This is a genomic window from Mesosutterella porci, from assembly GCF_022134585.1.
In the GTDB taxonomy this organism is placed as follows: domain Bacteria; phylum Pseudomonadota; class Gammaproteobacteria; order Burkholderiales; family Burkholderiaceae_F; genus Mesosutterella; species Mesosutterella porci.
On the sequence record NZ_JAKNCT010000002.1, the window covers coordinates 57,672 to 112,008 of the forward strand.

Consider the following 54,337-nt stretch of genomic DNA (forward strand, 5'->3'; position numbering starts at 1 on the left):
GACTGTTGGGTGTCTCTGGTTTCCATGGGCAATCCCCACGCCGTCATGGTAGTTGGCGATGTCGATGAAGCCCGGGTGTCCGAGATCGGCCCGGATCTGGAGAACAGTCCCCTTTTCCCCAGGCGCGTAAACGTCGGCTTTCTGCAGCCGCTGAGCCGCTCGAGCGCTAGGCTGCGGGTTTGGGAAAGAGGCGCCGGCGAGACGCTGGCCTGCGGAACCGGCGCCTGCGCGGCGGCCGTGGCGGGAATGCGAAGGGGGCTGTTTGACTCCGCCGTCGAAATCCAGGCCCGCGGCGGGCGCCTCCTCATTGAGTGGCAGGCTGCAGACGGCGAGCCCCGGCCCGTTTATCTCACCGGCCCGGCGGCCATCGTTTTTGAGGGCGAGGTCGATATCCCGGAGGGCGGACTGCCCGCCAAAGGAGCAAATCATGTTTGAAGTGGTGCTGAAAAAAGGGCGTGAGAAGTCCCTCCTGAAACGCCACCCCTGGGTGTACGAATCCGCCGTAGCGAGGGTTTCCGGAGAACCTCGGTCAGGGGATCTGGTCCGGGTGACGGCGCACGACAGCCGCTTTCTTGCATGGGCCTCCTGGTCTCCCTCTTCTGCCATCCGCGCCCGCTGCTGGTCTTTCCGCGCCGATGACGTGATCGACGAGCGGTGGTTTGAGCAGAAGCTGCGCGCCGCCGTCGGGGCCCGAGCAGATCTGGCTTCGAGGACGACCGCAGTGCGGCTTGTTTTCGGCGAGGCTGATCAGCTGCCGGGACTGATCGTCGACCGGTACGGGGACTATCTGGTCTGTGAGATTCTCTCCGCAGGCATGGAAAGCCGCCGCGGGAAGCTGGCTGAGATGCTCATGGAGATCACAGGCTGCCGCGGTGTGTATGAACGGTCAGATTCCGCTGTGCGGCTCCGCGAGGGGCTGCCCAAGCGGGCCGGGCTGCTGTGCGGTGAAGAGCCGCCCCGGGAAATCACCGTGACAGAGGACGGCGTTGAGTACGGCGTGGACGTGCGCATCGGGCACAAAACGGGCTTTTACATTGACCAAAGGGAAAACCGCCTGCTCGCCCAAAGGCTGGCGAAGAACTTTCGGGAAAAGAACGGCAGGGGCCTGAGGGCCCTGAACTGCTTCTGCTACACCGGCGGATTCTCACTTGCACTGATGAAGGGCGGAGCGGAAAGCGTCACTTCCGTGGACTCTTCCGGGGAGGCTCTGGCGCTTGCCCGCGAAAACGCGGACAGAAACGGCTTTGACGGACAATCCCTCTCGTGGGTGGAGGCCGATGTGTTTGATTTTCTGCGCAGGGAGCGTGAGTCCGGCAGACGCTATGACCTCATTGTCCTCGACCCTCCCAAGTTTGCGTCAAGTCATTATCATGTCGAGCGGGCTGCGAGAGCCTACAAGGACATCAGTCTGAATGGACTCAAGCTTTTGTCCCCAGGCGGGCATCTCCTGACCTTTTCCTGCTCCGGAGCCGTCAGCCGCGAGCTGTTCCAGAAAATCATCGCCGGCGCCGTTCAGGACGCCGCCGTCGATGCCTGGCTGGCGGGATGGCTTGGAGCAGGGGCCGATCACCCGCTGCTGATGACCTACCCCGAGGGCGAGTACCTGAAGGGGCTTCACCTTAAGCTGGTTTAAAGATTTTTTGAAGGCTTTGAAATGTCGGACGCTTTTTTCGATTCCTTGATTCCTGTAACCATCGTGACAGGCTTTCTTGGCGCGGGCAAGACCACGCTGCTTAACCGCATTCTGCACGAAGACCACAAGCACAGGATCGCCGTCATTGAAAACGAGTTCGGTGAAGCGGGCATCGATGATGAACTGCTGGTGCACAGCGAGGCTGAGCAGATCGTTTCCATGAACAACGGGTGCATCTGCTGCACCATCCGCGGGGACCTTTCCCGCATCCTGACGGATCTTCGCCGCAAAAAGGAGCGCGGGGAGGCCAAGTTCGACTGGGTGGTCATTGAAACGACAGGAATCGCCGATCCTGGTCCCGTTGCCCAGACGTTTTTCATGGACGACGTGGTGGCTGCCTACTACCGGCTCGACGGGGTCATCACGGTGGTTGATGCCCTGAACGGCGAGGCTACGCTCGACAAGCAGCCGGAGGCGCAGTCCCAGGTGGGATTTGCCGACAGGATTCTCGTGAGCAAGACGGACCTGGTGGACGCCGCCAAGGTAAAGGACCTGGAGGGACGGCTGCGCCAGATGAACCCCCATGCGGAGATCCGCGAGGTCAACATGGGCAACTGCCCGGTTGACGTGGTGATCAACATTAAGGGCTTCAACATGAGCGATGTGCTCAACGTTGCACCGGATTTCCTCACCGGGGCCCATCATCACCACCACAGCGATGAGATCGGCTCGTTTCTTTATCAGTCGGACCGGCCGTTCGATCCCCAGCGCTTCGAGCACTACTTTATGTCGCTCGTGAATGTCTACGGGCCGGACCTGCTGCGCTACAAGGGCATTCTCTATCTCCAGGGCGCAGACCGCCGGCTCGTGCTTCAAGGCGTGCACATGGTGGCCGGCACCCAGGCCTTCGGGCCCTGGGAGGGTAAGCCGGCGACCCAGCTCGTCTTTATCGGAAGGAATCTCCCGAAAGAGGCGCTCATCAAGGGTCTGGACGCTTGCCTGTGCTGAGGCAGCGTCGGGCCGGCGGGAAGAAAAAAACTGAAAAAACTTCCCCCCAAGAGACGAAAAAGTGGTTAAATACCCCCTCCCGGAAATAGAAATTCCCGGAAAAGAGCAACAGGTAACGGCAGGCTTACAGCGAGTTTGAAATGGCAACAAAAAAGAAGATCATCACCGAACAAGAGCTTCTCAGTATGTCAGACGATGACTACATGAATGAAGCGCAGCTTGATTTCTTTCGCGCCCGGCTGCAGGCAATGGAAAGTGAGCTTCGCCATAATGCGGGCCAAACTACTGAAAGCATGCGGCAGACCCAGACTGCGACCGATCCCAATGACCGTGCCACCATCGAGGAAGAGCATGCACTGGAGCTGCGGACGCGGGATCGTGAGCGCAAGCTACTGAAGAAAGTCCAGGCGGCCCTCAAGCGCATCGATGACGGTGAATACGGCTGGTGCGCCGAAACAGGAGAGCCCATTGGCATCGCCCGGCTTCTTGCGCGCCCGACTGCCACACTGTCGCTGGAAGCCCAGCAGCGCCGCGAAATCAAGCAGAAGATGTACAACGACTGAAGCCCGTTCTTCAGAGGCTGCGCCGGAAACGGGAGCTCCCCCAGCAAAAAGGGACGGCTCCCGTTGTTTTTAGGATTCCTCCCGTGGGAAATCCACCCCGGGAGGCGGCAGCGGCCGAACAGGCCGGATGCCGGATCGGGAGAGAGGAATGCTTCGTCTGCTCAAAGCGCTTTACCGGGGAATTGATACGGCCCGCCGGGCGGCTGCCAACCTGCTGTTCCTTCTGGTCTTGCTGGCGATCGCCGCCGTGGTCTGGCTTGCCTTTTCCACGCCGGGAATTCCCTCGGGCACCATTCTGGAGATCCCCCTGAACGGTTCTCTTGTGATGTCCTCCTCGACGCTGAGCACGGGGCGAAGCGTAGTTTCAAAGGTCATGGGCCAGAGCGTGGAGGAAACCACCATTTCCGACGTGACCGAAGCTCTTGACCTCGCGGCCCGGGATCCGCGGATCCGGGCGGTTGTGCTCCGGCTCGACGGCCTTGCCTCCGCCGGTCCGGCGTCCGTGCAGGAAATCGGTGATGCCCTCCAGCGGTTCCGGAAAACCGGACGGAAGGTTTACGCCTGGGCGGACACCTACAGCCAGGCGCGCTGGGCGATAGCCTCGAACGCCGATGAGACTTACATGAGTCCCATGGGGGAGGTGAAGCTCCGGGGCCTGGAGTCTTCCGGCCTGTACTGGGGGCGGCTTATCGACCGGCTGGGGATCACGGTGAGTGTCGTGAAGGCGGGCGCCTACAAAAGCGCCCCCGAGGTCTATACGCGTTCAGGTCCGAGCCCGGAGGCGGTTGAAGCCCAGCGCTCTTGGATGGGGGACGAATGGGAACAGCTCACCGGCCTGATGGAATCGGCCAGGGGGATGCCTGCCGGCGCAGTCCACCGCTGGATTTCCGGGTACCTGGAGCTGTTGCGCCAGCACAACGGCGACGCGGCCCAGGCCGCTGCCGATGCCCGGATGATCACGGCGCTGTCAAGCTGGAGCGATCTCCGGAGCCGGCTGGCCGGGAAGTCGTGCGTGAAGGACGGCTGCGAGAACGCTTTCACCGGCTTTGACCAGTACCTGCTCGCCGCCTCCGGCAGCGTTGCTTCCGATTCGAAAATCGGCGTCGTGACCCTGGAGGGAGAAATCACCGAAGGCCCGGTCGGGACAGGCAAGGCGAGCTCCCAGAGCCTTGTGCCCCTGATTCAGGCCGCTCAGGCCGACAGCAGCCTCAAGGCCCTGATCATCCAGATCAATTCTCCAGGCGGAAGTGCTGTGGCCGCGGAGCAGATCCGCGAGGCCTTGAAGGGATTCCGCTCAACCGGACGTCCGGTCGTCGCTTATTTCGGGGATATGGCGGCCTCGGGCGGCTACTGGGTCTCGACTGCAGCAGACAAGGTGGTCTCCAGCCCGCTCAGCATCACGGGCTCCATCGGCGTGTTCGGGATTATGCCTTCCTTTGAGAAAGTGCTTGACCGCCTTGGAGTGGGCGTTTCTGGCATGAAGACGGAAGAAAAGGGCGGCGAGGCCTCGCTGATTGCTCGGCCCGGGCCCGATGAGCTGCAGGCCGCGCAGCTGCAGGTTGACAACACTTACGCCAAGTTCCTTGCAAGGGTCGCCAAAGCCCGCGGCATGACGACGGCCGCTGTTGACAAAGTCGGGCAGGGGCGGGTCTGGACAGGGCGCCAGGCGAAGCAGCGGGGGCTTGTGGACGAGCTGGGCAACTTTGGCGCGGCCGTGGCAGAGGCCTCGAAGCTGGCGGGCATAAAAGGAGACGCAGAGTTGAAGTACCTGCAGCCTGCCGCCACTCAGAGCATCGCCGATATGATGCTCTCCGGAGCACAGGGCAGCGCCGCACCCTCCTGGCTGAAAGGCGTACTGGAGTTTCTGCACGCGGGTTCAAGCTCGATCGATGCGGCGGCCCGGGGCCGCACGGTCGAGGTCAGGGCGCAGACGCTCTGGGAGCCCAGGCTGTAGGCCCCGGCGCCCGCAAGAGCCGAAACCCTCAGGAGAGGCCGGCGGAGCTGCTGCGGCGCCGGCCGCAGACCAGACAGTCGGGATCAGGAGTCAGCGCAAGGGTCTGAAAGTCCCCGTGCAGAAGGTCCACGAGCAGCAGCCGGCTCGTCAGGACGCTGCCTGCGCCCGTCACAAGCTTGGCGGCCTCAGCGGCCTCGAGGGTCCCCATGAGGGTCGTGAGGATCGTGAGCACCCCCAGGCTGGAGGCCTTCAGGTCCTGCTCTGAGTCCTTCGGGAAGGAGCAGGCGTAGCAGGGCTCGCTCTGGGTTCTGAAGTCAAAGACGCTGATCTGACCCATTGCCCGGATGCACCCGGCCGTGACCAGGGGCTTGCGCTCATCGTGGCAGACCCGGTTGACGGCGTGCCGGGTGGCTGAATTGTCGCAGCAGTCGAGTACGACGTCGGCCCTGCGCACAAGGGTTCTTAGTGCTTCTTCATCCACCCGCCGCGGAATCGGTTCAATTTGAACGTAGGGATTGAGCGCGCGCAGCGCGAGGGCGGCGCTTTCAGCTTTGTTCATCCCCAGTCTTTCGGCGGTATGCAGAAACTGCCGCGAGAGGTTGTTCGTTTCCACCACATCCCCGTCGACCAGCAGCAGTCTGCCGGCTCCCGATGCAGCCAGGGTCTGGGCGGCTGGGCAGCCGAGTCCGCCCGCCCCGATTATGAGAAACGTGGACTTCTTCATGGCCTCCTGTCCTTTTTCGCCCCATTCCTTTACGGCCATCTGGCGGAGGTAGCGCTCTTTTTCCTTTTCCTGCATCATGTCTGCGATCCTTCCTCTAAGGAGTGACGAGAACAACTGGGCTCTCAGGGGGCTGCGTCGCCGGCCTTGCCGGGGGAGACCTCTGCCTGCTTGGCGGCTTTTCTGCCGGAGACGGGCTTGGAGCGGGCCACCGGCTCGCCCTTCAGAAAATGGACGGCCTGCTGCAGCGGAAAGTCGCTGTCGTCGCCGAAGTGGTACGTCAGCTTGGGCGCGGGCCGGTCGAAATCATCCTCCGGGGCCGCGTCGTCGTTCCCGTTCTTTTTTTCAGCAGGGGCGCCGTCCACTGTCAGGTGGTTCTCTAAGTCGGCTTCCCGGATGTTAAAAGACGGGTAATTTCCTTCCGGGGTGTCATCGACGGCGATGTCCGGGACGATGCCGGTGGCCTGAATGGTCCGGCCCGAGGGGGTGAAGTAACGGGCTGTCGTGAGCTTGATGCCGGTCGGGCTGTCCTTCGTGCTGCCGGCGAGAGGGAAGATGGTTTGGACGCTGCCTTTGCCGAAGGAGCGCTGCCCCATGAGTGTGGCGCGTTTGTGGTCCTGGAGCGCACCGGAGACGATTTCAGAAGCGGAAGCGCTGGCCGGGTTGATCAGCACCACCATGGGCACCGTCTTGGCCTCCTCGGGGCTCGCTCCTGCCGGAGCGTTGAAGTGCAGCTGCTGACCGGTGAGAAATTCCTTGTTGGAGTCCGGCGTCCGGCCCTTCGTGGAAACCACAAGGGAGCCCTGCGGCAGGAACTGGGAGCAGACGCCGACCGCTGCGTCGAGCAGGCCGCCCGGGTTGTTTCTCAGGTCGAGCACCAGGCCCTTGAGGTGGCCGCTCTTCGAGAGCGACTGCAGGGCCTTCACCAGATCGGCCACGGTTCTTTCCTGAAACTGGGTGATCCGGATGTAGCCGAGCCCGTCGGGCAGCTCCTTTGACTTCACGGACTGCACCTTGATGATGTCGCGCACAAGCTTGATGGTCAGGGGTTTTTTCTCGCCCTTTCTGACGATCTGCAGAGTGATGGGGGTCTTCGGTTCACCGCGCATGAGCTTGACGCACTTGGACAGCGGCAGGTCGTAAGTGAACTGACCGTCGAGCTTGACGATCAGGTCGCCCGCCCGGATGCCTGCCTTGGCCGCAGGTGTGTCGTCGATTGGCGAGACGACCTGCACTCCATTGCGGCCGTCCTTCGTCACCTCAATGCCCAGTCCGCCGAACTCGCCTTCCGTGCCCTCCTGCAGGTCTTTGAAAGATTCGGGATCAAGGTAAGCGGAGTGGGGATCCAGCCCCGACACCATGCCGGTGACAGCCTGCTCGAGCAGTTTTTTATCCCCCACGGGGTCGACATAGTAGGATTTGATGGCTCCGAATATGTCCGTGAACTGGCGGATTTCCTGTAAAGGCAGGGCGCTGTTTTCAGCAGGAGAGGCTTTGTCCGCCCAGGCGTCCACCCCGGCCGTGAGCGCGAGGCCGGCGGCGATGCCCAGGGTAATCATTTTTATTTTGAATGGAAATTTCATAGAGGGTCCTTTCTGGTGGACGTTTCTAGGCTTGCCCCGCAGCGGCTACTTCAACCAGGGCCTCGGATTGATAGGACGGCCTTTATATCGGATTTCAAAGTATAAGCCAGGGGCGTTTCCGTTTTCGCCCGGTCCGACCCGCGCAATCGTCTCGCCGCCGGAGGCGTGCGCTCCGTTTGCCTTCAGCAGGGCGCTGTTGTACGCATAGACGGAGAGGTAGCCTTCGCCGTGATCCAGGATCAGCAGATTGCCGTATCCGCGCAGCTTGCCGGCATAGACAACAGTTCCTTCGGCCACGGCCCTCACGGGGCTGCCCTGCGAGGCGCGGATCATGAGGCCCTGCCAGACGCCGGCGCCGTTTCTGCTCTGTCCGAAGCTGCCGGCTATCGTTCCCGAGGTCGGCATCGGGAGGCGGCCGCGCAGTTTGGCAAAACTGCCGCGCGCAGGCTCCTCTGGAGGCATCTCGGGCTCTTCCTTCGGGGCTGGAGGACGGCTTGTCCTGCCGGTCTGCCTGTTCTTTTCAGCCAGCGCGGCTTCACGCTTCCTACGCTCCTCGGCCTTGCGCTTGAGCTCCTCGCGCTGCCGCGCGAGCTTCTGCCTGCGCGCTTTTTCCTGTTCGGCGATGGCGATGTCGATCTGGCGGATCAGTGCGGCGAGACGCTGTTGGTCGCGCTGCAGTTCCTCGACCTGTTTCTGCTGGCTGGAGATCTGCTGCTCGAGCTTCCTGGCATTGGCTTCGTGAAGCTCCTGCCCGGCCGCAATGCGCTGATTGTTGGCTTTTTCCGTGGCGGCGACGGCCGTGAGTGTTTTTTCACGGCTGGCGGTCTTCTCGGCCTGATGCTGAAGAAGGTCCTTCGTGTCCTCGAGCCGGCCGGCTTTTTTCTGATGCCGGTCGGCCAGATAGGCCAGAACCGCGGCGTTTCTGTTGACCTTGGCCGGCGAAGTCCCGGAGAGCACGCTCTCCCAGGGCTTTTCCCCGGCGTGCAGATAGCGCAGCTTTGCGTTGACCGCGATGTTCTGCCTTGTCGTGGCCAGCTTCGAGACAACCTGCCCCGACTGCACACGGATGTTGTTGAGGATGCTGCGGGTTTTTGTTTTCTCCGTGTCGAGCCGCTCTAGCTTCTGGTTGGAGGCGTTCAGCTCTTTTTTGGCGGTTTGCGCGGCGGAGGCCTCCTTGCGCTTCTGCACCTGCTTTTGTGAGATGTCCTGCCGCAGGCGGCCGATCTGCTGCTGCAGGTCGCGGCTCTGCTTCTCCAGTCCTTTTTTCTGTGCAGACTGCGAGGAGGGAGCTGCGCTGCCGGTTTTACCGGAAGCGGCTCTGCTCTTGGCGTTGTTTTTTTTCTTGCCCGCGGCCTTTGCCGGGGCCGCCCGCCTGTCCTGATGGGCGGCGGCTACGGTCCTGCGGCCGTGGGAGCTCTGGGGAGGCTGCTGGGCGGCCAGAGCCTGGCCGCCCAGCAGCCCCAAGGCTGTCAGAAAAACGAAAAACGGAGCCTTCTTCATGGGTTCTGCATCAGCTTCAAGGGAGCTTCCGGCGGCCTCTTACGCAGAGTAGCCGGGGCCGGGAGCCGCGCGCTCGGGGTTCTCAGTGCGATCTGCCCTGCGCGGCAACGGCGGCGATCGCCTTCTGGATCTCCTCTTGGTTGCCGAGGTAGTAGTGGCGGATGGGCTTCATGTCATCGTCGAACTCGTAGACAAGGGGCTGAGCGGTCGGGATGTTGAGAGAGGCGATGTTCTCGTCGCTGATCTGGTCGATGTGCTTGATCAGCGCCCTCAGGCTGTTGCCGTGGGCGGCCACCAGAACCCTTTTGCCTGCGCTCACTGCGGGGCGGATGTCGCTTTCCCAGTACGGGATCACCCGAGCCACCGTGTCCTTGAGGCACTCGCAGGCCGGGATCTCGTCCTCACTGAGGGAGCTGTATCTCGGGTCTTTGCCCGGCCACATCGGGCTTTCCCTGTCGAGGGCGCCCGGGCGCACATCGTAGGAGCGGCGCCAGATGAGAACCTGCTGGTCGCCGTACTTCCGCGCAGTTTCGGCCTTGTTGAGTCCCTGCAGGGCCCCGTAATGCCTTTCGTTTAGCCTCCAGGATTTTCTGACGGGCAGCCAGGCCTGGTCGATCGCGTCCAGCGTGATCCAAAGCGTGTGGATCGCGCGGCGCAGCACGCTGGTAAAAGCAAGATCAAACTGGTAGCCCTGCTCTTTGAGCAGTTCGCCCGCCTTGGCGGCCTCCTGCCGCCCCTGTTCGGTCAGGTCGACGTCAACCCAGCCGGTGAAGCGGTTTTCCAGATTCCACTGGCTCTGGCCGTGGCGCATCAGTACGAGTTTGTGCATTTGATCCTCTTGAGCGGAAGAAATTCCACTTTAAATTGTCCCTCATTCTATAATTGATCGTCTGAGTCTGATCCCTTCAAGGTGTACAAGGAATAAAAATCGTGGTTGATTTTCTTTACCAGAATATTCTGCTGGTGGTCCTGATCGTCATTTCAGGCGGAATGCTTCTCTGGCCGCTGGTGACGGGCGGCAGGAAGCAGAAGGAAGTGGACAGCGCCGGCGCGACGGAGATGATTAATCACGACAATGCCCAGGTGATTGACATCCGCACGGAAGCGGATTTTAAGGCCGGACACATCGCCGGCTCCGTGAACCTGCCGGCCACAGTGATCCACCACCGCCTGAACGAGCTCGACAAGAAGCGCCCCGTCCTTCTCGTTTCCAGCGACGGAAACACCAGTATGCCCGGCAGCCTGCTCAAAGGCATGGGCTTTACCGTGTCCACCCTCAAAGGCGGCATCAAGGGTTGGAAGGCCGAAGACCTTCCCCTGGTTCGCTAAGGGCTTTTGCATCAGATTCTCCTCCAACCTTTTTTTATGGATCCTCTTATGGCAGAAGAAAGCACAAACAATTCCCAGCCGGCGGACGGCCAGGCCCAGCAGCCGGCCTCCCAGCCTCAGCAGGAACCGGTCATGCAGCTGGAGCGCTGCTACTTCAAGGACGCTTCGCTGGAAATGCCGCACGCTCCGGACATCTTCTATGAACAGCTGACGGAGCAGCCCACGGTCGACATCCAGTTTGAGGTCGTGCCGGTTAGGATGCAGGTGGAAAACCGCTTTGAGGTGACGGTCCGGGGGACGATCACGGTGAAGTCCAAGGACAAGACGCTTTTCCTCGCGGAGGGGAAGCAGGCGGGCATTTTCATCATTGCGGGCTTTACGGACGAGCAGATGCAACTCATCACGAATATATCGTGCCCGGCGATCATTTATCCCTACCTCAGGGCGAACCTGGCGGATCTGATCACCCGCTGCAGCATGCCTCCCGTGCATTTGCCTGAGGTCAATTTCGAGGCGCTGTACCAGCAGCGCGTCGCTCAGCAGCAGGCGAAAGCTGAGTCTTCCGTGCAGCAGCCGTCCTGATATCACAGGGGAGGGCGCCGTTCGCGGCGGCCTTCCCCTTTTTTTGAGGGCTTAAGAGCATGAACGATAAGGTTTCTACTCCTGCCGGAGCTGAAGGGAATGGCCGCAGGATCAAGATTCTTCTGGTCGATGACCACACGCTGTTCAGGAGCGGGCTGAAGGCTCTGCTGCAGAGGCAGTCTGACTTCGTCGTAGTGGGCGAGACCGACAACGGACTGGACGGCGTGAAGCTGGCCGAGCAGCTCAAGCCGGACGTGGTGCTGCTTGACCTCGACATGCCCGTGATGAACGGGCGCGAGGCTCTGGCTCAGATCCTTGAGGCGCAGCCTGACATGGCGGTGCTGATGCTCACCGTGAGCGAGGACGGCGACGATCTTGTGGAGTGCATGAGGCTCGGCGCCAGAGGCTATCTGCTCAAGAAGATCAATACGGATTTCCTTCTTTCGGGCATTCGTCACGCCGTTGAGGGCGATTCCGTGCTTTCCCCGGAGATGACCTCCAAGCTGGTCATGAAGATTCGCCGCGACCGCGTCGAGCAGTCTTCGCCCGCCTCGGATGTCAATTCCCTTACGCCCCGCGAGCGCGAGACGCTGGCCTGGCTCGCCCGCGGCGTGTCCAATAAAGAGATCGCCCGTGCGCTGGATCTTGCCGAATCGACCGTTAAGGTCCATGTCCAGAGCATTCTGCGGAAGCTGAACCTGAGCAGCCGTGTTCAGGCGGCGGTGTTCGCTGTCGAACACCATATGGACAGACCCTAAGCACGGGGCTGACACGCCGGAGGAGCCGCGGGCTGTGCGCTGCAGTGCTCTTCTGGCGGAATACAGGCTCCCGCCCGGGAGTCCAAAAAACTGCAGGAAAAAACTTTTCTCTGTCCGGGGCGAAAAGCCCTGCGGCCTCGTCATCCGCATTCGTTGATTCCCAGCTTTCCCCGGACGAGGCTCCCGCGGCGCACGAAATTTTCCCCTCCGGCCCCTGTGCGTCTGTTACGCTCGACTCTGAAAAGGCTTCCCCAAAATTGTTTTTCCAGTGCGGTTTCTGAACGCACCGTGGGCGGTGTGGGAATAATTCTCGGGTCCCCTGAAAATTTGACAGCAGCGCGGAAGCCGGATGCACAATTACTCTTGTCGTTTGCCTGCGCTCCTTCAAGGGGAGGCCGTTTGCCGGGCCCGCCTGCGGGCGCAGCGGGAGAACCACAGGCCGCGGGCCGGCGGGGTTCTCTTCGCAAGCTCATAAATCCATGCCCGGATGAGGGAGGTCAGATGACTGCTCCGAAGAACCTTTACGAAAAGATTTTGGAAACCCATACCGTCAAGCGGCTTGACGAAGGGACGATTCTTCTGTACGCCGACATTCACTTCGCCAATGAGTACACCAGCCCCCAAGCGTTCAGCGGACTCGCTCAGCGGGGTGCGCCGGTCCTGTCGCCGGATTCGCACCTGTGCGTTGTGGACCATATCATTCCGACGGCGGACGTCACGCCGCGGGTGATAGCCGACCCGGCCAGCGCGAAGCAGGCCTCCACAATGCAGGAAAACTGCCTGCGCTTTGGGATAAAAGCGTTTTACGGTCCGAACGATCCCGGACAGGGCATTGAGCATGTGGTCATGGACGAGCAGGGGCTGGTCCGCCCCGGCATGGTCGTGATCTGCGGCGACAGCCACACGACGACGCACGGCGCACTGGGCGCTCTTGCATTCGGCATAGGGACGACGGAAATTGAGCATATTCTGGCGACCCAGACGCTCGTCTACAGGCTGGCCCGTTCAATGCTGATCACGATTTCGGGCCGGCTGCCAGCGTGTGCAGCGGCCAAAGACCTCGCGCTGGCCGTGTTGAGGAAGATATCCGCCCGGGGAGCCCTGGGCTGCGTGGTCGAGTATGCCGGCTCTGCGGTGGACAGCCTTTCCATTGAAGGACGGATGACGCTTTGCAATCTCACGGTCGAAGCAGGCGCCCGAGGCGCCCTGATCGCCCCCGATGAGAAGGCCGAGGCCTGGGTGGAAGAACACGCCGAGGATCTGCGCGGCGAGGAGCTCGAACGGGCGCGCGGCTACTGGAGGACGCTCAGGAGCGATCCTGGCGCGCACTATGACGTCCGGGTGGAATTCGACGCCTCCGGGATCGAGCCTATGGTGACCTGGGGGACGAGCCCGGATCAGTCGGTCGGGATTTCCGAGGCCATTCCCGAGCCGGGTTCCTTTCCCGATCCCATCGCGCGGGAGGCTGCGTGCCGCGGGCTGCGCTATCAGGGGCTTCAGCCTGGAATGAAGATGGAGGGCGTTCCGATTCAGCATGTCTTCATCGGTTCCTGCACCAATGCCCGGCTGCCGGACCTGCAGGCCGCGGCAGCGCTGCTTAAGGGGCGGCATGTGGCCCCCGGAGTCCGGGCTCAGGTCGTGCCGGGCTCGATGAGCGTGCGCCGCGAGGCCGAAGCGATGGGGTTAGACCGGATTTTCAAGGCGGCGGGATTCGAATGGCGAAAGAGCGGCTGCTCGCTGTGCCTCGCGATGAACGACGATGTGCTTCAGCCGGGTGTGCGCTGCGTCTCCACGACGAATCGAAATTTTGAAGGACGTCAGGGAGCGGGCAGCCGCACGCATCTGGCGAGCCCGCAGATGGCAGCCGCCGCAGCCGTTGCGGGATGCATCACCGACTGGCGGAAAATGGCCTAAGGAGTGATCAGAATGGAAAAGCTGGTGACGGTTGAATCGGTTGCGCTGCCGCTGCCGATCGATAACCTCGACACGGATCAGATCATGCCCAAGCAGTTTCTGAGAGGGATAGACAAGAAAGGGCTCGACCGGGGGGCCTTTTATGACCTGCGCTTTAATCCCGACGGCAGCCCCAGGCCCGGCAGCGTTTTCAACCGACCGGAATACCGGGGATCGCAGATCATTGTCTCAAGACCGAACTTTGGCTGCGGCTCATCCAGGGAGCATGCAGTTTGGGGAACGCTGCAGCTGGGCTTCCGCGTGGTCATAGCGCCCAGCTTCGGCGAGATTTTTTATTCGAACTGCTTCAACAACGGGCTGCTCGCGGCCCGCGTGTCCCCGGAGGACGGCGACGAGCTGCTGCGGCTGTCCAGCGGCTGCAAGCCCGCGATTCTCACGGTGGACGTCGAAAAAAGGGAGATCCGCTGCGGGGACAGGAAATGGAGCTTTCTGCTCTCGGAGCGACACCGCACCATGTTGTTGGAAGGGCTGGATCTGGTCGGAGCCACATTGAAAAAGGATCTTCAGCTGATCGAAGACTTCAGGCGGCGCCATGAGCAGGAATTCCCCTGGATGGCCCGTCTGGCTGGAAAAAGAAAAGTGTGCCGCGGCAGCCAGGCCTGAAAGCTCAAACCCGCAATGATGCTCCAATTCCTCTTTGAGGTGCGGGGGCTAGACGGCCCCTGCGTAACCGTTTTGCCGCCAGGCTTCATAAACGGTGATGGCGACAGCGTTTGAGAGATTAAGCGAGCGATTGCCGGGCATCATCGGCAGCCGGATCCTTTGGGCGTCGTCGAAGAACTCCTGCTGAAGCTGCAGCGGCAGCCCCTGGCTCTCACAGCCGAAGACGAGCCAGCAGCCTGGGCGGAAGGCGGTCTGAGAGAGAGAGCTCCGGGCGTGGGAGGAGAAGGCGTACATGTCGGCGCGCTCGGGGCGGCACTCCTTCATAAAGGCGCTCCAGCTCTCGTGCACCTGAAGGCTGGCGTATTCGCGATAGTCCAGCCCGGCCCGCCTGAGCAGGTGATCTTCCAAAGAAAAGCCCAGAGGACGGATCAGGTGCAGGTCGCTGCCGGTGTTGGCGGCGAGGCGTATGACGTTGCCCGTGTTAGGAGGAATTTCCGGGTAGACGAGGACGATGTGGAACATGTCTCAGGCCCCGGCGTCCTTGGCGAGAAAGCCCCGAAGCTTTCCGAGGGCTTGTTTCTCCAGCTGGCGGACGCGCTCGATCGATATGCCGAATTCGCTGGCGAGCGTCGCGAGGCTGACTGCCTTCGCTTCGCCTTTTTCATTTTCGTGCAGCCACCTCGCCTCGATGATGCGCCTGCTTCTCGGATCCAGCCGTGCGATGGCCTGTCGAAGCCCGACTTGCTCCAGGTTCAGCTGGTCCGCCTTTTCGAGGATCTCCGGCGGCTCGTCGCCCGGGCTGGCAAGGAGGTCTTCCTGCGTGACCTGGCTGTCGCCGTTCGGGTCGACCGGGGCGTTGAGCGAGGTGTCAGGTCCGGACAGCCGGCGCTCCATCTCGAGCACTTCCGAGGGCTTCACGTTCAGTTTCTCGGCGATGCCCTGCGCTTCGGTGGCTGTGAGCGCCGAGTCGGTCGGCTTCATCTGGCGCAGGTTGAAGAAAAGCTTCCTTTGGGCGTGCGTCGTGGCGAGTTTGACCATGTGGCTGTTTCGCACGATGTATTCCTGGATTTCGGACCGGATCCAGTGCACCGCGAAGGTCATGAGCCGCACGCCCTTGTCAGGGTCAAAGTGCCTCACGGCCTTCATCAGGCCGATGTTGCCCTCCTGAATGAGGTCACTGTGCGACAGGCCGTAGCCCAGGTATCCGCGCGCGACGGAAATCACCAGCCGGAGGTGTGAGATGATCAGCTCCTGGGCGGCTTCCACGTCGTTGTGGTCGCGCATCCGCCGCGCCAGATCCTGTTCCTGCTCAGCTGTCAGGACGGGAGCCCGGTTCGCCGCCCTGATGTAGGCGTCAAGGCTACCCAGGTCACCCGGCGTCAGAGCCGGCAACTGTGTGCGGCGGCTGTAGGGGACAAGGGCGGTCTGGGCTTTCTTTTTTACGGGTGTCGTAGTCATTGGATGAATCGTAGCACCGAAGGATGCGGCTTTCGCGGCAGGGCTTTTCAGGCCGTGCGGTTCTCGATGAGACTCGCAAGGCCGGCCAGGACTCCTCCCAGGACGGCTGCGGCCGCAGCGAACCCGAGCTGCCAGAGGGCCGGAGCGGGCTCAAAGCTGATGGGCAGGCTGTACAGGCTGAAGGCCTCGGTGACAGACGGAGCAAGCCTGCTCACGGTGAGATCGCTCAGCGCCAGCGCGGTTATGGCGGCGATAAAAAAGACGAAGGCCCCTCGCCAGGCGTCGGGGCGGCTGACGAACCAGGGGGATGCGCCCAGTGTCCTCAGGGTTTTCGCAGAGCGAGGGGTGACGGCCGTGGTGAGCGAGGCTCCGCACACCAGAACGAAAAGGAGCAGCGTGCCGGGCACCGCGCACACGAGGACCCCGAACTCGGTGAGAGCCTTCTTCAGCGCGGCGAGCTTGGTGTTCCAGGTGCTGTCATAGGCTACCGAGTCCACGGCGTTGCTTTTCTCGATGGCTGCGGCGGTTGACCGGACGGTTGATTCGGTGGCTTCGGTGTCGACGGAGGCCAGAATGATATTGGGCAGGGGATTGTCCTCCGGCTGGGAGTACTGGCCTTGCGTCGTCTGGTCAATCTGCCTCAGGGCTTCTTCGGGCGAGACGACCCTTGCTGCGGTGATGCCCGGGAGGCTTCCGATCGACGCCCTCAGGGTTTCGAGCTGTCCTTGGCCGATGCCGTGGACGGTGAACACGGTGATTTCCTGTGCGGGCGATATGCTACTGATTGGAGCGTAGAGGCTGTGCGCAATGGAAAGGGCTATCAACGGGCAGCTCAGAGCAAGCGTGACGATGGCGTAGGAGAGCAGGGCCGGCCCCTTGCGCGAGAACAGCCCCTGCAGGAACTGTCGGAAAGCCCAGTACCAGGCCGCTGTCAGTTTAGGCATGATGCAGTTTCTCCATGTCAATGGCCAGAACTCCTGCGGCGGGCAGCGGGGACGAGCTTACGGCAATGACGGCTCCGCCCTGTCGGGCGTACTGCCCGAGCAACGACATCACAAGCTGGGTTTTCTGCGCGTCCAGCCGTGCCGTCGGTTCGTCGGCGAGGATGAGCATGGGCTGGTGAACCAGGGCGAGGGCGAGGCAGGCGAGTTGCCGAGTGCCGTTGGAGAGGCTGTGCAGCCTCTCGGAAGCGAGGGGGGTGAGCCCGCACAGCCCGAGCGCCTGAGCTGTCAGCCGGCTGGCCTCCCCGAGGCTGTAGCCGGCCAGGAGAGCGGGCAGCAGGACTGCGTTTTCGAGCGTCTCGTCGTCCTGGGGCAGCGCCTCCAGACTCATGAAGCCGAAGCTGCGCCGCATGGCGCGAAGCTGGCCGGCGGAAAGGCGCGACAGGTCCTGCCCGGCCACCAGCACGCTGCCGGCGGCCGGCCGCACCAGGCCGGCTATGACCTTCAGAACCGTGGTCTTTCCGCATCCCGTCGGGCCGTAAAGGTCTAGAAACTGCCCCCGGCTCACGCTCAGCGTGAACCCCGAGAGGATGGGAAACAGGCCCCGTGAGGTGGTGACTTGGTGCAGCTCGATGAAATTGTCAGACATTTTGCTTGTGCATTGACTGCCAGTTTTCCAAAAGCTCGAAAAGCAGCCCGTAACGCAACGAACCGGCGGCAGTCTCCAGCCGCTGCAGGCCCAGGGATTTGAACAGCGCGCAAAGGATGGCGAGGCCGCCAGGAATGATGTCCCTGCGGTCGGGCTTGAGCCCCCGGAAGTTGAGCCGGGTGACGCAACCTGCCTCCGAGAACGCGCGCAGCGCGTGCGCAAGCACCTCTTCGCTGATCGCGCTTCCCCAGTTTTCGGAGCGCGCCAGAAGCTCGACTGCTCCGATCGTTCCGGCCGAGCCGTAGGCATGATCCCAGAGGGGGCGGCCGAAGCGGTGCGCTTCGGGGTCGAAAATTCGGCGGGCGCAGGCCATGGCCTGGCAGAAACGCTCCTCGCTCAGCAGGCCGTCGCCAAAGAATCGCGCGGACATGTTAACGCTGCCCAGCGGGAAAGAGTCTGAACGCAGGACATTGCCGCCCCGCCCCAGGACCAGTTCCGTCGAAGCTCCGCCGATATCGATGACCAGCCGGGTTTCACTGCTTGGCGGCAGCGTGCATGCGCAGCCCTTGAACACCAGCCTGCCCTCTTCCTGCCCGGAGATGATCTCGATGCGGTGCCCCAGCACTTTCTCGGCCTGTCCTATGAAGTCGGCCGCATTGGTGGCGCAGCGCAGGGCCTGGGTCCCTACGGCCTTCACGCAGTCGGGAGCCATGCCTTTGATCACCATGGAAAAGCCGTAGAGCGCGATCAGGGCCTTCTCCTGGATTTTCTTCGACAGCGCCCCTTCGGCAGTCAGCCCGCCGGCGAGCCGGACCGTTTCCTTGATGTATTTTTCGGAGATGAATCTTCGGCCGATGAAGTGCCCGGCCTCCAGACGAAAGCTGTTGGAGCCGAGGTCAATGGCCGCAAACCGTTCGGTCATGAAGCGCGGCCTCCCTTACTGCTCCTGTCCGGTGCCGACAAGCGCCCGCGCGAACTCTTCGGCCTTGAAGGGCTGCAGGTCGTTGATCGATTCCCCGACGCCGATGAAGTAGATGGGAAGGGGACGTCCCCTTCTCATCTCCGCGATGGCGAGCAGCACGCCGCCCTTTGCGGTGCCGTCCAGCTTGGTCACAATGAGGCCGGTCAGTCCCACGGCCTCGTCGAACTGCCGGACCTGGGCCAGGGCGTTCTGCCCGTTGGTTCCGTCCAGGACCAGGATCACCTCATGGGGGGCGCCCGCAAGGGCTTTGCCCTGTGAGCGCTTGATTCGCACGAGCTCATCCATGAGCCGCGCCTGCGTGGGCAGCCTTCCTGCCGTATCGGCCAGCACGACGTCTATGTGCTTCGCCCGGGCTGAGGCGATGGCGTCGAAGATCACGGCGGCTGGATCGGCGCCCTGCTGGGCTACAACGTGAACATTGTTGCGCTCGCCCCAGACCTCGAGCTGTTCGCGGGCCGCGGCTCTGAAGGTGTCGCCCGCAGCGAGCAGCACGGACTTGCCCTGGCCGGAGAGCCATTTCGCAATCTTTCCAATGGAAGTGGTTTTGCCCGCGCCGTTGACCCCTGCCATCATGATGACCAGCGGAGAGGCCTGGTCGAGTCTGAGCGGCTTTTCGCAGGGCTCGAGCAGCGACGCGATGATGGAGATGAGTTCGCCGCGGACCTCATCCTGGGTCTGCAGGCCTTTCAGCTTGATGGCGTCCTTCAGCTCCCCGATGATTCTTTCGGAGGCCGGCAGCCCCGCGTCGGCGGTGATCAGTCCGTCCTGAAGGTTCTCAAGGAACTCTTCATCTATTTTTCCGCCGGAAAAAAGTCCGTAGAGGTTGACCCTCGTACGGGTGAGGCCCCGCTTTAGGCGGGAAAACCAGGAATTGCCGGCTGAGTCCTCCTGCGGAGGCGAAGGCGGCGTCGGGGCCGGCTCTTCGCGCGCGGGCTCTTTATTAAAATGCCGGGAGAACCAGGAGGATTTTTCCTCAGGCGAGCTGCGCTGCTCGTCCTGCGCGTCCGCAGAAGCGTCCTTGTTCTTTTTGCCGAAGAAAAAAGCCATAATGAAACGATGGGAAAAAGGAAAAATTTACAGCAGTCAAGTTTAGCAACTCGGGAGAAAAAAACAGGGCTGGTGCGGATAGGTTCCGGGAAATGGAAGCGCACACCGCTGCCTGTTATGGATCTTGAGGGGCTCAGGCCCACCGGGAGCCGCATCCGCGAGACGGTGTTCGACTGGATGCGCTTCCTGCTGGGAGACTTCTCCGGAAAGAAGGCTCTGGACATGTTTGCAGGCAGCGGCGCGCTTGGACTGGAATTCGCAAGCCGCGGCGGCAGTGCCGTCCTTATCGAGAAGGACCGGAGAAACGCCGCTGCCCTCTCCGAGGTGGTGCGGCGCCTGCACGCCCTCTCCGAGGTGTCGGTGGTCTGCGGCGACAGCCTGTCGGCCTGCCAGCGCTGGCCGGATGGCAACTTCGATGTCATTTTCATAGACCCCCCTTTCAGCTCCGGGCTGCATGAGCCGGCGCTTCAGGCGGTGCGTCGGCTGCTCACGCCCGGCGGGCTCGTTTACTACGAGACGCCGGCAGAACTCGAAGAGCCGCTACCCTCCGGCTGGCGCGCTCTCCGGCAGGGTGTGTCCGGGGCCGTGGACTATCGGATCCTCTCCAGAGCTCCGGAGGCCGAGGAAGGTGAATCCAAATGAAGCCAGTGCGTGCGGTGTACCCCGGGACTTTTGATCCATTCACCCTGGGCCACAGGGATATTCTCGAGCGCGCCGCCGGGCTGTTCTCACACGTGACGGTGGCCGTGGCGGAGAGCACGCTCAAGAAAACGCTGTTTTCGGCGCAGGAGCGGGCGGCTCTGGCTGAGGGCGAAATCAAGGGGATCCCCAATGCAGACGTCAGGATTTTCAGGGGGCTTTTGAGGGACTTCGTCCTGCAGGAGGGGTACGGAGCCATTGTTCGAGGGATCCGCGGTGTCTCGGACTTCAGCTACGAGGTGCAGATGGCCGGCGTGAACCGCATGCTGGTGCCGGAGGCGGAGACCCTGTTCCTGATGACGCAGCCGAGCCTCGAATTTGTGACGTCGTCAAGCGTCCGCGAGATCGGAGCCTTGGGAGGCAGCCTTGAAGGCTTCGTCTCGGAGAGCGTGGCGAAAGCCGTGAGGGCCAAGTTCGGCCGGGCCGAAAGCTCCGCTTGGTCCGAGCGGCGCTGAAGGCCGCTCCGATTCAGCCCGGAGCGAGCAGCCCCGGGAGCTTTTTCCGGGCCCAGTCCCTGAGCCTCTCAGCCCAGGAGCGCTGAGAGGGCGGCTGCGCTGCGGGAGCCGTGGCGGGCTCGGAGGTCGGCTGCGTCCTTTCCGCAGCCTCAGCCGGAGCCTGCGCGGCGGGCGAGCCAGCCTGCAGAGGCTCGGAGAGAATCCACTCAGGAGCGAAGACGGAGCCGTCGAGGCTTGCCGTCACTTCCCGTCCCTCGGCCCTGAGAAGAGCTTCGCCTGCGATGCTGAGGGTTCTGAGATCCATCTCGGCGGATCCATGGGCGGCCAGCGTTTTCGAGGTGAGCCGCCAGAGACCGCAGGAGGCAATGCCGCCGCGGATCTCAGCCGTCCCTTCCAGCCTTTCGAAAGGCAGAGGTTTGCGGGCCAGGCCGGGCAGGGTGCCGGAGGCCAGGTTGAAGTCTGCTTTTCCGGAGGCCCGGCCCGAGGACGAGTCGTCCAGCAGCGATCCGTTCAGAGACAGCTTCCCGTCCAGCAGTCCCGTGGCCGCATTGGGGACGCCCGCGGCGCGCGCGAGCTCCTCGTAGCGGATGCCGGATGCGGACAGGCGGGCGTTCCAAGCGCCGTCCGGAGCGGCGTCCACGGCCCCGGAGATGTGGCCCCCGCTTAAGTGTGCCTCGATGCCGTTGATCCCGATGCCTCCGTCCTTCAGGGAGATTGAAGCGGAAAGGTCTGTTGGATTAAGGAGCCCGTACCTCAGAGACTTCACTTTGACGTCGGCTTCCATGCGGGCGCCCTTGAAGGCACTCGAAAGCGGACGGAGCCTGTCGGCGAAGAGTCCGCGCAGATCCAGGGCGTCGGAAGCGCCGGATTTCGGCGTGAGGTCCAGCTGGTCTGCCGAAAGCGCGGCCTTGACGAAGGGCGAGGGGGAGGCGCCCCATTCCCCGCCGAGCCTGACCGGGGAGTCGTTGAACGTGCCCGAGGCGGTCACCGAGAGGGCCGGCTTCTTCAGGTTCGCCTCAGCTTTGCCCTGCAGACTCGCTTCCACGGATGGAAGGTTGTCCGCGGCGACCGTATACTCGCACTTCAGCCCCGGCAGCGAAAGCGCTCCGGTTCGGCTGTCAATGGAAAAGTCCGAGTGCAGCTTCAGAGATTGAGTGCCTCCCTCCAGCTTCTGCAGGACTTTCAGGGAAAGCGCCTCTCCCTGGATGAGGTTCCCGCGGGTGCTCAGTCCGGAAGCCGTGAAGTTCACGCTCACAGGGGAGGCCGAGCCCCAGTCCAGCATCGCGGAGAGCTCCGGCGAGGTGAGGCCCTGCCCGACGTACTGGAACCTCTCGGTCTCAGTCTTCGCGGAGAAAGCCGTTTCTTCGATCCGCCCGCTGATGAGAGCTTGGAAGCGGCGCAGACCGAAAATGCCGTTCGTCACGTCAAAGTCGACCTGGCCCGAGCTGCTGATGTCAGCCTTGAGCGCGCCGTCATTCGACTCCGCGGAAGCCTCGAGCCTTACGGAAGGCGTCATTCTGGGCGCGAGCTCGCTCGATTCCAGACTTTTGATGCGAAGTGTGAACGGCCTGAGCGGACCACCGGTGGCCTGGATTTCAGAATCGTCCAGCCTGAAGCGCCGTATGACCAGGGGTGCGATCCAGCTCTCTGAGGTTTTAAATAGGGGGGAGTCGGCGTAGGCCCTGAGCTGCTCGATGCTAGGGATCCGTACGGCCGTTTTCAGGCCGGTGAAAATGGCTTTTGAGACGTGGATCTGCCCGAAGGGCAGACCCCAAGGAGAAATGCTGAGCTGTGCGGACTCGAAGGTGCCCGCCACAGTGCCATCGGCGGGGTCGATGAAGGAGCCCGAAGGTACGCGGACCTCGATGCGCGGCAGATGGCTCAGCGTGACCGGCCCGGAAAGCCGCAGCTCAAGCTGCAGCTTTTCCTGCGAGAACCGGGTGAGTTTTCCCTCGGCCCACTCCGGGCTTACGAACAGATAGAGCGACGCGGTTGAGGCGAAAACGAGCACGATGAACAAAACAAGGCAGCATTTCCCGAGTTTTGCTGCTCTGAGGATGAAGGACTTTTTGTTCATACGCGTGGCTCTCGGTGCAAGGGCAGGACCGGAACTTTCAATTATTTTTTCGATCGCAGCGTTTTCCGAATCGTGCGCCTCAGATTCGGGGCCAGCCTTTCGAGCGCGTCAAGCGTCATGAAGACGGACGCCTTCCCGTGTCTGGAGAGCTCTCGAAATCGATCCAGAAGCTCGTTTTCTTCGTTAATGGGGGTATGTCTCTCCGAGGTGATGACATAGAGGATGTCGAAGTCAATGGCGGCCAGACGCGTCATGCGAAAGACGCCTGGATCCAGCTCGCCGGTCTCATAGCGCTGGTACTGCTCCAGTGGAACGCCCAGCAGCGAGGCTATTTGCTCCGGGGTGTAGCCGAGCCTTTCGCGCTCCGACCGGAGGCGCTCTCCAATGTCTCTGCGTTTTTTTGTACTCGTCAGTGCCATAAAGACTCTTTTCAGTTGCGAGGCTGCCAGAAATGCCTTCCGCCCGCAGGTGGAAATTCTACAGTCCGGTCGGCAGGAATCCCTATGAGGATTTTAACTGCAACGCCCGAGGCATCCATAAGATGAAGCTCAAAAGGGCTACGGGGCCGACGCCAGGACCGCCTGCACAGGAAAAAGGGAAGAAGGAAAAAAGAAAAAAGCACCTGCGGGGGAGATCCCGCAGATGCTTTTCGGAAAGCATCCTGTCCGGGGCCCCGGCGGGGCCGCGGCTTAGACGTTGAAAAGGAAGGTCATGATGTCGCCGTCTTTCACGACATAGTCTTTTCCTTCCGATCTTTCCTTTCCCGCTTCCTGCGCGCCCTTTTCGCCGTGATACTTGATGTAGTCCTCGTAGGCGATGGTCTGGGCCCGAATGAAGCCCTTTTCAAAGTCCGTATGGATAACGCCGGCGGCCTTCGGGGCCGTGTCTCCCTTGTGAATGGTCCAGGCGCGGGTTTCCTTCGGGCCGCTCGTGAAGAACGTCTGCAGGCCGAGAAGGTCGTAGCCCGCGCGGATGACGCGGTTTAGTCCCGGTTCCTTCAGGCCCATGTCGGAGAGGAACATCGCCCGGTCTTCTTCCGGCATCTCGAGGAGCTCCACCTCTGTCTGGGCGGAGACGGCGACAAAAGAGGCCTTCTGCTGAGCGGCGATTTCCTTCACCTTGTCCAGGTAAGGGTTGTTCTCAAAGCCGTCCTCACTCACGTTGGCCACGAGCATCACTGGCTTGAGCGTGAGCAGCCCGTAATTCTTGACCGTGTGCAGCTCTTCTTCGGAAAGGGGAACAAAGCGCGCGGGGCGGCCTTCAGATAGTGCGGGCAGAAGCTTTTCCAGCACGGCGACCAGCTTTGCGGCTTCCTTGTCTCCGCCCTGCTTCGCGATCTTGCCCCATTTCTGGAGCTGCTTTTCGACAACGGTAAGGTCGGCCAGCGCGAGCTCTGTGTTGATCACATCGATGTCGGAGGCCGGATCGACCTTTCCCGAGACGTGCACGATGTTGTCGTCCTCAAAGCAGCGGACGATGTGCGCGATGGCGTCGCATTCGCGGATGTTGGCGAGGAACTGGTTGCCAAGGCCTTCGCCCTTGCTGGCGCCGGCCACCAGTCCGGCGATGTCGACGAACTCGACGGTGGCAGGGACGATTTTCGCCGGGTGGTCGATGTCGGCCAGCGCCGAGAGCCTCGGGTCAGGAACCTCGACGATGCCGACGTTGGGATCAATCGTACAGAAAGGGTAGTTTTCGGCCGCGATGCCCGCTTTGGTGAGGGCGTTGAAGAGAGTGGACTTGCCCACATTTGGCAGGCCGACGATGCCGCATTTAAGACCCATGTTGCAAATTCCCTAAAAAAGAGGAAGGACTGGCCCCCTCAAAAAATGAATGAACTGATTATCCCGCAACCCCGCAGCCGCAGGAAGATGCTCCCGGCTGATCCGCGAAAGCTGCCTCGAAGGCTTCGACAAGCTGCGTCTCATCGAACACCAGGATGCCGGAGCGGCGCAGCAGTGCGGCCGCAACTCCCTCGCCCCGGACCACGCGGCCGGAGAAAGCGCCGTCGTGGATGAAATTCACGCCGCAAGCGGGGCTTCGGTCCTTAAGAACGGCGATACGGACGCGGTTGGCGAGGCACAGTGCCAGCGCGGCCCGAGCTCCCTCAAGGTACTGGTGCGTCTTATCCCCGCCGTTGGCGTCCTGCACTATCGCGCGCCCGGCCAGGACGGCTCCGCCAGATGCGGCTGCGATTTCGCAGGGCGCGCGCGGGGTCGGCAGGCCGCCGGCGCACTCGGGGCACAGCGAGACGATGCTTCCGCCCGAAGCGATGAAGCGTGAGAACAAGGCGTCGCCGAGCGAGCTGCGGCCGTCCCAGCGGACTTTCTGGCCGAGCAGGCATGGGCTGACGAAGATCACCGGATTCATGGCGACCGCCTCAGGCCGTCTCGCTCGCTTTCGGGGGATGCCCGAAGGGAGAGAGGCTCCTTTCGGCCTTGTCGAAGCGGCCTTCGGCGAGATCCTCCACGCTTTCAAGCGCAGCGGCGATGCAGCGGTCGATCCCGGCCTGCTGCTCCGGGCTCGCTCTGTGCAGGACGAAGTCGGCCACGGGCTGGGCGAGTCCCAGTGTTCTGGGGTGTCCCGTCCCGAGCCTGAGCCGCCAGAAATTCGGGGTCCCGAGCTTCTGGGTAATGTCCTTCAGACCGTTGTGGCCGGCATTCCCGCCGCCCAGCTTGAGCCGCATGCAGGAAGGCGGCAGGTCCAGCTCGTCGTGGACGACTAGGATCTGCTCGGGCGGAATGTGGAAGTACTGTGCCATCGCGAGCACGGCCTGCCCGGAGCGGTTCATGTAGGTGGTCGGCTTCATGAGCCAGACATCATGGCTGCCAATGTGCGCCTTCGCAGTGAAGGCAAAGAACTTTTTTTCCTCAGAGAAGAAAGCCCGGTATTTTTCGGCCAGTGCGTCGGCAAACCTGAAGCCCGAGTTGTGTCGGGTTCCCTCGTATTCCAGGCCGATGTTTCCCAGCCCCGCGATGAGGCAGATGCCCTTGGATGGATTGGACACGGCGGTTCCTTGTGAAACGGATAAACAAAAGGCTCTCCGCCAGGGGGAGAGCCTTTTTCAACGGAAGACAGAAGTTTATTCGGACTTCTTGTCGTCCGCAGCGGCGGCGCCAGCCGCAGGAGCGGCGGCAGCACCGGCGGCGCCGGCGGCAGCGCCTTCGGCAGGCGCAGCGGCGGCTGCAGCGGCAGCGGCGTCCGCGGCCTCGTCGGCTTCTTCTTCCTTGAAGTCGGTGATCACAGTGGCGATGGCCGTGTCTTCGCCCGGCTTCTCGACGACCTTGACGCCCTCGGGCAGGTTCAGGTCGGAGGCGCGCAGGGTGGTCTGAGCGGTCATGCCGGACAGATCGACGTCAATGAAGGCGGGCAGATCCTTGGGCAGGCAGCGCACTTCCAGGAAGGAAACCAGGTGGCTGATAAGGCCCTTGCTGATCTTGACGGCAGGGCTGTTCTCGGCGCCGGCGAAGTGCAGCGGCACGCGCATGTTCATCGGGACGTTCGGATCCACGCGCTGGAAGTCGATGTGCAGAACCTGCTGCTTGTAGGGATGCAGCTGGAAAGAACGCAGCACGACAAGCTCGTCCTTTCCGTCGAGGTTGAGCGTCAGCACGGAGGAGTGAAAGGCTTCCTTGCGCAGGGCGTAGAAAATCGGGTTGTGGTCCATCACGATCGGGGTCGCCGGCAGGTTGTTGCCGTAGACGATGCCGGGGACCTTGTCGGCGCGACGCAGACGGCGGCTCGCACCCGTACCTTGCGTCTTACGTGTGGTAGCGGTGAAATTCATTTAAAGCTCCAAAAGAAAAAAATAAAGGGGCTTCTCCGCCGCGACCAGCGGAGAAGCCGCGGTTTTACTCCGCAAACAGAGAGCTTACGGAATCCTCGTTGGCAATGCGAGAGATGGTTTCGCCGATCAGAGCCGCGCAGGACAGCTGGCGGATCTTCGGGCAGGCTTCGGCCTCGGGACGCAGCGGGATCGTGTCGGTGACGACGAGCTCGTCCAAGGGCGAATTTGTAATTCTTTCAATGGCGTTTCCTGACAGGACAGGATGGGCCGCATAGGCGAGGACACACACGGCGCCGCGCTCCTTGAGGGCGCTTGCGGCGTTGCAGAGCGTGCCTGCGGTGTCCACGATGTCATCGGTGATCAGGCAGGTGCGGTCCTTCACCTCGCCGATGATGTTCATGATTTCGGCGACATTGGCGCGCGGGCGGCGCTTGTCAATAATGGCCAGATCAACATCGAGCGCCTTCGCCATGGCACGGGCGCGCACAACGCCGCCGACGTCCGGCGACACCACCATCAGGTTGGACACCACCATCAGGTTGGGGTAGTGGTGGGCAAGAATGTCGTTGAGCAGGACCGGAGTGGAGTAGATGTTGTCCACGGGAATGTCGAAGAAGCCCTGAATCTGGTCGGCGTGCAGGTCCATGGTGAGCACGCGATCAACGCCCACGGACTGCAGCATGTTTGCGACGACTTTCGCGCTGATCGCAACTCGGGCGGAGCGCGGGCGGCGGTCCTGGCGGGCGTATCCGTAATAGGGGATGGCCGCCGTGATCCTGCGGGCCGAGGCGCGGCGCAGGGCGTCGACCATGATCATCAGCTCCATCAGGTTGTCATTGGCCGGTACGCAGGTGCTCTGCAGGACGAAGACGTCGCGTCCGCGGACGTTCTCGTTGATCTCAACGGCAACTTCCCCATCCGAGAAGCGGTTCACCGTGGCGCGGCCGAGCGGAATGTTCAGGTGCTGCGTGACAGACAGGGCCAGCTTGGGGTTGGCGTTGCCCGAGAAAACCATAAGCTTGTCGGAAACCATGATTTAACTCTTCATCCTCGCAGGGCTCATCGTCCCGCAGTTATAAAAAATAAACAAAAAACAATAAATCTATACTTCTGCCGCCGGTTCGCTGGCAGGGGAGACAGGACTCGAACCTGCGAATACCGGAATCAAAATCCGGTGCCTTAACCAACTTGGCGACTCCCCTGCGAAGGACAGCTATCAAATATTATCCAACCATCCGCTCAAGGGATGTTCGTGCAGACTTCGGACAATGAAGCACTGCCAGGCTTCCGGCGCCCGGCGGAGGACGGCCTCGGCGGCCTTCCCGTCGCTCAGGGCGGCGAACGCAGCGGAACCTGACCCGGTCATGCGGGCTGCGCCGAGTCTTCCCAGATAGGCAAGAGCCTCAGGGACCTGAGGGATGGACTCTGAGACCACCTGCTCGAGGTCATTGTGCAAGTCTTGCCGGAGCCGGCCGTTCCGGAAGCAGCCGCAAAGATTGTTAATTTTCAACGATTGAGGATGGCTTGTCAAGTCAAAGCGCTGGAAAGCCTGCGGGGTGGAGGAACCAACGCCTGGCCAGATCACCGCGAAGAGCTCGTCTGGGAGATCCACCGGGCTGAGCCGCTCGCCGACGCCTTCGACGAAGGCGCTGCGTCCCCCGATGAAAAACGGGACATCTGCGCCGAGCCTTGCCCCGAGATCCATCAGATCGGACCGGGACAGGCCGGCGCCCCATAGCCGGTTGAGTGCGATCAGAGTCGTAGCGGCGTCCGAAGAACCTCCGCCCAGCCCTGCACCGGACGGTATTTTCTTGTGCAGCCTGACGACAGCCCCTGCGCGGCAGCCGGCTTCGCGTTGCAGCAGCCGGGCAGCCCGCACGCACAGGTCATCCCCGGGCGCGCTGGCAAGGTCGCCGATCCGTTCAATTTTTCCGTTCTCCAGCTTTCGGAAGCTCAGGTCGTCACACAGGGACACGAGTTCGAAAAGAGACTGCAGAAGGTGATAGCCGTCGCTGCGGCGGCCGATGATGTGCAGAAAGCGGTTGATTTTGGCGGGTGCGGGAAGGTTGACAAAGCAGCTGTCGGAGTCAACGGGCATATCTTTGCCTCGAGTCAATGAAAAGGGTGGCCCGGATGAGGGGTGAGCCTTCCGAAGGTTCCTTTCTGAGCCTCACCAGCTGAGGCAACCCCTGGCTTGTCCGCTGCACCACGGAGACGTCCCAGCCCTGCAGCTCGAACGAGTCCGCAGTTCCGGTGTCCGCCTCAAGCAGGCTCCTGAAGGCGGCAATCGGGAAATCGAACCCCAGATATTCGGCCATCAGAGCCTGGGCGGAGCGGCCTTCGAGCTTTTTGCCGCTGCCGTCCTCGAAGACGGCCCGGCCGGGGTACATTGTCAGGCGCATCAGGGTGCCTGCAAGGGGGTGGCCTATGTCAAGCCTCTGCCAGCCTTCTGCCTCGGTCCAGACAAAGGAGCCGCGGTCGCTGCGGCTGTCGCCGCTGGATTCGACCGAGATGGAAAACCGTCCCTCAATCTGCCGCTGAACGCGCTCGCCCTCGGGCGGGCGCAGGGCGGAGCAACCCGCCAGAAGCGATGCGAACGCCGCGGCAAGGAAAAACCTGCGTTTCATGGCGGCGGGAGACTTTCTTGGAGCTTTTTGAGCGGGGCGCTGTCAGGATGCCTTTTAAGTCCGGCGCTGACGATCTTTCTTGCTTCATCGAGATCGCCGGCTTTTGCGTAGGCCTGCGCCAGATGAGCCGCCGTCTCGGGGTCATAGCGCAGCCCGATGGACTGCTTCAGGTAGCGCTCAGCCAGTTCAAGGTCGCCCAGCTTGAAGTGCACCCAGCCCAGAGAGTCCAGGATATAAGGGTCGCGGGGCTTGAGCCGGTCTGCTTTTTCAATGTAACCGAGCGCCTCGCGTAGCCGCAGGCCGCGGTCGGCCAGCATGTAGCCGAGGGCGTTGTAGGCGGAGGCGGAATTCGGGCGGAGGGCGAGAACTTTCCTCAGGTAAAACTCAGCATCTTCCAGGTTATTCACCTTTTCGGCCATCATGGCCGTGTCGTAGAGGAAATCAGGCTTCCCGGCCAGCTCCCCGGCGCTGTCCTTCATGAGTTCGTAGGCCTGCTGCGATTGGCCCGCCCTGTCGAGCAGCTGGGCCTGCGCCGTGACAAGCGCGGCGCGCTCCTCTGGTTTTTCCGACCGGGTGCCGGCGAGGACCGCCGCGGCCCGATCCGCTTTTCCGGCAGCGGCGAGCAGTTCGGCCAGCCGCAACCGGGCGGGCACGTAGTGCGGCCCTTTTTCGACCTTGTAGTACCACCCGATTGCTTCCTCGGGATGCTTGCGTGCCTCGCTTACAACGCCGAGCCGGAATCTGGCGCTGTCAAGGTGGCTGCCTGCGCCCGTGCCCGAAGTCTGCAGGCTCCGCTTGTAAAAGCCGAAGGCGTCGTCTGTTTTCCCAAGCGCTTCCGACAAGGTGCCCAGCTGAAACCACTGCGCAGGAGACAAAGGCTCGGCGGAAAGAGCCTGGAGCTGCTTTCCGGCCTCCTTCTCCTCCTTCTCCTCCTTGTTGAGCACCAGTGCCCGCGTATAGAGCAGGCGGGCCCAGACCGCACGGGGATGGGCTTTCAGAAATGCCGCGAGCGCGGGGATGGCCTCCGCGCTGTTGGTCATCGCAAGCGGGATAAGGCTCTGGCGGATCACCTCCTCGTTGCCGCCGGAGCGGCTGATGGCGAGTTCGGCAAATTTCCGCGCTTTGGCGGGCTCGCCGGCCTGAGCGGCGAGCTGGCTCAGCAGAAGGGGCAGCTGCGGCCGTTCGTCTTCTTTCAGGCTCGGGCTGGCCAGCCGCTCTATGACGGGAAAAGCTCGGGAGGCATCGGCGCCGCTGAAGAAGACGACGATCTGCCCGAGAAGCTGTTCGCGAGTGCTGCTTGTCTTCAATGCTTCCGCCAGCGCCGGCTCGGCGCTCTCATAGCGCCCGGCCCTGACATCTTCGAGGGCGTGCGCAAGCCTTTTGTCCGACGGGTTGGAGGACAGCTCCTCCCAGAGCTTCAGGGCTTCGTCGGCTTCTCGCCAGGCTCTGGAGGCGGATGCGATTTCCGCCGCTCTCCTGGCGATGCCTGCGTTGCCGGTATCCCGGGCCGTCTTCATCAGAGTAGCGTAAGCTGAGCCGGGGAGGTTCCTCTGGGCGGCTACCTCCGAGGCGATCAGTTCGAACAGGACGTCGCTCGTAAGGGCCGGGTACGAGGCAGCAGCGCCTGCGGCTTGAGACGAGCCGGGCTGAGCCCCCGCCGCGGGGCAGAAGGCGATCGAGGCGGCCAGCGCCGCAGAGATCGCGAACCAAGGGAATCTCCAAAAAGCCAGAGGCATAGGTGACTCTTAACAAGAAGAAGCGTGCTTAGGCGCAAGTCTAACGATTTTCTGGAAATGTTTTGCGGATCCGCAAAAGCCGGGGTTGTGAGAAGAAGAATGATGAAAAATTTTGCGACGCTCCTCACCGCATGGCAGAAGCGCTCGGGAAGGAAGGATCTTCCCTGGCAGAAGACGACAGACCCTTATAAAAGGTGGGTGTCGGAAATCATGCTGCAGCAGACGCAGGTCGGCACGGTAATTCCTTTTTACCTGAAGTTCATCGAGGACTTCCCCAGCGTCGAGTCGCTCGCGCGGGCCTCCGAGGAGGAGGTGCTGAAGCACTGGTCGGGGCTCGGGTACTATCGCCGGGCCGTGAACCTGCACGCAGGCGCAAGGAAAATAGCGGAATCCGGAGGGGAATTTCCCCAAAGCGTCGAGGCTCTGATGCAGATCCCCGGCATTGGACGGTCGACGGCCGGGGCGATCGTCTCGAGCTGCTGGGACAGACCGGCGCCCATTCTGGACGGAAACGCAAGGAGGGTCTTTTCGCGCTGCTTCGGAGTCCGCCGCGGTGCTTCCCAAGCCGCCTTCGAGAATGAGCTCTGGGCCATTGCCCGTCGCGAGCTGCCGCAAAGCGGCTGCCGCGCTTACACCCAGGCGCTGATGGATCTTGGGGCAGGGGTCTGCACGCAGAAATCACCGCGTTGTGCGGACTGTCCCCTCAGGGTCGGATGCGCAGCCTTCGCCTCCGGCAGCCCGGAGAGCTTCCCGGGCCGGAAGGCGGCGGGCGCAGGCCGGGGCAGAGAGGTGCGGCAGGAGGCGTTTCTCATGATCCGGGGGCCTCAGGGGCTGTGGCTGCAGAAAAGGACGGAAAAAGCCGTATGGCGAGGGCTGTGGTGTTTTCCCTGCGTGCAGGGCGGCGGCGAGAGCCGAGCCGTTCGGGAGGGGCTTCGGGCGCTGGAGGCGGTGGACGCAGACAGCCTGCGCTTCTACCGTAAAGTGCAGCATGACTTTACGCACTACAGGCTTGAAATGTTCGTCTGGAGTGTTCAGAGCGCAGGCCGCAGTCCGGACCTGCACGGCAGGGGACGGTGGTTTAGCCGCGCTGAGGCGGCCGAAGGAGCCCTGCCCGCCCCGGTGAAGAAGCTGGCGCTTGAATTTCTTTCCGGAAGCGCTCAGCCCTGACGCGCCTTGTTGTCGAGAGCGCGGTGGCGGACCACGGCGCCTGGCGTGCGCGCAAAGCGCCGGAAGAGAGCCTCGGCCACGTACACGGAGCGGTGCTGCCCGCCAGTGCACCCGATGCACACCGTCAGGTAGTGTCGGTCCTGGGACATGTAGGCGGGTAGCCAGGCGCGGATGAATTCCTCGATGTGGCCAACAAATTTCAGCGCGTCGGTTTTCTTCTCCAGAAACTCAATGACGGGGGCGTCTTTTCCCGTGAGCTCCCGCAGGCCCGGCTCGTAGTAGGGGTTGGCAAGGCAGCGGGCATCGAACACGAGGTCGGCGGCGACGGGAATGCCCTTCTTGAACGCGAAGGACTCGAAGGACAAGGTCATTTCGGAGGCGGGTGCGTTGATGAACTGCCGGATCCAGGCGCGCAGCGTCGCGGGCGACAGGTCGGTCGTGTCAAGCACCTCCCCGACCTGAAGATCCATTTGGGCCCGCTCCTTGGCTATCGCTTCCTGCAGGCCGGTCTGGTCCCCGGGCCTGCGGTTGAGGGGGGTGAGGGGGTGGCGGCGCCTTGTTTCCGAGTAACGCTGGACGATGGCCGGGGTTGAGGCGGTGAGGGCGAGCACCTTCACGTCGTAGCCCAGGCGCCTGAGCTCGGAGAGCTTTTCCTTCGCCTTCTGGGGGGCGGCATGGGTGCGGACATCCACCGAGATCGCGATGTGCCGCTGACCGCTCGAGTCCAGGGCTTTCGCGACCGGTACGATGAAGTCAACAGGGAGGTTGTCGATGCAGTAAAAACCGCTGTCTTCGAGCTGCTTAATGGCCACGGACTTGCCGGATCCCGACAGCCCGGTCACAACGATAACTTGCATGGACGGAGCCCCCGCCGTACGGAAATTGAACGCTGCGTCTATGGTACGTCAGAGAGGGATTTTTTTCCGAAGCGAGGCGATAGGGATTTGTTCCTGCTCGCGGTACTTTGCGACGGTCCTGCGTGCCACGGCGAAGCCTTTGCCGGCCAGCAGCGCCGCGAGCTGGGAGTCAGACAACGGCCTGTCGGGCGGTTCACCTTCGACGAACTCGCGGATCAGAGTGCGGATCGCCTTTGACGAAACCGCCTGGCCCGAGGCGCTGGAGACATGGGAACTGAAGAAGTGACGGAATTCATAGACGCCGCGGGAGGACTGAAGGTATTTCCCGTTCACCGCCCTCGAAACGGTGGACTCGTGCAGCTGTGTGTCTTCGGCGATGTCACGCAGCACCATGGGTGTCAGCGCGAGTTCGCCCCTACTGAAGAAATCCTGCTGCCTGCGCACGATGGCCTGAGCGACCTTCAGGATGGTCTCGAAGCGCTGGTTCACGCTGTGCGTGAACGTCCTGGCGGCGGTCAGACAGCCGCTCATTTCCTTTGACCTGTTTCCCTGAGCGCTCATCAGCCTCACGAGCCGCTCGTTGATGCGGACGGGGGGTACGGTGGCGGGATTGAGAAGCGCCTCCCAGCGGCCTGCCTGACGCCTGACGAATACGTCGGGGATGACATAAAGCGTGGGCGAGCTTTTGTAGAGAGCAGCGGGCCTTGGCGTGAGCGACTGGATGCAGTCGTAGAGCCTCCGGACCTCTTCGTCGGAACAGCCAAGGCACTTTTTCAGCCGGGAGAAATCCTTCCGGGCCAGTTCCTGGAGATGCTCGGCGATGGCTTTTTCCGCAAGCTCGTGAATCTTTCTTTCTTCCGGCGGACAGAACTGGATTCTGCTCTCAAGCTGCAGCAGCAGCGACTCCTGTGGAGAGGAGGCGCCCACGCCGATGGGATCGAGCCCGCGCAGCACCCGGAGCGCCTCCTGCCACTGCTCCGGCGCCGCGGGCCCGGTGGACGTGATGCGCTCAAAGTCTCTGGCCGCCTCCTCGAGGGAGATCGGAAGGAAACCGTCGTCGTCGAGCTCCCCGATCAGGAAGGCCGCCTTGGCGGAAATATCCGGATCGAGCCGCAGCAGTCCGAGCTCTTCGTGAAGATGGTCGGCAAGGGTGGTCAGAGAGACCGCGCGGTCGATCGGAGAATAGTCATCATCGCCTTCGGGCATTCCCCAGGGCTGGTGCACCAGGTCGACTTCGGGCGGCATGTCATTGAGCGGAGCGGAGGTGGCCGAATCAGGCTCCTCCTCGTGCCGCGGGGCCTGCGCCTCGGACTCCGGAGAACCGCGAAGCGGCGAGTCCTCGCCACCTGAGTCTTCCGGAAGCTCCAGGAAGGGGTTTTCCTCGAGCGTGCGGCTGATGGTCTCCAGCAGGTCTGCCGTCGGCAACTGAAGTAGTTCGATGGACTGCTTCAGCTGGGGAGTCAGAACCATTTTCTGGCTCTGAACGATTTTCAGTGCGTTGCTCAATGCAGTCAGTCCCGGCGTTAGCGATCCACGGCGCTGCGGGGATAATCAAAATCTTCACCCAGATAGGTGCGCCGCACTTCCGGGTTGCTGCTGAGCTGCTCCGGGGACCCGGCTGCGAGGACGTGCCCGTCAGCGATGATGTAGGCGTGGTCGCAGGTTTTGAAAGTCTCTCGGACATTGTGGTCAGTGATCAGCACGCCGATGTTGCGGTCCTTGAGGATGCGGATGATTTTCCGTATCTCATTGACAGCGATGGGGTCGACGCCCGCGAACGGCTCGTCAAGCAGAATGAACTTCGGCCTGGCCGCAAGAGCGCGGGCGATCTCCGTGCGGCGGCGTTCGCCGCCGGACAGAGAGATGCCGAGATTAGTGCGCACGCCTTGAATGGAAAGCTCGTCGAGCAGCTCCTCCAGCCGCGCGTCAATCTGGCTCTTGGTCAGGGGAGCTCCCTGCTCATCCTTCTGCAGCTCCAGAATGGCGCGGATGTTGTCCTCGACGGTCAGGGACCGGAAGACGCTCGCCTCCTGCGGCAGATAGGAAAGCCCCATGCGGGAGCGCCTGTAAATGGGAAGGTGGGTGATGTTCTCCCCGTCGAGGTAGATGGAGCCGCCGTCGACCGGCACGAGTCCCACGATCATGTAAAAGCTGGTCGTCTTGCCCGCGCCGTTTGGACCGAGCAGCCCGACGACCTCACCGCTTTTCACCTGCAGCGACACGTCCTTCACCACTATGCGGCTGCCGTATCTTTTGCGCAGGGCCCGGGTATCAAGGGTGTGGGATCCTTTCACAAGCGAGTTCAGGGAATCGGTCACGGCTTACTCCTTGCGGCGGGCGCCGATGGAATCCGACGACCTGAGCCCCGTGGTGTCTTTGGCCGAACTGCCGGATTCATTGTCCTTTTTCCGGGGCGCAATGATAGTCGTGACGCGCTGCCGCTCGCCACTCACCATGCCGCCCTGGGCCTGGGAGCGGGCATTGCGGATGTCGTAGACGATGAGCTGCCCCGTCGCCTCGTCCTTGAGCACGCCGTTTTCGGTCCTCGTGAGCCTGGCGTTGGTGATCAGGGTGATGGTGTCCTTCTCCTCGTTGTAAATCATCTTGTCGGCCTGGGCGTGCATCCACTCGCTGATGCGTGGGTCGGGATTGTCACGCTGCTGCTTGAATCGCGCCTGACGGCCCGTCATGACGCCGGTTCGGTAGCCTTTCTTATTGACGCTGAGGTCCATGCGGTCTCCGTGCATTTCCAGCGAGCCCTGATGGACTTCGACGTTGCCGGTATAGATTGCGGTCTGCTGGACCTGGTCGCCGGAAAAACGGTCCGCAGCGATCTCGATGGGCTTGCTGCTGTCGGACTGGAGGGCCTGGACGGCCGCGGCGGCGAAGCCCGTCGCGGCAATCAGGATGATTTTGTTCTTAAGCATTTAATGCCATCCCCAATTTATTTTTTCTGCCGGACGATGTGCGTCTTCACATTGCCCGACAGGCTGATCGTTCCCCGGGCATGGTCATAGACCATGGAGCCCGCTGTGGTCCTGTCTTCCCCCCAAGCGAAAGCGACAGGGACGGACGACACGAAACGTTCTGTGTCGGGATACGCCGTGAGCTTTGCCGTGCGGAAGCTCATGGCGGCCGAATTCTTCCATGCGGCCCGATCTAGGCTGACCTGGCCCTCGAACTCTATCGTCTGGCCGCCGTCGCTTGTCCAGCCGCGCCGGGCCTTCGCGATGACCTTGGGCTTCGAGGGCTCGAAAGCGACAAGCTCGGGCTCCGCGACATCGGTCCGGTCGTCCGAGTAATGCACCATGCGCCGTCCGATCAGCCGCCGCTGGGGACTGCCGTCCGGGCCGAAGGCCGTCACGGTGATGTTTTCGGCCGTGTAGTCCGGAGAGTTCTCGCCCGGTATGTATTTGAGATCCTTCAATCTCGCCTGAGTCGCATAAAAATAGCTCGCCCCGATGAGAAGCAGCAGCAGCACGATGGCGACGACGGCCGAAATTCGCTCCCTCATGATTCGCTACCTAAACCGGGACGGCTCCGGGTTGAAATAGATTTTGTCGAGCAGCTGGTCCCATTTGCCCTGTGCCTTCAGGATGGCTTCGGCCATTTCCCTGACAGCTCCGAAGCCGCCTTTTCTGCTGGAGACGAAAGCGGCCTGGCTGAGCACGGCCTGCACGGCGTCAGAGGGCGCGCAGGGCAGGCCGCAGAGCTGCATCACCGGCAGATCCGGCACATCGTCCCCCATGCAGGCGCATTCGGACGCCTCAAGCCTGCGGGACTTGATGAGGTCGAGGAAGGCCCGCTTCTTGTTGATCTGTCCTTGCAGGACATCGCGGACCCCCAGTTCCCGCAGCCTCGCGCCCACGATGGCCGAGCGCCGGCCGGTAATGATGACTACGTCGATGCCGGCGGCTATCATCAGCTTGATGCCAAGACCGTCCTTCACATTGAAGTGCTTGCAGAGTTCTCCCTGTGAGCTGGTGATGATCTGCCCGTCAGTGAGAACGCCGTCCACGTCCAGCACGACAAGCTTTATTTTCTTCGCCTTTTCTTCTAACGTCATCAGATCACCTTTGCCGTCATCAAATCGTGCAGGTTCAGCGCCCCCACCAGGCGTCTCTTCTCGTCTACAACCGGCAGCTGGTTGCATCTGCCGCGGTCCATCAGCTGCGCGGCCTCGACGGCGAGGGCCTCAGGCGCTATGGACTTGGGTGTGGCGGTCATAACCTCCTCGATCCTGTAGCGCCGGATGTCCCCTACCCGCTCGATCAGGCGTCGGAGGTCTCCTTCGGTGAAAACGCCGAGCAGGCGACGCTCGCAGTCAACCACGGCAGTCATCCCTATGCCCTTGCGGCTGATCTCCTGAACGGCCTGCAGGACATTGGTGCCCGGCGTCACGGCTGGCACGTCGTTGCCGCGCCGCATGACGTCCGAGACTCTCAGAAGAAGCCTGCGGCCCAGCGAGCCGCCGGGGTGCGAACGGGCGAAGTCTTCCTTTGTGAAGCCTTTGGAGCCCATGCAGGCTATCGCCAGCGCGTCTCCCATGGCGAGAGTCGCCGTCGTTGAGGCGGTCGGGGCCAGGTTGAGCGGGCAGGCCTCGCGTTCGACGTGTACGTTGAGCGCAATGTCGGACTCACGGGCGAGCGAGCTCTCCAGATTCCCCGTCATGGAGATGAGGAACGTGCCTTCGCGCTTGATGACGGGCACGATGGCGAGGACCTCGCTCGTCTCTCCGGAGTAGGAGATTCCGATGAGCACATCATCGCGCGTGATCATGCCGAGGTCGCCGTGAGAGGCCTCGGCGGCGTGCACGAAGAAGGCAGGAGTGCCGGTGGAGGCCATGGTGGCCGCTATTTTGCGGGCGATATGGCCGCTTTTGCCGATGCCGGTCACCACCACGCGGCCCCTGCAGGACAAAAGTGCGCGGACCGCCCGGGCGAAGTTTCCGTTAAGGCGCGACTTCAGCGCGCTAACCGCGGCGGCCTCTGTTGCCAGAACCTCCCCGGCCAAGGCCAGAATGCCATGGTCCTGTTTATCGGAATTCATATCCACCAAGTCCATTAATAGGGGCAATTTCTTAATGATACATTGCCAGGGAATCGGTCAGAGCCCCCGCAGGGCAAGAAAACCGTTTCCGTTTGTAGGGGCCGTCAGGAACCCTGGCCTTCCATTGAAAAATCGGGTTTCCGCCCCTCGAGGAAAGCGGCCCTTGCAAGGCTCGCCTCGTCGGTTCTGCACTGCGCGCGGTGCGCTTCAAGCGCGTCGCGCCGCGCCTGGGGCAGGTCTGAACGGCAGGCGCTCCGGACGAGGGCCTTGGCCGCCCTCACCGCGTGAGGGGGCAGCCTGCACAGCCGCAGGGCCCGGGCCGCGGTTTCCCGCACCACAGCCTCATCCGGAAACACGGCGTTGACGAGCCGCAGCCGCAGGGCTTCCTCGGCTGAGATCGGTTCGGACAGCAGGAGCTTTTCCGCGGCGAAGCGCTGCCCGCAGCAGGCGGCTAGACTCTCGGCGACGCCGTGAGGAGGTACGAACCCCATGGCACTGAAGGGCAGGGAGAAAAGGGCGTGCTCGCCGCAGAAAACCATGTCGCAGGCGAGCAGGATGATCACGGCCATCCCGACCGCTGGTCCGTTCACCGCCGCGAGCAGAGGCTTGTTCAGGCCGTCGATCGCCTCGAGAAGGCGCTCTTCGCGCTCGTAATAGTCGGAGGCTCCGTCGAGGGCCTCGTAGTCCGTGCCGGCGGAGAAAAGCCCCGGCAGTCCCTGCAACAGGATCACCCTTACGGTCGGATCTCCGTCCGCATCTTTCAAAGCCTGCGCAAGGTCGTCGAGCATTTCCAGGGAAAGGCTGTTGCGTTTGGCGGGGTTGCTGATTGCGATGGAGCGAACGCCCGAGGAGGTTTCGATGACGAAATTCATTTGTGTAGGGAACTCCCAAAAGGTCGGCCTGCCGGGCGGGGCCGGAGAAAAAGGAAAGCGGCTGTGGCAGGCTGCGTTAAGTTTATATCCGGGCGATCCGCGGCGAACGCCCCGGCCTCAGGCCTTCTCAGGCAGTAAGCTATAGGCCGTCAGAACAGCAACCGCAGCGGGGTTTTAACCATGCTTGTTGAAGGCAAGCCGATGAGAACTATCTGGACGGAGGACGGAGGAAACTCGGTCCTTTACATTGACCAGACGCTCCTTCCTTATGAACTGCGGATCCGAACGGCCCGCAGCTGGGAGCGGCTGGTGCAGGCCATTGAGCGCATGGAGGTGAGGGGAGCACCGCTCATCGGTGTGTCCGGCGCCTGGGCTGCGGCACTCGCGGTCGCGGACGATCCGAGCGGGGACGAGCTCAGGAGGCGCCTGGAGGCGATAGCCTCCGCCAGGCCCACTGCTGTTAACCTGCAGTGGGCCGTGAAGCGCATGTCAGCGCGGCTTTCTGGCCTTGAGGGCCAGGAGAGGATCCGCTGCGCGCGCAGCGAGGCGGCCCGGATGGCCGAGGAGGACGTAGCCGCCAACCGCTCGATAGGGAGGAACGCGGCGCGGCTGCTGCGGGCCCTGTCCGAAGCGAGGCCGGGGCGGCCCCTTCAGATTCTCACTCACTGCAATGCGGGCTGGCTTGCGACGGTCGATTACGGAACGGCGCTTTCCGGCGTTTACCAGTGCAGCGCAGACGGGATTCCGGTTCATGTCTGGGCCGACGAGACGAGGCCTCGTCTGCAGGGACTGCTAACGGAGTGGGAGCTGAGGATGGCGGGCGTGCCGGTGACGCTGGTCGCCGATAACGCGGGAGGATACCTCATGCAGCGCGACCTTGTGGACGTCGTGATCGTGGGAGCGGACCGAATCGCCGCGAACGGGGACGCCGCCAATAAGATCGGCACCTACTTGAAGGCCCTCGCGGCTCGCGAGAGCGGCGTCCCCTTTTATGTGGCCGCGCCGTTTTCAACCATTGACTTTTCACTGAGCCGTGGCAGCGGCATTCCCATTGAAAAGAGGCCGGGCGGCGAGCTGCGTGAGATTCGCGGCGTGTGCCGCAGCGGGAGCGTCTCAACGCTGAGGATAGCCCCTCAGCAGACCGATGCGTTTAACCCGGGCTTTGACGTGACGCCCGCGGAGCTGGTCACGGGGTTCATCACGGAAAAAGGGGTGCTGCTCCCCAGCGAACTTTTGAAATGGAGGCCGCAATGAAGCCTTTTGACAATGAGGCTCGGGCGAGAGAAAGCGTCATCCGGGCGGCCCTGGGCATGGCCGGGGCCGGTCTAGTGGTCAACAAGGCCGGAAATGTTTCGGCAAGATGTGAAGAGGGGGGGCGGACTGCTTTTCTGATCACGCCTTCAGGGATGGACTACGAATCCCTCAGGCCCGCTGACCTGTCCCTGATTTACTGGGATGACGGGACGAAGCAATGGGTCCACAGCGGACCGCACAAGCCTTCCAGCGAGTGGCTGATGCATGCCGAAATCTACCGGGCGCACCCCGGGTGGGGCGGCGTCGTGCATACGCATTCCCCCAGGGCTACGGTTCTCGCCTGCAGGCAGACTCCGATCCCGGCTTTCCATTACATGGTGGCAGCGTCCGGAGGAGAGGACATTCCGTGCGCGAAGTATGCGCTCTTTGGCACCCCGGAGCTGGCCCGGAACGTGCTTGAGGCGCTGAAGGAGCGCCGATGCTGCCTGATTGCCCACCACGGTGTCGTTGCCGCAGGAAGCGATGTGAGCCAGGCTCTTAGCCTTGCCGTGGAGGTCGAGAACCTGGCCTCGATGTACATTGAGCTCCTCGCCCTTGGGCCGGCCGAAGTGCTGACCAAAGATCAGATGCGCGAGGTTCTGGAGAAATTTAGTGCTTACGAGGACAACAGCAGGAGGCTCAGCCGCCGCGAGTCCGCGCAGACGCGCTCCGACGGGATGCCTTTGTGGAAATACGCCGACGGCCGTAATATTTCCTGTACTGAAAAGGTGAAGGTTCTCGATGAGAACTTTAGGGAAATAGGGCGGCTGATGGCCGATGCTCTCGATGACGCCGTTCTTATCGGGTGCCCGTCCGAGCAGTACCGTTGGGCTCTGGAGAATCTGGCAGCCGGTCTGAAGAGCCGCTATCCGGATCAGAATCCGGAAGAAAACAGTCGGGGTGGGTCATGAAAAGAAGAACACTGTTGAAGGCCGCTGCGGCCGGTGCCGCCGCCTTGGTGCTTGGCGGCTGCGCGCACCCCCAGCTTATCGCCAAGGGGGTTTCGGAGGCCGATATCGTCGCGAAGCTGGGCAAGCCCCACGCAAGGACGGTCTTGCCCGACGGAACGGTGCGGCTCACCTACTCCTGGCAGCCCATGGGGCAGGCTGTCTGGTGGATGTTCCTGGATTCCTCCGGCCGGTACTTTAAGCTCGAGCAGGCTCTCGTCGAGGATAACTTCCCGATGATCAAGCCCGGGATGACCCGCGCTCAGGTCTATGAACTGCTGGGGCCCTGCGCGGAGGAGTACAAATTCCCCGCGCTCAAGCAGACTTCGCTGATGTACCGCTATGAAGACTATTCCCGCGCTCCGATGGCTCTGTGGGTGGATCTCGACCTGACCGGCCACGTGGTGTCCTGGACGACCAGTACGGACCCCTGGCTAGACCGGCCGCTTCCGATGCTCTGAGTTTCCCGGGCCGGGTTTCCGGCGGAAGCGGGGGCGCGGCCGCGCCCCCCAAAAAAAACCTCTTTCCCCCGAGGGAGAAAGAGGTCGAAGCGGGCGCGGGCCCCTATAAGGGCTTACTCGCCGTCCTTGGCGGCTGCCTTATGCTCGTTTCTGAGCCTGATATGCAGCTCGCGCAGCTGCTTCTCGGTGACCGGCGCGGGTGCGTGCGTGAGCAGGCACTGGGCGCGCTGGGTCTTCGGGAAGGCGATCACGTCACGGATGGAATTCGCCTTGGTCATCATCGCGACGATGCGGTCCAGACCGAAGGCGATGCCGCCGTGCGGCGGCGCGCCAAACTTCAGGGCCTTCAGCAGGAACCCGAACTTCTGCTCGGCCTCCTCGGGGGTGATCTTCAGAGCGCTGAAGACCTTTTCCTGCACGTCTTCCTTGTGGATTCGGATGGAGCCGCCGCCGATTTCCCAGCCGTTGAGCACCATGTCATAGGCCTTGGCGTAGCAGTGCTCGGGATCGCTCTCGAGTTTGTCCACGTCGGAGTCCTGCGGGCAGGTGAAGGGGTGGTGGCAGGCCATCCAGCGGTTTTCCTCGTCGGACCATTCGAACATGGGGAAGTCGACGACCCAGAGGGCCTTCCATCCGTCCTTGAAGAGGCCGGCCTTCTTGCCGAACTCGCTGTGGCCGATCTTGAGGCGCAGGGCGCCCAGAGAGTCCCAGACGATCTTTTTCTTGTCGGCGCCGAAGAAGATGACGTCGCCGTCGTTTGCGCCGGTTCTTTCAATCACGGCCTTCAGGAATTCATTCGACAGGTTCTTGACGATCGGGCTCTGGAGGCCGTCGCGGCCCTTGCTCTTGTCGTTGACCTTGATGTAGGCGAGACCCTTGGCGCCGTAGATCTTGACAAATTCGGTGTAGGAGTCGATCTCGGAGCGGGGCAGCTCGCAGCCGTGCGGCACGTTCATGGCGACCACTTTGCCGTTCTTCATTGCGGCGGCGTTGGCGAACACCTTGAAGTTCGTGTCATGGCAGAGATCCGTGATCTCTTTGAATTCAAGCGAGACGCGCAGATCGGGCTTGTCCGAGCCGAAGCGGGCCATCGCATCGTCCCAGCGCATGACCGGGTACGGATTCGCCAGATCCACGTTCAGCACTTCTTTGAACACGCCGCGCACCATTTCCTCAAACAGCGAGCGGATTTCCTCCTGAGTCATGAAGGAAGTTTCGATATCGACCTGGGTGAACTCAGGCTGGCGGTCGGCGCGCAGGTCCTCGTCGCGGAAGCACTTGACGATCTGGTAGTAGCGGTCGAAGCCTGCAACCATGAGCAGCTGCTTGAAAAGCTGCGGGGACTGAGGCAGCGCGTAAAAGCAGCCTTCCTCCACGCGGGAGGGTACCAGATAGTCGCGGGCGCCCTCAGGGGTGCTGCGGGTGAGAGCCGGCGTTTCGATGTCGATGAACCCGTGCGCGTCCAGGAAGCGCCGGAAGGCCATCGCGGTCTTGTAGCGCAGGCGCAGGTTGTGCTGCATCATGGGCCTGCGCAGGTCAAGCACCCTGTAGGTGAGGCGCGCGGTCTCCGAGATGTTGTCATCGTCGAGGCTGAACGGGGGCGGCAGGGAGGCATTGAGAACCTCGAGCTCTTTGCACAGCACTTCGATGCCGCCGGAAATCAGCTCTTCATTCTTGGTTCCCTCGGGACGAGCGCGAACCAGGCCGACTACTTTAAGGCAGTACTCGTTGCGGACTTTCTCCGCAGTGTGGAAGACGTCCGGACGATCCGGGTCGCAGACCACCTGAACCAGTCCCTCGCGGTCGCGAAGGTCAATGAAGATGACGCCGCCGTGGTCTCTGCGGCGGTGAACCCAGCCATAAAGGGTAACGGTCTGTCCGATGAATTTCTCATCAACCAAACCCGAATAAACGGTACGCATACAAGCTCCGGGTCAAACAAAAAAAGCAGAAAAGCTTTTTTCTGCAGAAACAAAAAGCCACCGGCGCTCCCAAGCGCCCGCAACGGGAGCCGCCGGCAACGGACATACTTTTAAAGTTTAGCGCGAGGCAGGCGCTGTGAGTGGCTTCGGGACAAGAATTGTTGGACAGCTCCTCAGGACTCGGACCTCTTTGCCTCCGAGGCAGACCCTGGCTGCACGACCCCCATCGAGACGTGGAAAGTGAGGGCCTCGTCGACGCTGCAGCTCGTGTCGCGGACATCTTCCTGCGGCACAAGGACAACATAGCCGGACGTGGGGTTGGGGGCGGTGGGGATGAAGACTGCGACCGCGCGACTCCCGCAGCCCTGCGAGAGAGCCGGCCCAGCCTGATTCGCCACGAACCCGAGCGTCCACATGCCCTTTCTAGGGTACTCGACCAGGACGACCTTCTGGAAGCTTTGGGACTGCGGATTGAGAAAAGTCCCGGCTATTTTCTTGATTCCGCCGTAGAGCTGCTTGACCACGGGAATGCGCTCGAGCAGCGTCTCCCACCAGTACACCAGCTTTCTGCCGAGCACATTGGCCACCACCACGCCTGTGAGCAGGACGATGGCCGCGGCAACAAGCAGGCCGAAGCCCGGGATGTGCACGCCGTAAATGGACTCGGGCAGCCAGCGCGGGGGCAGAAACACGAGCAGCCTGTCGCTGAACTCGATGACGCTGTCGAGAATCCAGACCGTAAAGAGCAGTGGAATCCAGAAAAGGAGCCCGGCGGAAAAAAACTTCTTGAACATGATATGGGAGAAAAAAATGCGCCCGCGGACCTCCGTGCCGGGGCCTCGGGCGCATGGCAGACCGTCGCGCCTGGGGCGCTTCAGTCAGAATTCTTGTGAGCCGCAGCGACCCCGGTGTGGCCGGCGTTGAAGTCCGTGGCGGCCCAGCCCTTTCCCTTCAGCTCGAAGCCCGGAGCGGAAAGCTGCTTAACCAGGGTGTCCTTCCCGCATTTGGGGCAGGTTTTGAGCGGCTTGTCGGAAAACTTCTGGATGACATCCTCTTCAAAGCCGCAGGAAGAGCATTTGTAACCGTAAATCGGCATGATTTCTGAATCGTCCTTCAAAAACAGACACGGGCCAGTGCTCTGGCCTCATAAAATTATAATTATGGCTCAACTGATTACTTATGTGTCGGCAAATCCGACGCGCGGCTGCGGTATTTAAATGGAGGGAGCAAAGCAATGACAGAGCCGGTCGGTTACACCAGGAATATCGGGCAGGAGGAACTCAGGCAGTTCCTGCCTTTCCTTCAGGAGCTGGCGGACGCTGCCGCCGCCGAAATCCTTCCTAATTTTCTCACCGGTATTCACGTCGACGAGAAGTCCAACCATACGCCGGTCACCCGGGCGGACCGCGGCGCCGAAAAGGCCATGCGCGACCTCATTGAAGCCCGCTTCCCCGCTCATGGCATCCTGGGGGAGGAGTGGGGCGGCAAGGAGCCGGCCGAGGCCCTGCCACGCTACCGCTGGATCCTAGATCCCATCGACGGGACGCGCGCATTCATCTCCAACTGCTTTCTGTTCGGGAACCTGATCGCGCTGGAACGCGACGACGGGGAGGGCTTCGGCCCCATCCTTTCCTCCATCGCTTTTCCCGCAGCCGGGGTGCGGGCGATCGGCTGGAAGAATCATGCGGAGCTGCGCCGCGGGACAGGCTTTTCTCAGTCCGTCCCCATGAAGGTGCGCCCGTGCTCCAGACTGAAGGAGGCCACGCTGCTGGTGACTTCCCACTGGAGCACTCCCGAGCAGGTCGGGGACGGGCGGATACAGAAGCTGGTCGATCAGGCGAAGCTCTATCGCACCTGGGGCGACTGCTTCGGCTATTTCGCCGTCGCCTCCGGCGGAGCCGACATCATGATTGACCCGGACCTGTCGTACTGGGATGCGGCCGCCCTGATCCCCGTGGCCGAGGGTGCGGGCGGCGTCATCACCAGTACGAAGGGCGGCAACCCGCTCATCGACAAGTCCGCCGTGTGTACGGCTGGCGGACTGCACCGCGAGGTGCTGCAGATCCTTAATTCTTCTTCGCTGTAGCGGCGGGTTCGGAGAGGGCGGGCAGCGTGATCAGGACGCGCAGCCCGTGCGGCCGGATGTTCTCGGCGGCAATGCTGCCGCCGAAGCGCTTGGCGGCCTCCCGTGCGATGGCCAGCCCGAGCCCGAAGCCAGAGCCCGTGGGCTGCCCCGCTCCCCTGAAGAAGGGGACAAAGAGCGTGGGTAGCTCCTTCGGGTCGGCCCCGGGGCCCTGATCCTCGATCGCGAGGCTGATTCGATCGGCGCTGCTTCTCCAAGCCCTGCAGGTGATGACGCCCTGCTCGGGAGAAAAGCGGATGGCGTTTCGGATGATGTTCTCCAGAGCGTGGGTCAGGATGTCGGAATTACCGGTCAGTCTGAGCGGTGAGTCGGGCAGCTCGGCCCGGATCGAGACTTTTTTCCTGCTGGCCTCGATGCCTGCGCTGTCAATCACGTCCTGTAGCGTTTCGCCGGCGTCAAACACGACGTGGTTCTCACGCTCGAGCGGCAGATCCGCTGCGTTGAGCCGGGTGTAGGTGAGGAGGTCATCGATCAGGGCGTCCATTTTTTTTACGTCGGATTCGATGTGGTCCAGCATTGCGGGGATCTTCTCGGGGGACTGCCTCGCGATGTCGATCGCGCAGTTCATGCGCGCGAGGGGCGAGCGAAGCTCATGGCTGACATTGTGAAAGAGCGTCTGCTGGCGCTCGAGCAGCTGCTCTATGGTCCCCGCCATCTTGTCAAAGCACTGCGACAGGCTCTGAAGCTCCACGCTGGAGGTCCGGACGGACTGAGAGACCCGCACCGACAGATCCCCGGCGGTGACCTTGTCCATGGCCTGTTCGATTTTCCGGATCGGACGGGTGATGGACCAGGCCATGCCCGAGGCGACTGCCACGGCCACCAGCAGGGAGGCGATGATGTTGGGCCAGAGCGGGCGCGACAGAAGAAAACGCGACTCGCTCAGGAAGCTGCTGCTGTTCCTTACCGTGAAGGCGAGGACAGGCCGTCCTTCGAGGTTGATCTGGACAATGTCCCCCGAGTTGGGATCCTGGGCGTACATCTCGCGGGCATGCTTTACCAGGGAGGCTGAGATGGGGCGGCCGGCCAGATCTTTTCCACTCTCGTCAACGACATAGACATAGGAACGGTCGACGGGGGTTTTTTGCTCCTTCAGCCATTGAGTGAGCCCGGCTTTTCCCGCGATGCCGGCCATCTGGGAGGCGAACACCAGCCGGTCCCTGCTTCCCGGGTTGCTCGGGATCTGGGATGAGTGCAGCCCTAGGACGATCGTGAATACGAAAATCCCCGACAGGACCATGGCCGCCAGAAAGGCGGCCAGCATGCGCCAGAAAACCGTATCGAATCTTTTAAGGGACGCGGAGCGCGGCTTCGGGGCCGTGGAAACGGAGTTCATTTGGTCTGGTTGGGCATTCTGGTGACGGACATCTGGTAGCCGAAGCCGCGTATGCTGTCGATGGAGATCGCGTCGCCCGCCGCACGGCTGATTTTGTGGCGGATCGAGCTGACATGCACATCGATCGCCCTGTCGTAGCGGCCCATGTCGCGGCCGAGAACCTTGACGTAGATGTCGGCTTTGGAAACCCGGTTGCCCAGGTTTTTGGCGAGCATTTCGAAAAGTGAGAACTCCGTCGACGTGAACTCAATCGGGGTCTGTGTCTTCGTGACCCACACTCGTCTCTGCGAGGAGCTCAGGGTGAGCGGCCCGATGATCAGGGGGATGCTTGAGGCTCCTGTGCCGGAGGATCTCCGGAGAATGGCGCGGATTCGGGCGAAGAGCTCCCGCGGAGTGAAGGGCTTGGAGACGTAGTCGTCCGCACCGAGCTCCAGACCGATGATCCTGTCGGCGGAATCGCCGCGGGCGGTGAGCATGATAACGGGGATGTGCGACCATTCTCGGATCTTGATGAGCACGTCCGTGCCCCTCATTCCGGGCATCATAAGGTCAAGGATGACGAGGTCAAAATTTTCCTGGGAGAGCTTCAGAAGCGCCTCCTTCCCGTTGTAGGAGGGCGTGGGGGCAAAGCCCTCCAGCTGGAGCCCGTCGGTCAAAAGGGAGACCAGATCCGCGTCATCGTCTACGAGAAGAATTTTGGGTTTTGCATCAGGCATGGCAACAGGTATGAAAATTGCACGCTTCTAAGAAGATTATAAAAATATTATTTATCAAAGATAACGGTTCTACTCCGTTCAATGATAACGATCCTGCCCTGTTTTGTGCTCTCCCGTGCGGCGCGGGTTGCTCGGCTGCGGCAGAGGGATGCCCGGTCTCCGACCGGTCCCGGGGCTCTTTTCAGGATCTGTGGGAAAAGTCGGAGGGTTTAATCCATTGTCGTGCTTTATAATCCGAAAAAGCCCCGGATTCCGAAGCGGGCCGCCGATGCGCCGGCCTGCTTTCCGGGGGTTTGCTTACGTTTGTTTCCAGTCTGACTGAAAATCAAAGCTTAAATGCCAGAAAACAAAATCAACGTGCTGCTTGTTGAGGACGACGGCGAGGTCCGCCACCGTTTCGAAACTACGATCAATCAGGACCCGCTGATGAGAGTGGTTGGCTGCGCCTCCACAAAGAGGGACGCCGCCCGGCTGATCGAAACGTTGAAATTTGAAGTGATGGTGATAGACCTCGGGCTGCCCGACGGAGACGGGATAGACCTTATCCACCTCGCGAGCCGCCTGCACCCGTCTTCTGACATCATGGTGATCACGGTTTACGGAGACGAGCAACACGTGGTCAACTCCATCGCGGCTGGCGCGACGGGCTACATCCTCAAAGAGGCCGAAAGCGAGGACATCACCGCGCAGATTAAGCTGCTGCGCGGCGGCGGCTCTCCTGTGAGCCCCTCGGTGGCCAGAAGCGTGCTGAGGGCCCTGCAGAGCCATTCGGGCGGCATTGTCCAGTCTTCCGAGCCTAATCCTCTGTCCGCGCGCGAGACCGAGATCCTGCATCTGCTCGCCAAGGGCATGAGCTTCAATGAAATAGGGGAGATCCTTTCCATTTCGCCCCACACTGTCACCGCCCACATCAAGAAGATTTACCGCAAGCTGCAGGTGCACTCGCGCGGCGAGGCGGTCTATGAGGCCGGTCAGATGGGCCTGCTCAATTCCTGATGAAGACGCTGCGTCTGCTCGGGGGGGCGCTGCTCGTTCTGTGTTCCCCCGCGGCTCTTGCCGAAGGCCCGGAAGGGTCTTTTCCCTTTCTTGTTTTCCTGCTTGTGAATGCGAGGCACCTTCTCTACGGCGTGTGTCTTGCGGTTCTTTTTGTGCTCGTGCGCGGCCAGGCGTATCGGCCTGCGGGACGCGCAGGGGCGGTTCCTGCGGCTGCGCTGCTGTTTTTCGGGCTTCTGCTGGCGCTCCTGTGTCCCTTTGCCGCCAGGCTTTCCTGGCTCAACGGGGCGAGTCTGGTGCTTCTCCTGCTCATTTTGGCGGGAGGAACGCTGCTTCTTCGCCGGCGGCCCGATACGGCGCCGGTTTTCCCGGCGGCTGCCGCCTCGGCCTTTGCCTCAGGACTTGCGGTGTTTGCGCTGAAGGGGGCATTGCAGCCTCTGCTTGTGGCGGAGGCCGCCGCCTTCTGCTGCCTGCTGCTCTGGGGCTGGTCCCAGCGGGGCATCTCGCCCGCACCGCAGGACGAGGGGGCTGTCCGCAGGAAGGCGGAGCGGGAGGCTGTCGCCCGGGAACGGGAGAGGTACATCCGCGATATGCACGACGGTCTGGGCGCAGAGCTTGTGTCGACGCTCGCCGCGGCAAAGACCGGCAAGCTTTCCCAGGAGGCGCTCGTGGATTCCCTGCAGTCTTGCCTGGATCAGATGCGCCTTGCGATTGACTCGAGCGGCGTGGGAACAGAGGATCTGACCGCCGCGCTGGCCAATCTGAGGTATCGCATGGAACCCAGACTTCGCGCGGCCGGAATCCGCCTGGTCTGGGATGTCTCCGGCATGCCGGATGACTTCGCCTGTCCCCCTGAGCTGTCCTTCTGCGCCCTGAGCGTGCTGCAGGAGGCCCTGACAAACGCCGTCAAATACAGCGGCGCCGACCGGCTCGAGGTCAAGGCCTCCGTGAATGGGGGCGCACTGCAGCTTTCCGCCGCGGACAACGGCAGGGGCATGGCGCCCGGGGCCGTATCCGATCGCTCGCAGGGCAACGGTCTCGGGCTGGCGAACATGGGTCGGCGCGTGCGGGAGGCCGGCGGTGAGCTCAGCGTCTCGGAGGGGCCGCAGGCTCGAGGGGTGCAGGTACTGCTGAAGCTGCCGGTGGCTTAGCCGTCCGCGAGTCTCGGGGCGGGATCGGCGCTCTGCCAGTGGCCGCTTTTGCCCCCGTTCTTGTCAAGCAGGCGGATGTCCGAGAGAACCATGCCCCGGTCGATCGCCTTGCACATGTCATAGATTGTGAGCAGTCCTATCTCTACGGCGGTAAGGGCCTCCATTTCAACGCCTGTTTTTCCGTCCGTTTCGCAGATCGCCCGGCAGACTACGGCGCTTTCCTTTTCGTGGAGATCGAAGTCAACGGCCACATGGGTCAGAGGCAGCGGATGGCACAGCGGGACAAGCTCAGAGGTCTTCTTGCTTGCCATGATGGCGGCGATGCGCGCGATGCCGATGACGTCGCCTTTTTTGGCGCTGCCCGAGGCGATGACCTGGAATGTGGAGGGATGCATGCGGATGACGCCCTGGGCCGTGGCGCACCGGTGGGTGATGCTCTTGGCGGCGACATCCACCATGTGGGCCTGCCCCCTGCTGTCGAAATGCGTTAAACCGTTTTCTGAACTCATCGAGAAATACTCAGTCACCAAAAAAATGGAAGCGCGGCCTCTTCTTGAGGCGTTGGCTTCTTATCATAGTTGAGGCTTGCTTTTTAGCGGAAGAAACTGATGAAGTCCTTGATCGCCTACTCTTTAAGCCTGATCCTCGCCGCCACGCCCGTCCTCAGCGCCTCGGCGGCTCAGGGCATGGATCAGGTCCGTCTCCCGGCCATCGGGGAGCCGGCGGGATCCGGCGAGCTGTCTCCGGAGGAAGAGAGGCGGATCGGCGAGCAGTCTATGGTCCAGATCCGCAACAGCCGCTTTTACCTCGATGACCTGGACGTCTCCGAGTATCTGAACCGTCTGGGCTACAGGCTGGTGGCCATGGCGCCCTCCAACAGTTATGGTTTCCAGTTTTTTCCGCTGAAGGTGCCTGAAATTAACGCTTTCGCCCTTCCCGGCGGTTTCATCGCCGTTTTTTCCGGCACAGTGCTCGCGGCCTCCGATGAGAGCGAGCTCGCGGGGGTTATGGCCCATGAAATAGCACACGTCACCCAGAGGCATATCGCCCGGATGTTTGAAAGGCAGAGAGGCACGGGGGCGCTCGCCATCGGGTCCTTCCTGCTTGCGATTCTTGCGGCTGCCGCTGGCGGCAGCTCGGGGGGCAACGCTGCCTCTGCCATCGTGATGGGCAGTCAGGCTGCCATGATCTCCAATCAGTTGAAATTTTCCAGAAGCGCCGAACAGGAGGCTGACCGCATAGGCTTCCAGATCCTTACGCGCGCCGGCTACGACCCCCGCGGCATGGTGCGGTTTTTCCAGCGCCTGCAGCAGCAAAGCGGCAGCTATGATTCCTCGAACTCCTATCTGTCCGACCACCCGCTTACGATCGAGCGCATCGGGGACATGGAAAACAGGGCGAGAAACTATCCTCAGTCGTTCCGAAAGTCCGACGACTTCGACTTCCTTCTGATCCAGGCCCGGCTGCTGGTGCTGCAGGGGGACCGCACGGCGGACTGGGAGGAAGCCGTGCGGCAGCTGCGGCTCAGGCTTGTCGGCCGGAGTTCCGGAGAGCAGGCTGCGGCGGCACACTACGGGCTGTCCGTGGCCTACAGGCAGATGGGCAGGGCGGCCGCGGCCTATGAGGAGGCGGAAAAGGCGGATGCAGCCGCAGGGGGGCGCAGGAGCGTCTTTATCGACAAAAACCTCTGCGAAACCCGCTTCCTCGCCGCCGGCAGCGAGGCCGAAAAGGAAGCGGCGCTTGCCCAGATGCGCCGGCTCTGTGACCAGAACCCCGTTTCATCCATGGCGGCAGGCGCTTACATCGAGGCGCTGCGCTCCATGGGCCGGCATGAAGAGATCCTGCGGTACCTGAAAACCCAGGGGGCCTTCTCGCAGGACAACCCCGCGTATTATCGTTACTACGCGCAGTCGAGCGAGGCCCTCGGGCGGCACAGCGAGTCGCACCTCGCCATCGGGAGGATGTACGCCCTGCAGGGAGAGTGGAAACAGGCCGCGATTCAATTCCACGAGGCGGAGAAGGCCTCGGACGGAGATTTCTATACGATGAGTGAGATTGATGCGAGGCTGCGCGAGGCCGAATCCCGAATGAAGGACGGGGAGGGCGGGAGCCGTTAGGCTCCCTGTTCCGGCGGGGGATGTTAAGTCCCTCAAATCATGAGAAAATAGATTCCTTTCATACCGGCGGCCCGGCGGGGGAGCTCCCCCGCCGGGCATTCATCCTTTACGGAAAAACAGATTTCCAATGGCTATTAAAGATTACATGATCGTCGCGTCGCGCTGCGACGAAACGATAGAGACGGATGTTGTTGTCGTGGGCGGCGGCCCGGTCGGGCTTTTCCAGGTTTTTGAACTGGGCCTGCTGGAGATGAAGTGCCACGTGGTCGATTCCCTGAAGAACGTGGGCGGACAGTGCATGGAGCTTTATCCTCAGAAGCCCATCTACGATATTCCCGCCGTGCCTGTCTATTCTTCGGCGCAACTCACCGAGAACCTTCTCAAGCAGAACTGGCCCTTCAAGCCCGTCTACCATCTGGGCGAAGTGGTGACCGTGGTGAAGAAACTGCCCGACGGGACGTTCCATGTCGAGACGGATGCCGGCTCCAGATTCCACAGCAGAGCGGTGATCATCGCCTCCGGCGTGGGCTCTTTCGACGCCCGTCCGATGCGGGTCCCCGGCATTGAGAAATTCAAAGGCAAGCAGCTCTTTTACCGCGTCCGCGATCCAGAGCAGTTCGCCGGCAAGAACATCGTCATCTGCGGCGGCGGGGACTCCGCGCTGGACTGGACGCTTAATCTGGTCGGAAAGGCCGAAAGCGTCATCCTCGTGCACCGCCGCGACGGTTTCCGCGCGGCCGCTGCGAGCGTGGCGAAGATGAAGCAGCTCTGCGAAAACTGGGAGATGCAGTTCATGATCGGCTCGGTGACGGGATTCGAAGAGAAGGACGGCCGGCTCAAGGAAATCCGCGTGACCGGAGCCGACGGCATTGTGAGGCGCATCCCCCTGGACTGCCTGCTGGTGTTCTTTGGCCTCCAGCCCAAGGTTGGCCCCATCGCGAACTGGGGTATCGAGCTGGACCACAAGCAGATCGTGGTCGACACGGCTAAGTTCGAGACCAGCGTGCCCGGCATTTTCGCCGTTGGCGACTGCAATACTTATCCGGGCAAGAAGAAGCTGATCCTGTCGGGCTTTCACGAGTGCGCGCTGGCCGCTTTCGGAGCCTCGCAGTACGTATTCCCCGAGAAAAAGGTCTTCCTGCAGTACACAACGACTTCTCCCAAGCTGCACAAGGCACTCGGCGTGCCCGATCCTGCGCACCACAAGGAAGACGCTGAATGAAGACCCGCCGCCCAGGGCGGCGGGGGACCCATGAGCCGCAGCCGGTCAGGCCTTTACCGGCTTGATTTTAGGCAGCGACGCGGAATGGTCGACGGGCAGCTGCGAAAGGGCCGCAGCCGCCTTTCGGGCAATGCTGAGGAAAAGGCCTGCGGTCTCGCTTTCCGGCTCCGCGATGACGGTGGGCCGCCCGGAGTCGGCCTCCTGCCGGATCGCAGGGTCCAGCGGCAGGCTGCCCAGGATCGGCACGTCGTACTGCTCTGAGAGCCGCTTGGCGCCGCCCTCGCCAAAGATCCGTTCCAGGTGTCCGCAGTGAGGGCAGCGAAAGAGCGCCATATTCTCGACGACGCCGAGCACCGGCACATTGACCTTCCTGAACATCATGAGGCCTTTTCTGGCGTCCAGGGTGGCGATTTCCTGGGGAGTCGTGACGACCACGGCGCCGGTCACAGGCACCTGCTGGGTGAGCGTGAGCTGCACGTCGCCTGTTCCGGGGGGCATGTCGACCACGAGGTAGTCGAGGTCGCTCCACCGGGTCTGGAAGAGAAGCTGCTGGAGGGCGGAGGACACCATCGGGCCGCGCCAGATAACGGGATCCTCGGGGTTGATCAGGAAGCCGATGGAGTTCACCTGCAGCCCGTAGGCTGTGTTCGGGGTCATGGTCTTGCCGTCCTCGCAGGCGGGGATGGCGTTCACGCCCAGCATGGCGGGCTGGCTGGGGCCGTAGATGTCCGCATCAAGCATGCCCACGCGGGCGCCTTCCGCAGACAGGGCGAGCGCCAGGTTGGCCGCGATGGTGGACTTGCCGACGCCGCCCTTGCCGGAGGAGACGGCGATGATGTTCTTCACGCCGGGCAGAACGCGCAGCAGCGGCTGGACCTTGTGGGCCCGAATCCGCTGCTCTACTTCGACTTCCGCTTCGATGCCGTTTTCCGCCAGGGTCTTCAGAATGGAGCCGCGCAGCGGTTCGATCTGCGTCTTTGCCGGATAGTCGAGACGGATCTCGATGCGGGTTTCCCTCTCCGAGGCATCGATTCCTGCGATTTCTCCGCTGTCCCCGAGCCCTTTGCCGGTGTTCGGGTCCGTGACGGAGTTCAGGATTTTTTCAATTTTGTCTTTGGTCATGGGCTTGGTTTCGTCCTCACAAAACTCTGTCCATTATCCCACGCAGCCCAGAAGCGGCCGCAGACCATCCGGCAGGCGCCGCCGGCGCTTCGCGCCCGAGGACCTGCTCAAAAGGCGGTTCGCCTGGGCCGTGGGCGCGCCGTGTAGAGATAAAATAAAACTTTCATTTCCTTTTCTCTGCGTCCAAAAATCCATGAGCAAACGCAACATTTTTATAACAACAGCTCTGCCTTACGCCAACGGCCCGTTTCACATCGGGCACATTACGGAATATATTCTGGCCGACACCTGGGTGCGCCATGA

The 54,337-nt window shown here is 62.1% G+C and carries 56 protein-coding genes, 1 tRNA gene and 1 pseudogene (2 of these 58 only partly in view); 22 read left to right on the forward strand and 36 right to left on the reverse strand.

Annotation, left to right across the window (positions count from 1 at the left end; genetic code table 11):
• From dapF to sppA, 5 genes are all read left to right on the forward strand, one after another.
• Positions 1-435 carry the 3' portion of a diaminopimelate epimerase gene (gene dapF / locus MAF45_RS01855; RefSeq protein WP_237977857.1) on the forward strand. 465 nt of this gene lie to the left of the window's left edge, so the window shows 435 of its 900 coding nt (coding positions 466-900); its start codon lies off the left edge, out of view; it ends in the stop codon at positions 433-435.
• Complete coding sequence (locus MAF45_RS01860) at positions 428-1,633, forward strand: class I SAM-dependent rRNA methyltransferase (RefSeq protein WP_237977858.1); 1,206 nt, start codon at positions 428-430, stop codon at positions 1,631-1,633. The genes dapF and MAF45_RS01860 overlap by 8 nt, the downstream gene beginning before the upstream one ends.
• Before the next feature lie 21 nt (positions 1,634-1,654).
• The gene (locus MAF45_RS01865) at positions 1,655-2,641 is read left to right on the forward strand and encodes a CobW family GTP-binding protein (protein ID WP_237977859.1); all 987 of its coding nucleotides are present in this window, start codon (positions 1,655-1,657) and stop codon (positions 2,639-2,641) included.
• A gap of 140 nt (positions 2,642-2,781) precedes the next feature.
• Entirely contained in the window at positions 2,782-3,204 is a 423-nt protein-coding gene (dksA, locus tag MAF45_RS01870; protein ID WP_237977860.1) for an RNA polymerase-binding protein DksA, read from the forward strand.
• Between the two features lie 148 nt (positions 3,205-3,352).
• Positions 3,353-5,158 (forward strand): signal peptide peptidase SppA, encoded by a 1,806-nt coding sequence (gene sppA / locus MAF45_RS01875; RefSeq protein ID WP_237977861.1) that lies wholly within the window; start codon positions 3,353-3,355, stop codon positions 5,156-5,158.
• 28 nt (positions 5,159-5,186) lie between these two features.
• Here sppA and MAF45_RS01880 read toward each other — a convergent pair whose 3' ends face one another.
• From MAF45_RS01880 to gpmA, 4 genes are all read right to left on the reverse strand, one after another.
• Positions 5,187-5,960 carry a HesA/MoeB/ThiF family protein gene (locus MAF45_RS01880; RefSeq protein ID WP_237977862.1) on the reverse strand — a complete coding sequence of 258 codons (774 nt, stop codon included), beginning with the start codon at positions 5,958-5,960 and terminating at the stop codon, positions 5,187-5,189.
• Positions 5,961-6,004: 44 nt separating this feature from the next.
• The gene (locus MAF45_RS01885) at positions 6,005-7,462 is read right to left on the reverse strand and encodes a S41 family peptidase (RefSeq protein WP_237977863.1); all 1,458 of its coding nucleotides are present in this window, start codon (positions 7,460-7,462) and stop codon (positions 6,005-6,007) included.
• 45 nt (positions 7,463-7,507) lie between these two features.
• Positions 7,508-8,962 carry a peptidoglycan DD-metalloendopeptidase family protein gene (locus MAF45_RS01890; RefSeq protein WP_237977864.1) on the reverse strand — a complete coding sequence of 485 codons (1,455 nt, stop codon included), beginning with the start codon at positions 8,960-8,962 and terminating at the stop codon, positions 7,508-7,510.
• 82 nt (positions 8,963-9,044) lie between these two features.
• Positions 9,045-9,791, reverse strand: a complete 747-nt coding sequence (gene gpmA, locus MAF45_RS01895; RefSeq protein ID WP_237977865.1) for a 2,3-diphosphoglycerate-dependent phosphoglycerate mutase — start codon at positions 9,789-9,791, stop codon at positions 9,045-9,047.
• Positions 9,792-9,892: 101 nt separating this feature from the next.
• Between gpmA and MAF45_RS01900 the strand changes: the two genes are divergently transcribed.
• The 5 genes from MAF45_RS01900 to leuD all read left to right on the forward strand — a co-directional run bounded on the left by MAF45_RS01900 (position 9,893) and on the right by leuD (position 14,208).
• The gene (locus MAF45_RS01900; RefSeq protein ID WP_237977866.1) at positions 9,893-10,291 is read left to right on the forward strand and encodes a rhodanese-like domain-containing protein; all 399 of its coding nucleotides are present in this window, start codon (positions 9,893-9,895) and stop codon (positions 10,289-10,291) included.
• Positions 10,292-10,339: 48 nt separating this feature from the next.
• Entirely contained in the window at positions 10,340-10,873 is a 534-nt protein-coding gene (gene secB / locus MAF45_RS01905) for a protein-export chaperone SecB (protein ID WP_283206967.1), read from the forward strand.
• Positions 10,874-10,932: 59 nt separating this feature from the next.
• Complete coding sequence (locus tag MAF45_RS01910) at positions 10,933-11,631, forward strand: response regulator (RefSeq protein ID WP_237977867.1); 699 nt, start codon at positions 10,933-10,935, stop codon at positions 11,629-11,631.
• Between the two features lie 501 nt (positions 11,632-12,132).
• Entirely contained in the window at positions 12,133-13,545 is a 1,413-nt protein-coding gene (gene leuC, locus MAF45_RS01915; protein ID WP_237977868.1) for a 3-isopropylmalate dehydratase large subunit, read from the forward strand.
• Between the two features lie 12 nt (positions 13,546-13,557).
• Positions 13,558-14,208, forward strand: coding sequence for a 3-isopropylmalate dehydratase small subunit (leuD, locus tag MAF45_RS01920; RefSeq protein WP_237977869.1), 651 nt, complete (start codon positions 13,558-13,560; stop codon positions 14,206-14,208).
• A 48-nt stretch (positions 14,209-14,256) separates the two neighbouring features.
• Here the strand turns inward: leuD and MAF45_RS01925 are convergent, their stop codons facing one another.
• Genes MAF45_RS01925 through ftsY form a run of 6 tightly spaced genes read right to left on the reverse strand, consistent with a single transcriptional unit; the run spans position 14,257 to position 19,288 of the window.
• Entirely contained in the window at positions 14,257-14,730 is a 474-nt protein-coding gene (locus MAF45_RS01925) for a tRNA (cytidine(34)-2'-O)-methyltransferase (protein WP_237977870.1), read from the reverse strand.
• A gap of 3 nt (positions 14,731-14,733) precedes the next feature.
• The gene (gene rpoH / locus MAF45_RS01930) at positions 14,734-15,666 is read right to left on the reverse strand and encodes an RNA polymerase sigma factor RpoH (RefSeq protein WP_237977871.1); all 933 of its coding nucleotides are present in this window, start codon (positions 15,664-15,666) and stop codon (positions 14,734-14,736) included.
• 47 nt (positions 15,667-15,713) lie between these two features.
• Positions 15,714-16,610 (reverse strand): cell division protein FtsX, encoded by an 897-nt coding sequence (locus MAF45_RS01935; protein WP_237977872.1) that lies wholly within the window; start codon positions 16,608-16,610, stop codon positions 15,714-15,716.
• A complete protein-coding gene (locus tag MAF45_RS01940; protein WP_237977873.1) occupies positions 16,603-17,256 on the reverse strand; it encodes an ATP-binding cassette domain-containing protein in 654 nt (217 codons plus the stop codon). Before MAF45_RS01940 ends, MAF45_RS01935 begins: the two co-directional genes overlap by 8 nt.
• Entirely contained in the window at positions 17,249-18,178 is a 930-nt protein-coding gene (locus MAF45_RS01945) for a Ppx/GppA family phosphatase (protein ID WP_237977874.1), read from the reverse strand. Before MAF45_RS01945 ends, MAF45_RS01940 begins: the two co-directional genes overlap by 8 nt.
• A gap of 15 nt (positions 18,179-18,193) precedes the next feature.
• A complete protein-coding gene (gene ftsY / locus MAF45_RS01950; RefSeq protein WP_370659302.1) occupies positions 18,194-19,288 on the reverse strand; it encodes a signal recognition particle-docking protein FtsY in 1,095 nt (364 codons plus the stop codon).
• A 69-nt stretch (positions 19,289-19,357) separates the two neighbouring features.
• Here ftsY and MAF45_RS01955 point away from each other — a divergent pair, with 69 nt between their 5' ends.
• Positions 19,358-19,927, forward strand: a complete 570-nt coding sequence (locus MAF45_RS01955) for an RsmD family RNA methyltransferase (RefSeq protein WP_237977876.1) — start codon at positions 19,358-19,360, stop codon at positions 19,925-19,927.
• Positions 19,924-20,439, forward strand: coding sequence for a pantetheine-phosphate adenylyltransferase (gene coaD / locus MAF45_RS01960; RefSeq protein ID WP_237977877.1), 516 nt, complete (start codon positions 19,924-19,926; stop codon positions 20,437-20,439). Before MAF45_RS01955 ends, coaD begins: the two co-directional genes overlap by 4 nt.
• A 13-nt stretch (positions 20,440-20,452) precedes the next feature.
• Here the strand turns inward: coaD and MAF45_RS01965 are convergent, their stop codons facing one another.
• The 11 genes from MAF45_RS01965 to MAF45_RS02015 all read right to left on the reverse strand — a co-directional run bounded on the left by MAF45_RS01965 (position 20,453) and on the right by MAF45_RS02015 (position 30,666).
• Positions 20,453-22,516 carry an AsmA family protein gene (locus MAF45_RS01965; RefSeq protein WP_237977878.1) on the reverse strand — a complete coding sequence of 688 codons (2,064 nt, stop codon included), beginning with the start codon at positions 22,514-22,516 and terminating at the stop codon, positions 20,453-20,455.
• 41 nt (positions 22,517-22,557) lie between these two features.
• Positions 22,558-22,935, reverse strand: a complete 378-nt coding sequence (locus MAF45_RS01970; RefSeq protein ID WP_237977879.1) for a helix-turn-helix domain-containing protein — start codon at positions 22,933-22,935, stop codon at positions 22,558-22,560.
• Between the two features lie 270 nt (positions 22,936-23,205).
• A complete protein-coding gene (ychF, locus tag MAF45_RS01975) occupies positions 23,206-24,300 on the reverse strand; it encodes a redox-regulated ATPase YchF (RefSeq protein WP_237977880.1) in 1,095 nt (364 codons plus the stop codon).
• A gap of 58 nt (positions 24,301-24,358) precedes the next feature.
• The gene (locus tag MAF45_RS01980) at positions 24,359-24,886 is read right to left on the reverse strand and encodes a 2-thiouracil desulfurase family protein (RefSeq protein WP_237977881.1); all 528 of its coding nucleotides are present in this window, start codon (positions 24,884-24,886) and stop codon (positions 24,359-24,361) included.
• A 10-nt stretch (positions 24,887-24,896) separates the two neighbouring features.
• On the reverse strand, positions 24,897-25,523 hold the full coding sequence (gene pth, locus MAF45_RS01985; protein ID WP_237977882.1) for an aminoacyl-tRNA hydrolase: 627 nt from the start codon (positions 25,521-25,523) through the stop codon (positions 24,897-24,899).
• A 75-nt stretch (positions 25,524-25,598) separates the two neighbouring features.
• Positions 25,599-26,303 (reverse strand): 50S ribosomal protein L25/general stress protein Ctc, encoded by a 705-nt coding sequence (locus MAF45_RS01990; protein WP_237977883.1) that lies wholly within the window; start codon positions 26,301-26,303, stop codon positions 25,599-25,601.
• Between the two features lie 64 nt (positions 26,304-26,367).
• Positions 26,368-27,336, reverse strand: a complete 969-nt coding sequence (locus MAF45_RS01995) for a ribose-phosphate pyrophosphokinase (RefSeq protein ID WP_237977884.1) — start codon at positions 27,334-27,336, stop codon at positions 26,368-26,370.
• Positions 27,337-27,428: 92 nt separating this feature from the next.
• A tRNA-Gln gene (locus tag MAF45_RS02000) sits at positions 27,429-27,505 on the reverse strand.
• A gap of 14 nt (positions 27,506-27,519) precedes the next feature.
• The gene (ispE, locus tag MAF45_RS02005) at positions 27,520-28,401 is read right to left on the reverse strand and encodes a 4-(cytidine 5'-diphospho)-2-C-methyl-D-erythritol kinase (RefSeq protein ID WP_237977885.1); all 882 of its coding nucleotides are present in this window, start codon (positions 28,399-28,401) and stop codon (positions 27,520-27,522) included.
• Positions 28,391-28,930, reverse strand: coding sequence for a lipoprotein insertase outer membrane protein LolB (locus MAF45_RS02010; protein ID WP_237977886.1), 540 nt, complete (start codon positions 28,928-28,930; stop codon positions 28,391-28,393). The genes ispE and MAF45_RS02010 overlap by 11 nt, the downstream gene beginning before the upstream one ends.
• A complete protein-coding gene (locus MAF45_RS02015; RefSeq protein WP_237977887.1) occupies positions 28,927-30,666 on the reverse strand; it encodes a tetratricopeptide repeat protein in 1,740 nt (579 codons plus the stop codon). Before MAF45_RS02015 ends, MAF45_RS02010 begins: the two co-directional genes overlap by 4 nt.
• Before the next feature lie 99 nt (positions 30,667-30,765).
• On the opposite strand from MAF45_RS02015, the gene mutY reads away from it, so the two are divergent.
• Complete coding sequence (gene mutY, locus MAF45_RS02020; RefSeq protein ID WP_237977888.1) at positions 30,766-31,833, forward strand: A/G-specific adenine glycosylase; 1,068 nt, start codon at positions 30,766-30,768, stop codon at positions 31,831-31,833.
• Here the strand turns inward: mutY and rapZ are convergent.
• The 8 genes from rapZ to MAF45_RS02060 form a co-directional block, all read right to left on the reverse strand.
• Positions 31,824-32,690, reverse strand: a complete 867-nt coding sequence (gene rapZ / locus MAF45_RS02025) for an RNase adapter RapZ (RefSeq protein ID WP_237977889.1) — start codon at positions 32,688-32,690, stop codon at positions 31,824-31,826. The two genes, mutY and rapZ, sit on opposite strands and share 10 nt — an antisense overlap.
• 48 nt (positions 32,691-32,738) lie before the next feature.
• On the reverse strand, positions 32,739-34,196 hold the full coding sequence (rpoN, locus tag MAF45_RS02030; RefSeq protein ID WP_283206969.1) for an RNA polymerase factor sigma-54: 1,458 nt from the start codon (positions 34,194-34,196) through the stop codon (positions 32,739-32,741).
• Positions 34,197-34,213: 17 nt separating this feature from the next.
• Complete coding sequence (gene lptB / locus MAF45_RS02035; protein ID WP_237977891.1) at positions 34,214-35,008, reverse strand: LPS export ABC transporter ATP-binding protein; 795 nt, start codon at positions 35,006-35,008, stop codon at positions 34,214-34,216.
• 3 nt (positions 35,009-35,011) lie between these two features.
• Positions 35,012-35,617 carry a lipopolysaccharide transport periplasmic protein LptA gene (lptA, locus tag MAF45_RS02040; protein ID WP_237977892.1) on the reverse strand — a complete coding sequence of 202 codons (606 nt, stop codon included), beginning with the start codon at positions 35,615-35,617 and terminating at the stop codon, positions 35,012-35,014.
• A 17-nt stretch (positions 35,618-35,634) separates the two neighbouring features.
• On the reverse strand, positions 35,635-36,204 hold the full coding sequence (gene lptC, locus MAF45_RS02045; protein ID WP_237977893.1) for an LPS export ABC transporter periplasmic protein LptC: 570 nt from the start codon (positions 36,202-36,204) through the stop codon (positions 35,635-35,637).
• Between the two features lie 6 nt (positions 36,205-36,210).
• On the reverse strand, positions 36,211-36,756 hold the full coding sequence (locus tag MAF45_RS02050) for a KdsC family phosphatase (RefSeq protein ID WP_237977894.1): 546 nt from the start codon (positions 36,754-36,756) through the stop codon (positions 36,211-36,213).
• Positions 36,756-37,739 (reverse strand): KpsF/GutQ family sugar-phosphate isomerase, encoded by a 984-nt coding sequence (locus MAF45_RS02055; RefSeq protein ID WP_237977895.1) that lies wholly within the window; start codon positions 37,737-37,739, stop codon positions 36,756-36,758. The genes MAF45_RS02050 and MAF45_RS02055 overlap by 1 nt, the downstream gene beginning before the upstream one ends.
• A 104-nt stretch (positions 37,740-37,843) precedes the next feature.
• Complete coding sequence (locus MAF45_RS02060) at positions 37,844-38,611, reverse strand: enoyl-CoA hydratase/isomerase family protein (RefSeq protein ID WP_237977896.1); 768 nt, start codon at positions 38,609-38,611, stop codon at positions 37,844-37,846.
• Positions 38,612-38,791: 180 nt separating this feature from the next.
• Between MAF45_RS02060 and mtnA the strand changes: the two genes are divergently transcribed.
• Genes mtnA through MAF45_RS02075 form a run of 3 tightly spaced genes read left to right on the forward strand, consistent with a single transcriptional unit; the run spans position 38,792 to position 41,312 of the window.
• The gene (gene mtnA, locus MAF45_RS02065; protein ID WP_283206970.1) at positions 38,792-39,865 is read left to right on the forward strand and encodes an S-methyl-5-thioribose-1-phosphate isomerase; all 1,074 of its coding nucleotides are present in this window, start codon (positions 38,792-38,794) and stop codon (positions 39,863-39,865) included.
• Positions 39,862-40,815 carry a class II aldolase/adducin family protein gene (locus MAF45_RS02070; RefSeq protein WP_237977898.1) on the forward strand — a complete coding sequence of 318 codons (954 nt, stop codon included), beginning with the start codon at positions 39,862-39,864 and terminating at the stop codon, positions 40,813-40,815. Before mtnA ends, MAF45_RS02070 begins: the two co-directional genes overlap by 4 nt.
• On the forward strand, positions 40,812-41,312 hold the full coding sequence (locus MAF45_RS02075) for a twin-arginine translocation signal domain-containing protein (protein ID WP_237977899.1): 501 nt from the start codon (positions 40,812-40,814) through the stop codon (positions 41,310-41,312). The genes MAF45_RS02070 and MAF45_RS02075 overlap by 4 nt, the downstream gene beginning before the upstream one ends.
• Before the next feature lie 113 nt (positions 41,313-41,425).
• On the opposite strand, the gene aspS is transcribed toward MAF45_RS02075, so the two are convergent.
• The 3 genes from aspS to MAF45_RS02090 form a co-directional block, all read right to left on the reverse strand.
• Positions 41,426-43,234 (reverse strand): aspartate--tRNA ligase, encoded by a 1,809-nt coding sequence (aspS, locus tag MAF45_RS02080; protein ID WP_237977900.1) that lies wholly within the window; start codon positions 43,232-43,234, stop codon positions 41,426-41,428.
• A 173-nt stretch (positions 43,235-43,407) separates the two neighbouring features.
• Positions 43,408-44,028, reverse strand: a complete 621-nt coding sequence (locus MAF45_RS02085) for a DUF502 domain-containing protein (RefSeq protein ID WP_237977901.1) — start codon at positions 44,026-44,028, stop codon at positions 43,408-43,410.
• Between the two features lie 80 nt (positions 44,029-44,108).
• A complete protein-coding gene (locus MAF45_RS02090; protein WP_237977902.1) occupies positions 44,109-44,330 on the reverse strand; it encodes an FmdB family zinc ribbon protein in 222 nt (73 codons plus the stop codon).
• A 138-nt stretch (positions 44,331-44,468) separates the two neighbouring features.
• Between MAF45_RS02090 and MAF45_RS02095 the strand changes: the two genes are divergently transcribed.
• Positions 44,469-45,320 carry an inositol monophosphatase family protein gene (locus MAF45_RS02095; protein WP_237977903.1) on the forward strand — a complete coding sequence of 284 codons (852 nt, stop codon included), beginning with the start codon at positions 44,469-44,471 and terminating at the stop codon, positions 45,318-45,320.
• Here the strand turns inward: MAF45_RS02095 and MAF45_RS02100 are convergent.
• Positions 45,301-46,713 (reverse strand): ATP-binding protein, encoded by a 1,413-nt coding sequence (locus MAF45_RS02100; protein ID WP_237977904.1) that lies wholly within the window; start codon positions 46,711-46,713, stop codon positions 45,301-45,303. The genes MAF45_RS02095 and MAF45_RS02100 overlap by 20 nt on opposite strands.
• Positions 46,710-47,429 (reverse strand): response regulator transcription factor, encoded by a 720-nt coding sequence (locus MAF45_RS02105; protein ID WP_237977905.1) that lies wholly within the window; start codon positions 47,427-47,429, stop codon positions 46,710-46,712. Before MAF45_RS02105 ends, MAF45_RS02100 begins: the two co-directional genes overlap by 4 nt.
• Before the next feature lie 336 nt (positions 47,430-47,765).
• Here MAF45_RS02105 and MAF45_RS02110 point away from each other — a divergent pair, with 336 nt between their 5' ends.
• Entirely contained in the window at positions 47,766-48,425 is a 660-nt protein-coding gene (locus tag MAF45_RS02110) for a response regulator (protein ID WP_237977906.1), read from the forward strand.
• Positions 48,425-49,573 carry a sensor histidine kinase gene (locus MAF45_RS02115; RefSeq protein ID WP_237977907.1) on the forward strand — a complete coding sequence of 383 codons (1,149 nt, stop codon included), beginning with the start codon at positions 48,425-48,427 and terminating at the stop codon, positions 49,571-49,573. Before MAF45_RS02110 ends, MAF45_RS02115 begins: the two co-directional genes overlap by 1 nt.
• Here the strand turns inward: MAF45_RS02115 and moaC are convergent.
• A complete protein-coding gene (moaC, locus tag MAF45_RS02120; RefSeq protein WP_237977908.1) occupies positions 49,570-50,082 on the reverse strand; it encodes a cyclic pyranopterin monophosphate synthase MoaC in 513 nt (170 codons plus the stop codon). The two genes, MAF45_RS02115 and moaC, sit on opposite strands and share 4 nt — an antisense overlap.
• A 99-nt stretch (positions 50,083-50,181) precedes the next feature.
• On the opposite strand from moaC, the gene MAF45_RS02125 reads away from it, so the two are divergent.
• Together MAF45_RS02125 and MAF45_RS02130 are read left to right on the forward strand one after the other, a co-directional pair.
• Positions 50,182-51,690, forward strand: coding sequence for a M48 family metalloprotease (locus tag MAF45_RS02125; RefSeq protein WP_237977909.1), 1,509 nt, complete (start codon positions 50,182-50,184; stop codon positions 51,688-51,690).
• A 127-nt stretch (positions 51,691-51,817) separates the two neighbouring features.
• Positions 51,818-52,912 carry an NAD(P)/FAD-dependent oxidoreductase gene (locus MAF45_RS02130; protein WP_237977910.1) on the forward strand — a complete coding sequence of 365 codons (1,095 nt, stop codon included), beginning with the start codon at positions 51,818-51,820 and terminating at the stop codon, positions 52,910-52,912.
• A gap of 45 nt (positions 52,913-52,957) precedes the next feature.
• On the opposite strand, the pseudogene apbC reads toward MAF45_RS02130, so the two are convergent.
• Positions 52,958-54,037, reverse strand: a pseudogene (apbC, locus tag MAF45_RS02135) (iron-sulfur cluster carrier protein ApbC); the annotation flags it as partial.
• Between the two features lie 190 nt (positions 54,038-54,227).
• Between apbC and metG the strand changes: the two are divergent.
• On the forward strand, positions 54,228-54,337 hold the 5' end (the start) of the coding sequence (gene metG / locus MAF45_RS02140; RefSeq protein WP_237977912.1) for a methionine--tRNA ligase. It continues 1,954 nt past the right edge of the window; 110 of the gene's 2,064 nt are visible here — the first part of the coding sequence; it begins with the start codon at positions 54,228-54,230; its stop codon lies beyond the right edge, outside the window.

Bases quoted from the DNA above. Each gene is read 5' to 3' on its own strand.
- MAF45_RS01925 (WP_237977870.1), bottom strand. From the start codon at position 14,730: ATGTTCCACATCGTCCTCGTCTACCCGGAAATTCCTCCTAACACGGGC.
- MAF45_RS02085 (WP_237977901.1), bottom strand. From the start codon at position 44,028: ATGTTCAAGAAGTTTTTTTCCGCCGGGCTCCTTTTCTGGATTCCACTG.
- sppA (WP_237977861.1), top strand. From the start codon at position 3,353: ATGCTTCGTCTGCTCAAAGCGCTTTACCGGGGAATTGATACGGCCCGC.
- MAF45_RS01965 (WP_237977878.1), bottom strand. From the start codon at position 22,516: ATGAACAAAAAGTCCTTCATCCTCAGAGCAGCAAAACTCGGGAAATGC.
- MAF45_RS01980 (WP_237977881.1), bottom strand. From the start codon at position 24,886: ATGAATCCGGTGATCTTCGTCAGCCCATGCCTGCTCGGCCAGAAAGTC.
- MAF45_RS02130 (WP_237977910.1), top strand. From the start codon at position 51,818: ATGGCTATTAAAGATTACATGATCGTCGCGTCGCGCTGCGACGAAACG.
- MAF45_RS02060 (WP_237977896.1), bottom strand. From the start codon at position 38,611: ATGAATTTCGTCATCGAAACCTCCTCGGGCGTTCGCTCCATCGCAATC.
- MAF45_RS02075 (WP_237977899.1), top strand. From the start codon at position 40,812: ATGAAAAGAAGAACACTGTTGAAGGCCGCTGCGGCCGGTGCCGCCGCC.
- moaC (WP_237977908.1), bottom strand. From the start codon at position 50,082: ATGAGTTCAGAAAACGGTTTAACGCATTTCGACAGCAGGGGGCAGGCC.
- MAF45_RS01990 (WP_237977883.1), bottom strand. From the start codon at position 26,303: ATGAATTTCACCGCTACCACACGTAAGACGCAAGGTACGGGTGCGAGC.
- secB (WP_283206967.1), top strand. From the start codon at position 10,340: ATGGCAGAAGAAAGCACAAACAATTCCCAGCCGGCGGACGGCCAGGCC.
- MAF45_RS01910 (WP_237977867.1), top strand. From the start codon at position 10,933: ATGAACGATAAGGTTTCTACTCCTGCCGGAGCTGAAGGGAATGGCCGC.
- MAF45_RS01865 (WP_237977859.1), top strand. From the start codon at position 1,655: ATGTCGGACGCTTTTTTCGATTCCTTGATTCCTGTAACCATCGTGACA.
- MAF45_RS02010 (WP_237977886.1), bottom strand. From the start codon at position 28,930: ATGAAACGCAGGTTTTTCCTTGCCGCGGCGTTCGCATCGCTTCTGGCG.
- MAF45_RS02095 (WP_237977903.1), top strand. From the start codon at position 44,469: ATGACAGAGCCGGTCGGTTACACCAGGAATATCGGGCAGGAGGAACTC.
- dksA (WP_237977860.1), top strand. From the start codon at position 2,782: ATGGCAACAAAAAAGAAGATCATCACCGAACAAGAGCTTCTCAGTATG.
- MAF45_RS02050 (WP_237977894.1), bottom strand. From the start codon at position 36,756: ATGACGTTAGAAGAAAAGGCGAAGAAAATAAAGCTTGTCGTGCTGGAC.
- MAF45_RS01995 (WP_237977884.1), bottom strand. From the start codon at position 27,336: ATGGTTTCCGACAAGCTTATGGTTTTCTCGGGCAACGCCAACCCCAAG.
- MAF45_RS01880 (WP_237977862.1), bottom strand. From the start codon at position 5,960: ATGATGCAGGAAAAGGAAAAAGAGCGCTACCTCCGCCAGATGGCCGTA.
- MAF45_RS01945 (WP_237977874.1), bottom strand. From the start codon at position 18,178: ATGACCGAACGGTTTGCGGCCATTGACCTCGGCTCCAACAGCTTTCGT.
- gpmA (WP_237977865.1), bottom strand. From the start codon at position 9,791: ATGCACAAACTCGTACTGATGCGCCACGGCCAGAGCCAGTGGAATCTG.
- MAF45_RS01890 (WP_237977864.1), bottom strand. From the start codon at position 8,962: ATGAAGAAGGCTCCGTTTTTCGTTTTTCTGACAGCCTTGGGGCTGCTG.
- coaD (WP_237977877.1), top strand. From the start codon at position 19,924: ATGAAGCCAGTGCGTGCGGTGTACCCCGGGACTTTTGATCCATTCACC.
- MAF45_RS01970 (WP_237977879.1), bottom strand. From the start codon at position 22,935: ATGGCACTGACGAGTACAAAAAAACGCAGAGACATTGGAGAGCGCCTC.
- leuC (WP_237977868.1), top strand. From the start codon at position 12,133: ATGACTGCTCCGAAGAACCTTTACGAAAAGATTTTGGAAACCCATACC.
- aspS (WP_237977900.1), bottom strand. From the start codon at position 43,234: ATGCGTACCGTTTATTCGGGTTTGGTTGATGAGAAATTCATCGGACAG.
- MAF45_RS02115 (WP_237977907.1), top strand. From the start codon at position 48,425: ATGAAGACGCTGCGTCTGCTCGGGGGGGCGCTGCTCGTTCTGTGTTCC.
- lptC (WP_237977893.1), bottom strand. From the start codon at position 36,204: ATGAGGGAGCGAATTTCGGCCGTCGTCGCCATCGTGCTGCTGCTGCTT.
- mtnA (WP_283206970.1), top strand. From the start codon at position 38,792: ATGCTTGTTGAAGGCAAGCCGATGAGAACTATCTGGACGGAGGACGGA.
- MAF45_RS02090 (WP_237977902.1), bottom strand. From the start codon at position 44,330: ATGCCGATTTACGGTTACAAATGCTCTTCCTGCGGCTTTGAAGAGGAT.
- lptA (WP_237977892.1), bottom strand. From the start codon at position 35,617: ATGCTTAAGAACAAAATCATCCTGATTGCCGCGACGGGCTTCGCCGCC.
- MAF45_RS02125 (WP_237977909.1), top strand. From the start codon at position 50,182: ATGAAGTCCTTGATCGCCTACTCTTTAAGCCTGATCCTCGCCGCCACG.
- MAF45_RS01885 (WP_237977863.1), bottom strand. From the start codon at position 7,462: ATGAAATTTCCATTCAAAATAAAAATGATTACCCTGGGCATCGCCGCC.
- ispE (WP_237977885.1), bottom strand. From the start codon at position 28,401: ATGCCCGTTGACTCCGACAGCTGCTTTGTCAACCTTCCCGCACCCGCC.
- ychF (WP_237977880.1), bottom strand. From the start codon at position 24,300: ATGGGTCTTAAATGCGGCATCGTCGGCCTGCCAAATGTGGGCAAGTCC.
- rpoH (WP_237977871.1), bottom strand. From the start codon at position 15,666: ATGACTACGACACCCGTAAAAAAGAAAGCCCAGACCGCCCTTGTCCCC.
- MAF45_RS01940 (WP_237977873.1), bottom strand. From the start codon at position 17,256: ATGTCTGACAATTTCATCGAGCTGCACCAAGTCACCACCTCACGGGGC.
- MAF45_RS01860 (WP_237977858.1), top strand. From the start codon at position 428: ATGTTTGAAGTGGTGCTGAAAAAAGGGCGTGAGAAGTCCCTCCTGAAA.
- MAF45_RS02105 (WP_237977905.1), bottom strand. From the start codon at position 47,429: ATGCCTGATGCAAAACCCAAAATTCTTCTCGTAGACGATGACGCGGAT.
- leuD (WP_237977869.1), top strand. From the start codon at position 13,558: ATGGAAAAGCTGGTGACGGTTGAATCGGTTGCGCTGCCGCTGCCGATC.
- rapZ (WP_237977889.1), bottom strand. From the start codon at position 32,690: ATGCAAGTTATCGTTGTGACCGGGCTGTCGGGATCCGGCAAGTCCGTG.
- MAF45_RS02070 (WP_237977898.1), top strand. From the start codon at position 39,862: ATGAAGCCTTTTGACAATGAGGCTCGGGCGAGAGAAAGCGTCATCCGG.
- MAF45_RS02110 (WP_237977906.1), top strand. From the start codon at position 47,766: ATGCCAGAAAACAAAATCAACGTGCTGCTTGTTGAGGACGACGGCGAG.
- MAF45_RS02015 (WP_237977887.1), bottom strand. From the start codon at position 30,666: ATGCCTCTGGCTTTTTGGAGATTCCCTTGGTTCGCGATCTCTGCGGCG.
- MAF45_RS01935 (WP_237977872.1), bottom strand. From the start codon at position 16,610: ATGCCTAAACTGACAGCGGCCTGGTACTGGGCTTTCCGACAGTTCCTG.
- MAF45_RS02055 (WP_237977895.1), bottom strand. From the start codon at position 37,739: ATGAATTCCGATAAACAGGACCATGGCATTCTGGCCTTGGCCGGGGAG.
- MAF45_RS02100 (WP_237977904.1), bottom strand. From the start codon at position 46,713: ATGAACTCCGTTTCCACGGCCCCGAAGCCGCGCTCCGCGTCCCTTAAA.
- mutY (WP_237977888.1), top strand. From the start codon at position 30,766: ATGATGAAAAATTTTGCGACGCTCCTCACCGCATGGCAGAAGCGCTCG.